The sequence below is a fragment of the Curtobacterium sp. VKM Ac-2861 genome, assembly GCF_013204965.1.
In the GTDB taxonomy this organism is placed as follows: domain Bacteria; phylum Actinomycetota; class Actinomycetes; order Actinomycetales; family Microbacteriaceae; genus Curtobacterium.
This window is the reverse complement of sequence record NZ_JABMLA010000003.1, coordinates 175,813-232,916: the sequence shown is the minus strand read 5'-3', so window position 1 is coordinate 232,916 and position 57,104 is coordinate 175,813. Positions and strand designations below refer to the sequence as shown.

52 protein-coding genes (2 of these 52 only partly in view) are annotated in these 57,104 nt (G+C 71.0%); 27 read left to right on the top strand and 25 right to left on the bottom strand.

The window, feature by feature from the left end; genetic code table 11:
- On the top strand, positions 1-136 hold the 3' portion of the coding sequence (locus tag HQQ88_RS09070) for a hypothetical protein (RefSeq protein ID WP_173169262.1). 17 nt of this gene lie to the left of the window's left edge; only the last 136 of its 153 coding nucleotides appear in the window; the start codon falls outside the window, past its left edge; the stop codon is at positions 134-136.
- Positions 137-143: 7 nt separating this feature from the next.
- On the opposite strand, the gene HQQ88_RS09065 is transcribed toward HQQ88_RS09070, so the two are convergent.
- From HQQ88_RS09065 to HQQ88_RS09035, 7 genes are all read right to left on the bottom strand, one after another.
- Positions 144-611 carry a GNAT family N-acetyltransferase gene (locus HQQ88_RS09065; protein ID WP_173169261.1) on the bottom strand — a complete coding sequence of 156 codons (468 nt, stop codon included), beginning with the start codon at positions 609-611 and terminating at the stop codon, positions 144-146.
- A gap of 135 nt (positions 612-746) precedes the next feature.
- A complete protein-coding gene (gene sufU / locus HQQ88_RS09060) occupies positions 747-1,196 on the bottom strand; it encodes a Fe-S cluster assembly sulfur transfer protein SufU (RefSeq protein ID WP_131921813.1) in 450 nt (149 codons plus the stop codon).
- The gene (locus tag HQQ88_RS09055; protein ID WP_173169447.1) at positions 1,193-2,485 is read right to left on the bottom strand and encodes a SufS family cysteine desulfurase; all 1,293 of its coding nucleotides are present in this window, start codon (positions 2,483-2,485) and stop codon (positions 1,193-1,195) included. Before HQQ88_RS09055 ends, sufU begins: the two co-directional genes overlap by 4 nt.
- 134 nt (positions 2,486-2,619) lie before the next feature.
- Positions 2,620-2,832 (bottom strand): antitoxin, encoded by a 213-nt coding sequence (locus HQQ88_RS09050; RefSeq protein ID WP_123292323.1) that lies wholly within the window; start codon positions 2,830-2,832, stop codon positions 2,620-2,622.
- A 96-nt stretch (positions 2,833-2,928) separates the two neighbouring features.
- On the bottom strand, positions 2,929-4,212 hold the full coding sequence (locus tag HQQ88_RS09045) for a chloride channel protein (RefSeq protein ID WP_173169260.1): 1,284 nt from the start codon (positions 4,210-4,212) through the stop codon (positions 2,929-2,931).
- 60 nt (positions 4,213-4,272) lie between these two features.
- A complete protein-coding gene (locus HQQ88_RS09040) occupies positions 4,273-6,387 on the bottom strand; it encodes an alpha-galactosidase (protein ID WP_173169259.1) in 2,115 nt (704 codons plus the stop codon).
- A gap of 14 nt (positions 6,388-6,401) precedes the next feature.
- Positions 6,402-7,385 carry a magnesium and cobalt transport protein CorA gene (locus tag HQQ88_RS09035; protein ID WP_240347381.1) on the bottom strand — a complete coding sequence of 328 codons (984 nt, stop codon included), beginning with the start codon at positions 7,383-7,385 and terminating at the stop codon, positions 6,402-6,404.
- Positions 7,386-7,520: 135 nt separating this feature from the next.
- Here HQQ88_RS09035 and HQQ88_RS09030 point away from each other — a divergent pair, with 135 nt between their 5' ends.
- Positions 7,521-8,321 carry a tryptophan-rich sensory protein gene (locus HQQ88_RS09030; RefSeq protein WP_173169258.1) on the top strand — a complete coding sequence of 267 codons (801 nt, stop codon included), beginning with the start codon at positions 7,521-7,523 and terminating at the stop codon, positions 8,319-8,321.
- A gap of 103 nt (positions 8,322-8,424) precedes the next feature.
- Here the strand turns inward: HQQ88_RS09030 and ald are convergent, their stop codons facing one another.
- The 4 genes from ald to HQQ88_RS09010 all read right to left on the bottom strand — a co-directional run bounded on the left by ald (position 8,425) and on the right by HQQ88_RS09010 (position 13,067).
- Positions 8,425-9,525: an alanine dehydrogenase gene (gene ald / locus HQQ88_RS09025; RefSeq protein WP_131879428.1), complete on the bottom strand. Its 1,101-nt coding sequence runs from the start codon at positions 9,523-9,525 to the stop codon at positions 8,425-8,427.
- A gap of 128 nt (positions 9,526-9,653) precedes the next feature.
- Positions 9,654-11,042: an FAD-linked oxidase C-terminal domain-containing protein gene (locus tag HQQ88_RS09020; RefSeq protein WP_173169257.1), complete on the bottom strand. Its 1,389-nt coding sequence runs from the start codon at positions 11,040-11,042 to the stop codon at positions 9,654-9,656.
- A 53-nt stretch (positions 11,043-11,095) separates the two neighbouring features.
- A complete protein-coding gene (locus HQQ88_RS09015; protein WP_131921818.1) occupies positions 11,096-12,055 on the bottom strand; it encodes an AraC family transcriptional regulator in 960 nt (319 codons plus the stop codon).
- A 49-nt stretch (positions 12,056-12,104) separates the two neighbouring features.
- Complete coding sequence (locus tag HQQ88_RS09010; RefSeq protein ID WP_165901120.1) at positions 12,105-13,067, bottom strand: sugar-binding transcriptional regulator; 963 nt, start codon at positions 13,065-13,067, stop codon at positions 12,105-12,107.
- Positions 13,068-13,258: 191 nt separating this feature from the next.
- On the opposite strand from HQQ88_RS09010, the gene HQQ88_RS09005 reads away from it, so the two are divergent.
- Positions 13,259-15,019 (top strand): glycerol-3-phosphate dehydrogenase/oxidase, encoded by a 1,761-nt coding sequence (locus HQQ88_RS09005; RefSeq protein WP_131845778.1) that lies wholly within the window; start codon positions 13,259-13,261, stop codon positions 15,017-15,019.
- Between the two features lie 100 nt (positions 15,020-15,119).
- Here the strand turns inward: HQQ88_RS09005 and HQQ88_RS09000 are convergent, their stop codons facing one another.
- A complete protein-coding gene (locus HQQ88_RS09000) occupies positions 15,120-15,776 on the bottom strand; it encodes a histidine phosphatase family protein (protein WP_173169256.1) in 657 nt (218 codons plus the stop codon).
- 28 nt (positions 15,777-15,804) lie between these two features.
- Complete coding sequence (gene ykgO / locus HQQ88_RS08995; RefSeq protein ID WP_022905672.1) at positions 15,805-15,927, bottom strand: type B 50S ribosomal protein L36; 123 nt, start codon at positions 15,925-15,927, stop codon at positions 15,805-15,807.
- A gap of 57 nt (positions 15,928-15,984) precedes the next feature.
- Between ykgO and HQQ88_RS08990 the strand changes: the two genes are divergently transcribed.
- Positions 15,985-17,013 carry a GTP-binding protein gene (locus tag HQQ88_RS08990; protein ID WP_173169255.1) on the top strand — a complete coding sequence of 343 codons (1,029 nt, stop codon included), beginning with the start codon at positions 15,985-15,987 and terminating at the stop codon, positions 17,011-17,013.
- Between the two features lie 172 nt (positions 17,014-17,185).
- Here HQQ88_RS08990 and HQQ88_RS08985 read toward each other — a convergent pair whose 3' ends face one another.
- Positions 17,186-18,718 carry an MFS transporter gene (locus tag HQQ88_RS08985; protein WP_159573218.1) on the bottom strand — a complete coding sequence of 511 codons (1,533 nt, stop codon included), beginning with the start codon at positions 18,716-18,718 and terminating at the stop codon, positions 17,186-17,188.
- Positions 18,719-18,928: 210 nt separating this feature from the next.
- On the opposite strand from HQQ88_RS08985, the gene HQQ88_RS08980 reads away from it, so the two are divergent.
- Positions 18,929-19,453 (top strand): DinB family protein, encoded by a 525-nt coding sequence (locus tag HQQ88_RS08980; RefSeq protein ID WP_173169254.1) that lies wholly within the window; start codon positions 18,929-18,931, stop codon positions 19,451-19,453.
- Between the two features lie 145 nt (positions 19,454-19,598).
- Here HQQ88_RS08980 and HQQ88_RS08975 read toward each other — a convergent pair whose 3' ends face one another.
- Together HQQ88_RS08975 and HQQ88_RS08970 are read right to left on the bottom strand one after the other, a co-directional pair.
- Entirely contained in the window at positions 19,599-20,561 is a 963-nt protein-coding gene (locus tag HQQ88_RS08975; protein WP_111084401.1) for a sugar-binding transcriptional regulator, read from the bottom strand.
- A 25-nt stretch (positions 20,562-20,586) separates the two neighbouring features.
- Positions 20,587-21,423, bottom strand: coding sequence for a GolD/DthD family dehydrogenase (locus tag HQQ88_RS08970; protein WP_254066998.1), 837 nt, complete (start codon positions 21,421-21,423; stop codon positions 20,587-20,589).
- A 105-nt stretch (positions 21,424-21,528) separates the two neighbouring features.
- On the opposite strand from HQQ88_RS08970, the gene HQQ88_RS08965 reads away from it, so the two are divergent.
- From HQQ88_RS08965 to HQQ88_RS08950, 4 genes are read left to right on the top strand one after another with little or no spacing between them, the layout of a single operon-like run.
- Positions 21,529-22,659, top strand: coding sequence for a zinc-binding dehydrogenase (locus HQQ88_RS08965; RefSeq protein ID WP_123672438.1), 1,131 nt, complete (start codon positions 21,529-21,531; stop codon positions 22,657-22,659).
- Positions 22,660-22,686: 27 nt separating this feature from the next.
- The gene (locus tag HQQ88_RS08960) at positions 22,687-24,003 is read left to right on the top strand and encodes an MFS transporter (RefSeq protein WP_207895492.1); all 1,317 of its coding nucleotides are present in this window, start codon (positions 22,687-22,689) and stop codon (positions 24,001-24,003) included.
- A gap of 11 nt (positions 24,004-24,014) precedes the next feature.
- Positions 24,015-25,757, top strand: coding sequence for a dihydroxyacetone kinase family protein (locus tag HQQ88_RS08955; RefSeq protein WP_173169253.1), 1,743 nt, complete (start codon positions 24,015-24,017; stop codon positions 25,755-25,757).
- Positions 25,754-26,236, top strand: coding sequence for a ribose-5-phosphate isomerase (locus tag HQQ88_RS08950; RefSeq protein ID WP_131845784.1), 483 nt, complete (start codon positions 25,754-25,756; stop codon positions 26,234-26,236). Before HQQ88_RS08955 ends, HQQ88_RS08950 begins: the two co-directional genes overlap by 4 nt.
- An 86-nt stretch (positions 26,237-26,322) precedes the next feature.
- Here HQQ88_RS08950 and HQQ88_RS08945 read toward each other — a convergent pair whose 3' ends face one another.
- Positions 26,323-27,792 carry an FGGY family carbohydrate kinase gene (locus tag HQQ88_RS08945; RefSeq protein WP_173169252.1) on the bottom strand — a complete coding sequence of 490 codons (1,470 nt, stop codon included), beginning with the start codon at positions 27,790-27,792 and terminating at the stop codon, positions 26,323-26,325.
- A 139-nt stretch (positions 27,793-27,931) separates the two neighbouring features.
- On the opposite strand from HQQ88_RS08945, the gene HQQ88_RS08940 reads away from it, so the two are divergent.
- The 3 genes from HQQ88_RS08940 to HQQ88_RS08930 are packed head-to-tail and all read left to right on the top strand — an operon-like array spanning position 27,932 to position 30,874.
- A complete protein-coding gene (locus HQQ88_RS08940; RefSeq protein ID WP_173169251.1) occupies positions 27,932-29,008 on the top strand; it encodes a sigma-E factor regulatory protein RseB domain-containing protein in 1,077 nt (358 codons plus the stop codon).
- A gap of 38 nt (positions 29,009-29,046) precedes the next feature.
- Positions 29,047-30,009 carry an ABC transporter ATP-binding protein gene (locus tag HQQ88_RS08935; protein ID WP_173169250.1) on the top strand — a complete coding sequence of 321 codons (963 nt, stop codon included), beginning with the start codon at positions 29,047-29,049 and terminating at the stop codon, positions 30,007-30,009.
- Entirely contained in the window at positions 29,996-30,874 is an 879-nt protein-coding gene (locus HQQ88_RS08930) for an ABC transporter permease (RefSeq protein ID WP_173169249.1), read from the top strand. The genes HQQ88_RS08935 and HQQ88_RS08930 overlap by 14 nt, the downstream gene beginning before the upstream one ends.
- 25 nt (positions 30,875-30,899) lie before the next feature.
- On the opposite strand, the gene HQQ88_RS08925 is transcribed toward HQQ88_RS08930, so the two are convergent.
- The 6 genes from HQQ88_RS08925 to HQQ88_RS08900 form a co-directional block, all read right to left on the bottom strand.
- Positions 30,900-31,961, bottom strand: coding sequence for an NADP-dependent oxidoreductase (locus tag HQQ88_RS08925; protein ID WP_133937948.1), 1,062 nt, complete (start codon positions 31,959-31,961; stop codon positions 30,900-30,902).
- A 249-nt stretch (positions 31,962-32,210) separates the two neighbouring features.
- Positions 32,211-33,125 carry a metallophosphoesterase gene (locus HQQ88_RS08920; RefSeq protein ID WP_133937950.1) on the bottom strand — a complete coding sequence of 305 codons (915 nt, stop codon included), beginning with the start codon at positions 33,123-33,125 and terminating at the stop codon, positions 32,211-32,213.
- Positions 33,126-33,290: 165 nt separating this feature from the next.
- Entirely contained in the window at positions 33,291-33,722 is a 432-nt protein-coding gene (locus HQQ88_RS08915; RefSeq protein ID WP_173169248.1) for a DNA methylase, read from the bottom strand.
- A gap of 23 nt (positions 33,723-33,745) precedes the next feature.
- Entirely contained in the window at positions 33,746-34,003 is a 258-nt protein-coding gene (locus HQQ88_RS08910; protein WP_123291977.1) for a hypothetical protein, read from the bottom strand.
- Positions 34,004-34,066: 63 nt separating this feature from the next.
- Positions 34,067-34,408, bottom strand: a complete 342-nt coding sequence (locus HQQ88_RS08905) for an L-rhamnose mutarotase (protein ID WP_123291976.1) — start codon at positions 34,406-34,408, stop codon at positions 34,067-34,069.
- Positions 34,405-35,760 (bottom strand): MFS transporter, encoded by a 1,356-nt coding sequence (locus tag HQQ88_RS08900; protein ID WP_216834433.1) that lies wholly within the window; start codon positions 35,758-35,760, stop codon positions 34,405-34,407. Before HQQ88_RS08900 ends, HQQ88_RS08905 begins: the two co-directional genes overlap by 4 nt.
- 411 nt (positions 35,761-36,171) lie before the next feature.
- On the opposite strand from HQQ88_RS08900, the gene HQQ88_RS08895 reads away from it, so the two are divergent.
- From HQQ88_RS08895 to HQQ88_RS08845, 11 genes are all read left to right on the top strand, one after another.
- Positions 36,172-37,182: a LacI family DNA-binding transcriptional regulator gene (locus HQQ88_RS08895; protein WP_173169247.1), complete on the top strand. Its 1,011-nt coding sequence runs from the start codon at positions 36,172-36,174 to the stop codon at positions 37,180-37,182.
- Between the two features lie 79 nt (positions 37,183-37,261).
- Positions 37,262-38,347 (top strand): LacI family DNA-binding transcriptional regulator, encoded by a 1,086-nt coding sequence (locus HQQ88_RS08890; RefSeq protein WP_132099989.1) that lies wholly within the window; start codon positions 37,262-37,264, stop codon positions 38,345-38,347.
- A gap of 351 nt (positions 38,348-38,698) precedes the next feature.
- Complete coding sequence (locus HQQ88_RS08885) at positions 38,699-40,048, top strand: ABC transporter substrate-binding protein (protein WP_131845794.1); 1,350 nt, start codon at positions 38,699-38,701, stop codon at positions 40,046-40,048.
- A gap of 4 nt (positions 40,049-40,052) precedes the next feature.
- A complete protein-coding gene (locus HQQ88_RS08880; protein ID WP_243649937.1) occupies positions 40,053-40,988 on the top strand; it encodes a carbohydrate ABC transporter permease in 936 nt (311 codons plus the stop codon).
- 89 nt (positions 40,989-41,077) lie between these two features.
- Positions 41,078-41,881 (top strand): carbohydrate ABC transporter permease, encoded by an 804-nt coding sequence (locus HQQ88_RS08875; protein ID WP_243648916.1) that lies wholly within the window; start codon positions 41,078-41,080, stop codon positions 41,879-41,881.
- Between the two features lie 121 nt (positions 41,882-42,002).
- Complete coding sequence (locus HQQ88_RS08870) at positions 42,003-44,309, top strand: alpha-L-rhamnosidase (protein ID WP_173169246.1); 2,307 nt, start codon at positions 42,003-42,005, stop codon at positions 44,307-44,309.
- Between the two features lie 158 nt (positions 44,310-44,467).
- The gene (gene rhaI / locus HQQ88_RS08865) at positions 44,468-45,640 is read left to right on the top strand and encodes an L-rhamnose isomerase (RefSeq protein ID WP_173169245.1); all 1,173 of its coding nucleotides are present in this window, start codon (positions 44,468-44,470) and stop codon (positions 45,638-45,640) included.
- 4 nt (positions 45,641-45,644) lie between these two features.
- A complete protein-coding gene (locus HQQ88_RS08860) occupies positions 45,645-47,744 on the top strand; it encodes a bifunctional aldolase/short-chain dehydrogenase (RefSeq protein WP_173169244.1) in 2,100 nt (699 codons plus the stop codon).
- A gap of 51 nt (positions 47,745-47,795) precedes the next feature.
- On the top strand, positions 47,796-49,274 hold the full coding sequence (locus tag HQQ88_RS08855) for a rhamnulokinase family protein (protein ID WP_173169243.1): 1,479 nt from the start codon (positions 47,796-47,798) through the stop codon (positions 49,272-49,274).
- 128 nt (positions 49,275-49,402) lie between these two features.
- On the top strand, positions 49,403-50,596 hold the full coding sequence (locus HQQ88_RS08850) for an alpha-hydroxy acid oxidase (protein WP_123672509.1): 1,194 nt from the start codon (positions 49,403-49,405) through the stop codon (positions 50,594-50,596).
- A 284-nt stretch (positions 50,597-50,880) separates the two neighbouring features.
- Positions 50,881-51,864 carry a glycoside hydrolase family 16 protein gene (locus HQQ88_RS08845; RefSeq protein ID WP_216834430.1) on the top strand — a complete coding sequence of 328 codons (984 nt, stop codon included), beginning with the start codon at positions 50,881-50,883 and terminating at the stop codon, positions 51,862-51,864.
- 85 nt (positions 51,865-51,949) lie between these two features.
- Here the strand turns inward: HQQ88_RS08845 and HQQ88_RS08840 are convergent, their stop codons facing one another.
- Positions 51,950-52,471, bottom strand: a complete 522-nt coding sequence (locus HQQ88_RS08840) for a hypothetical protein (protein ID WP_131879487.1) — start codon at positions 52,469-52,471, stop codon at positions 51,950-51,952.
- Positions 52,472-52,584: 113 nt separating this feature from the next.
- Between HQQ88_RS08840 and HQQ88_RS08835 the strand changes: the two genes are divergently transcribed.
- Both HQQ88_RS08835 and HQQ88_RS08830 read left to right on the top strand, forming a co-directional pair.
- A complete protein-coding gene (locus tag HQQ88_RS08835; protein ID WP_173169242.1) occupies positions 52,585-53,415 on the top strand; it encodes a siderophore-interacting protein in 831 nt (276 codons plus the stop codon).
- A gap of 131 nt (positions 53,416-53,546) precedes the next feature.
- On the top strand, positions 53,547-54,275 hold the full coding sequence (locus tag HQQ88_RS08830) for a CoA pyrophosphatase (protein WP_367917002.1): 729 nt from the start codon (positions 53,547-53,549) through the stop codon (positions 54,273-54,275).
- Here the strand turns inward: HQQ88_RS08830 and HQQ88_RS08825 are convergent.
- Positions 54,181-55,437 (bottom strand): ROK family protein, encoded by a 1,257-nt coding sequence (locus HQQ88_RS08825; RefSeq protein WP_131921839.1) that lies wholly within the window; start codon positions 55,435-55,437, stop codon positions 54,181-54,183. The genes HQQ88_RS08830 and HQQ88_RS08825 overlap by 95 nt on opposite strands.
- Positions 55,438-55,605: 168 nt before the next feature.
- Here HQQ88_RS08825 and HQQ88_RS08820 point away from each other — a divergent pair, with 168 nt between their 5' ends.
- Entirely contained in the window at positions 55,606-56,868 is a 1,263-nt protein-coding gene (locus tag HQQ88_RS08820) for an ABC transporter substrate-binding protein (RefSeq protein WP_243692426.1), read from the top strand.
- 11 nt (positions 56,869-56,879) lie between these two features.
- Positions 56,880-57,104 carry the start of a carbohydrate ABC transporter permease gene (locus HQQ88_RS08815; protein ID WP_111084432.1) on the top strand. It continues 723 nt past the right edge of the window, so the window shows 225 of its 948 coding nt (coding positions 1-225); the start codon lies at positions 56,880-56,882; its stop codon lies beyond the right edge, outside the window.

The window sequence follows — 57,104 nt, the reverse complement described above, 5'->3', positions numbered from 1 at the left end:
ATCCATCGGCCGGGTGGTGCTGACCACGCTGCAGTACCTGGCCGCCGTACTGAGCACCATCGGTTCCGGCGGTGCCACCGCACCGGCCCAGCCACCTACCCGATCCACGAAGCCGCGAGACGAGTACCGCCCCTGAGCCGGGCCTACAGCATCTTCGCGTACCAGCGGTCGGAGTACGGGTCGTCGTTGAACGGTGCGACCGGCACGAACCCGAGCCGTTCGTAGAGCGCGCAGGCCTCGGCGAGCTCGGCCCGGGTGTCGAGACGCAGCGACGTGATCCCGCGCGCTCGGCAGACCTCCTCGACGTGGCGCAGGAGTGCCGAACCGACACCCCGACCGCGGCGATCCGGCAGCGTGAACACCTTCGTCAGCTCACCGACGACACCCACGAAACGCACGCCGGCACACGCGACCACCGCTCCCCCGTCCGAGGCGACGACGAACAGCCCGGAGTCCCCTTGCAGGTCGTCGAAGGGCTCGTCGAGCATCGCGCGGTCGACCTCGGCCGACGTCGCCACCCGCCGGTACCACCGCGACGCGACCTCGGTCAGGTAGTCCCGCACGATCGCGTCGGCCCGGCCTGCGCCGGGTCGCTCCGTCTCGAAGATCATCGCGCTCCTTCGACAGGCACACCGTTCAAGCCGTTCGGGGCCCGGTCAGCGACCGACTGCGGACGGGAGGCGCGTGGCGGCCCCGCCACGGGCCTCCCGGCGGTCACGTGGTCGCGATCGCGAGCCGCACCCGGCTCAGCGGGACGCCGTTGCCTCACGCGCAGCGGCTTCCGCCGCGACCCAGGCGAGCATGCCGCACTTGACCCGCATGACGAACTTCGAGACGCCGTGGAAGGCGATGAGGTCCTCGAGGACGTCCTCGTCGGGCTCGCCGACGCCGCGGGAGCGCATCATCGTGCGGAACTCGTCGGTCAGTGCGAGGAGCTCCGGGACCGTGCGGCCCACAGCCATGTCGGTGAGGACCGATGCCGAGGCCATCGAGATCGAGCAGCCGTCGCCCTGCCAGGCGAGACCGGCGATGCGGTCGGTGCCCGGTTCGAGGCGGATGCGGACGGTGATCTCGTCGCCGCACGTGGGGTTGCGCTCGAAGTGCGAGGCGTCGGCGTCGGGCAGGTCGCCGTCGCCGTGCCGGGCCTTGGCGTGGTCGAGGATGACCTGCTGGTACAGGCTGTCGAGGGAGTTCATACGGTCGCTCCGAAGTAGCCGCGGACCTCGCCGACGGCCGCGATGAACCGGTCCACGTCGTGCTCGGTCGTGTAGACGTAGGTGCTCGCGCGGCTGGTGGCGACCAGGCCGAGTCGGCGGTGCAGGGGTTGGGCGCAGTGGTGCCCCGAGCGGACGGCGATGCCCTGCGCGTCGAGGTACTGCGACACGTCGTGGGCGTGCACACCGTCGACGTCGAACGACACCAGGCCCGATCGCGGGACGCCGACCGGCGGACCGACCACGCGGATGCCGGGGACGGCGGCCAGGCCGTCGAGCATGCGCCGGGCGAGGTGCTCCTCGTGCGCGCGGACACGCTCCATGCCGATGCCCTGCAGGTAGCGGACGGCCTCGGCCAGGGCGACGGCCTGCGAGACGGGCTGCGTGCCGGCCTCGAACCGCTCGGGTGCCGGCATGAACTCCGACGCCTCCATGGTCACGGTGGTGATCATGGACCCGCCGGTGCGGAACGGAGGCAGCGCGTTCAACAGCTCGCTGCGGCCCCAGAGCACGCCGATGCCGTTCGGGCCGAGCATCTTGTGCCCGGAGAACGCGGCGAAGTCGACGCCGAGCTCCTGCACGTCGAGCGGCCGGTGCGGCGCGGACTGGCAGGCGTCGAGGACGACCAGTGCGCCGCGGGCGTGGGCGAGACCGACGATCTGCTCGACGGGGGCGACCATGCCGGTGACGTTCGAGACGTGCGCGAACGCGACGACCTTGGTGTGGTCGGTGATCAGGGCCGCGGCGTCCTCGGCGGTCCAGGTGCCGTCGGCGGCGACCGGGACCCAGCGGAGCGTCGCGCCGGTCAGCGCGGCGAGTTCCTGCCACGGCACGAGGTTCGCGTGGTGCTCGGCCTCGGTGACCAGGATCTCGTCGCCCGGTCCGATGCGGAAGCGAGCGGCGTCGACCCCGCCGCGGCCACGGCTGGCGTTCGCGATGCCGTAGGCGACGAGGTTGAGGGCGTCGGTGGCGTTCGCGGTCCAGACGACCTCGCTCGGACCGGCAGCGCCGATGAAGTCGGCGACGGTGGCACGGGCGTCCTCGTAGGCATCGGTGCTCAGCGCCGCGAGCGTGTGCGCCCCGCGGTGGACGGCGGCGTTGTCGTGCTCGAGGAACCGGCGTTCGGCGTCGAGGACCTGGGTCGGGCGTTCCGCCGTCGCCCCGGAGTCCAGGTACGCCAACGGTTGCCCGTTCACGTCCTGCGCGAGGATCGGGAAGTCCGACTTGATCGTCTCGACCTCGGCCTCGGTGAGCGGCTGGTTCGGCGCCACGACTGTCACGTCTCGTCCTCCTGGTGTTGCTGTCCGGAGCAACCCGTCAATGGTGGCCGTTGTTCCCGACGGCGTCCAGTCGGCGCGGGAACGGCCCAGGACCACGCCGGGTCCTGGGCCGTCGCACGGTGGGGCTACTCGTTGCCGATCTTCTTGTCCGCAGCGTCGCGGGCACCGTCGATCTTGTCGTCGTACTTGCCGCCGGTGGCCTTCTTGACCGCGTCGGCGACGCCCCCGAGGACCTTGTCGCTGATGTCCTCGGCCTTCTCGCTCTTCAGGGCGTCCTGGACCTTGTTGTCCTTCAGGAAGTCCTGGGCCTTCTTCGTGATGTCGTCGAACCCCGCCATGGCCTGCTCCTCAGCTCGGTGCGGAGCCCGTCGCTCCGTCATGCCGCAGATCGTAGGCCGCAGAACCGTCGTCTGTCCCGGAACGTGACGAAGTGTTCACACCATCTGGGCGCTGCGTCGACGTGCCAGGACGTACCCGACCGCGACCGCCCCGGACACCGCGAGCAGCGACGGGATGAGGATGTCGGTGCCCTCCTGCGTGAACTCGACCACCAGGACGAGCGCCGTGAACGGGGCCCGCATCGTGGTCGCCAGGAACGCCGCGGCGCCGACGAACGCGAAGGCCGCCAGGCCCGGGCCGTCAGCCGGCCAGAGCAGGAGCCACGCGCCCCCGAGGCCGCCGCCGATCGCCGAACCGATCGCGATCGATGGTGTCAGGGTGCCGCCGACCGCGCCGGCACCGATCGTGGCCGACGTGGTGATCGTGCGGACGACGCCGAGCAGCAGGAGCAGCACGATCGGCGCCAGGCCGGCGACGGTGTCGTCGTCGAGCGAGGCGTTCATCGCGACGAGGCCCAGCGCCCGCCCGTTGCCGAGGATCTCCGGGAACGGCACCGCGATGAGCCCGACCATCGCGAACACCACCGGCAGCACGACGAGCAGGTGCCAGCCCTTGGGCGCGATGCCCTGGAGCCGGTTGGTGAGCTTCACGAACCCGACGCCCGCCAGGCCGAGGACGGGCCCGACGATGATCGCCCAGACGAGCAGCGACGGCGACATGTGCATCGCCGGCACGTGGTAGAGCACCTCGTCCGGGATCACGAGCCGGGCGACGAACGCGGCGACGGCACTCGTGGCGAACGCGGGCAGGGCCGTGGCGAAGCTGATCTCGCCGAGCAGGACCTCGACGGCGAAGAGCGCACCGCCGAGCGGGACGTCGTACACCGCGGCGAGGCCCGCTGCCGCTCCGCAGGCGACCAGGATCTTCGTCTCGCGCGGGGTGAGACCGGCACGACGGGTGACGAGTTGGGAGAGCCAGGCGCCGACCTCGCGCGGGGCGACCTCCTTGCCGATCGAGGCGCCGAGCCCGACCGCCAGGATCTGCACGCCGGCGTTCGCCAGGGTCGCGAGTGCGGGCATCCGCTTGCCGCCGACCGCCGCCGTGACCGACACGATCGGGCGCCCCCAGCGCCGGAGCGCCCACCAGGCGAAGCCCGTCAGGACACCGGCGGCCACGAGCGCGAGGAACCGGTTCAGCGCCGACGGGGCGTCCGCCGCCTCGAGGTGCCCGCCGAAGCCGTACCCGAACGCCACGAACTGGATGAGCTGCAGCGCGAGCCACACGGCGATGCCGGCGATGCCGCCGGAGATGCCCACCAGGGCGGTGACGACGGCGAGCTTGAGCGCCCAGACGGGGGTCGCGTGTCCGGAGCGCGGCATGTCGAAAACCCTAGCGGCTCCGATCACCGGCACCGGGCCTCCCGGTCATCCCGCCTGTCGTCAGACGGCCGTCAGCCGGAACGGGACCACGCAGTCGGCGGGCATGAGCGGCGGGTGCAGGCCGACCGTGCCGAGCACCCGACCGCTGAACACCCGTGCGCCGCTCCACCAGTCCGGCCGGACGATCCCGTGCCCGTCGCCGACCACGATCGGGTCGACGCGGTACGAGACGTCCGGGTCGAGGTCGCGGAAGGTGACCCGACCGGTGCCGGACACCTCGGACCGCCCGATGCTCGCCAGGAAGAAGACGGCGTGCTGCCGGTCCGGCGTGACCGTGCCGTACACGAGCCGGGAGTCGTCGACCTCGTCCATCCGCACCAGGTCGCCGCCGTGCAGCAGCCCGCGCAGCTCCTTGTACAGCGCGATCCACTCGGCCAGCGACGCCGACTCCTCCGCCGTCGCCTCGGTGAGGTCCCACTCGATGCCCAGGTGCCCGACGAGCGCGGTGCCGGCCCGGAAGGCCAGGTCGTGCACGCGGCCCGTCGAGTGGTTCCTGCCGCTCGCGATGTGCGCACCGAGCAGTTCCGGGGGCAGGAGCTGCTGCGTCCACCGGTGCATCTGCTGCCGCTCGAGGGGGTCGATGTCGTCGGACACCCAGACGCGGTCGGTGTGCTCGATCACGCCGAGGTCGACCCGGGCGCCACCCGACGCGCACGACTCGATCTCGAGCGTCGGGAAGCGTGCCTTCAGGGTCGCCATCAGCCGGTACGTCGCCAGGGTCTGCTCGTGCACCGCCGCGCCGGCACCGGGGAACCCGGCCTCCACCAGGTCGCGGTTGTGGTCCCACTTGACGTACTCGATGCCGTACTCGCCGATGATCGCCGTCATCCGCTCGAGCACGTACTCGTACGCCTCGGGGATCGCCAGGTCGAGCACCTGCTGGTCGCGGGACCGCATCGGCAGTCGGCCGTCCGCCTGCATGATCCACTCCGGGTGGGCGCGGGCTAGGTCGCTGTCCTCGTTCACCATCTCGGGTTCGAACCACAGGCCGAACTCCATGCCGAGGGCCCGGACACGGTCCACGATCGGCCCGAGCCCGTCGGGCCAGACGTCCTCGTCGACGTACCAGTCACCGAGCCCGAGGTGGTCGTTCCGGCGGCCGCGGAACCACCCGTCGTCGAGCACGTACCGCTCGACCCCGAGGGCCGCGGCGCGCTCCGCCAGGTCGGTCAGCCGGGCGAGGTCGTGGTCGAAGTACACGGCCTCCCAGACGTTGATCGTCATCGGCCGCGGCGTCGTCGGGTGCTGCGGCCGGCTGCGGAGCCACTGGTGGAAGCGTCGGGCCTGGTCGTCGAGCCCGTCACCGTGGGCGAACCACACCCACGGCCCCTCGTGCGTCTCGCCCGTGCCGAGCCGGACCTCGCCCGGCAGCAGCAGTTCGCCGCCGCCGATCACCTGGCGCCCGGTCGACAGGCGTTCGGCGTGGTGCCGGTGGTTCCCGCTCCAACCGGTGTGCACGCCCCACACCTGACCGCGGGCGAAGCCGAAGCCGGGCTCCCCCACCGTCAGGACGGTCGCGGCGTCGGCACCGGTCCGGCCCTTCCGGCTCTCGCGCTGGTGGGTACCGACGACGAGCTCGCGGCGCTGCGGGGTGCGTTCCTTGCCCCATCGACCGGCGAAGTCCAGGACCTCGCGCGCACCGGACGGGATCGGCATCGCCACCGTCAGGTCGTCCACCGTGTAGACGCCGTCGGCGGTGTTCGTGACGGCAGCCCGGGCACGGACGAGTCCGGAGACGAGCACCTCGATCGTCAGCCGGACCGCGAGCCCCGCGGTGTCGTCGGCAGCCTCGGCCGTGACGGTCGTGTCGGTCACGTCGAGCGACCGGACGGTGAACGCCGGCGACCAGTCGTGGCCGTCGCGGTGTCCGGCCAGGCCGGGTCGTCCGCTCCACCCGCGGTTCGGCTCGGGCAGCACGGCGACACGGACGGGGTCGTCCATCTCGTTCTGGGCCACGGGGGCGACGTCCGCGTCGGCGAGTGCAACGAGCGCGTCGTCGTCGAGTGGCCCGAGGGCTGCTCCCCAGTGCACCACCGCGGGCAGCGCGTGGTCACGGCAGTCGAGGACGAGGGAGACGCCCCCGGCGGTCAGGTGGACGAGGTCGGACGAGGTCACGGCCCCAGTCTTCCTCAGAACCAGCGCTTGACCTTGAACACGACCCACAGGATCGCGGCGAACAGGATCATCCCCACGATCGACAGCGGGTAGCCCCAGGTCCACGTCAGCTCGGGCATGTGCGTGAAGTTCATGCCGTAGATGGCGGCGATGAGCGTCGGGGCGAACAGGATCGCCGCCCAGCCGGAGATCCGCTTCGTGTCGTCGTTCTGCTTCTGCGCCGCGAGCGTCGAGTCGACCGTCAGGGCGTTCTGCAGCAGCTGCCGGAACGTGTCCAGCCGCTCCACCGTGCGGATGGCGTGGTCGAGGACGTCGCGGAACCGGCGCTGCATCTCGATCGGCAGGTGGTACTTCTCGGCGCCGCGGTGCAGGTTCTCGATGATGTGGATGAGTGGGCGGGCCGCACGCTGGAAGTCGACGACCTCGCCGAACAGTTCGTAGATGCGCCGCGAGACCCCGGCCTCGCCCGCGAACAGCTGGTCCTCGATCTGGTTGATGTCCTCTTCCAGCCCGTCGATCACCGGCACGTAGCCGTCGACGATCGTGTCCATCAGCGCCCAGAGCTGCGCCTGCGGTCCGACCGTCACCAGGCCGGGCTTGCCGCTCATCCGCTGCAGCGCTCGCGGGACGGTCGGCTTGCCGCGCGGGTCGGCCTTCACCACGACGAGGAAGAAGTCCTCTCCGACGAAGGCGTGCACCTCGCCGAACGCCACCTCTTCCTGCCCGTCGTTGTAGAGCGCGGGCTTGAGGACCACGAAGAGCGTCGAGCCGTACCGCTCGAGCTTCGGTCGCTGGTGCCCCTCGGCGGAGTCCTCGACCGCGAGCTCGTGCAGGCCGAGGGCGACCGCGACGTCGCCGAGCTCCTGCGCGTCCGGTTGGTACAGCACGATGCACGCGCTCGCGCCCTGCTCGTCGAGCATCCGGAAGGTGTCGTCCAGCGACGGACTCGCCATCGGGGCGATCCGGTCGACGTACACGGTGTTCATCTCGACGCTCACGCGACCACCGTACGCAGGTGACCGGCTTTCGGGCCTCCAGTCCGCCGTCCCCCACAGGCTGAACGCACGCTGCGCGCCCGACAAGACCGCCCGCCTACGGTGCAGGTCATCAGCATGCTGACGAAGGGAACGGTCATGAAGAGGATCTGGAAGCGCATCGCAGTCGCCGTGAGTGCCGTCGTGGCGGTGGTCGGAGCGTTCGTCGGGTCCGGCGCCGCCGGCGGGACACCGATCCAGGACGCTGCCGGCGGAGCACTGTCGGCGTCGTCGACCGCCATCGCACCGGACGGCCCGGCGTTCTCGATCTGGAGCGTCGTCTACGTCGGCCTCATCGCCTACGCGATCCGCCAGCTCTTCCGCACGTCGGACGATGACCGGCACGCGAAGCTGGCGGTGCCGGCGATCCTGTCGCTGCTGCTCAACGCGGCGTGGATCCTGTCGGTGCAGTTCGGGTTCCTGTGGGCGAGCGAACCGATCATCGTGGCCCTGCTCGCGGTGCTGGTCTGGACGTTCACGATCCTGCGGCGGACGAAGCCCTCCGGTGTCGTCGAGGCGATCGTCACCGACGGCACGTTCGGCCTCTACCTCGGGTGGGTGTGCGTCGCGACGGCAGCGAACACGGCCGCGGTGCTGACGGCAGCGGGCTTCCGGGGCTTCGAACTCGGGCAGGACGTCTGGGGTGTGCTCATCGCAGCGGTGGCCGGGCTCGTCGGGCTGCTGCTGGCGGTGTGGGGTCGGGGTCGCCTGGCACCGATGACCTCCCTGGCCTGGGGGCTGGCGTGGGTGGCGGTCGCGCGGCTCGACGGTCCGCTGGTGTCGACGCCGACCGCTGTGGCCGCGGTGGTCGCAGCCGCCGCGGTCGTCGTGGTGACGGTCGCCGTGCGGGCGCGTGCGGGTTGGTCCGGCGCGCGTGGCCTGGCGGCGCGCACGGCCTAGCCAACATTCGCGCTCAGCGACAGTTCACGGCCGCGAGGCTGCGTGAACTGTCGCTGAGCGCGAAACAACGCGCGCCAGCGCCGGGCCCGCAGGCGGCCGGGGCCTACCGCGCGGACGCCACGAGGCCGTGCGCGGCCGCCACGGCCTCGTTCGTGACCTGGCCGGCGTGCACGTTCAGGCCGAGGGCGAGCGACGGGTCGGCGGCCAGCGCGGCCTCCCACCCGCGGTCGGCGATCGCGACGGCGTACGGCAGCGTCGCGTTCGTCAGCGAGATCGTGCTCGTGCGCGGGACGGCGCCGGGCATGTTCGCCACGCAGTAGTACACGGTGTCGTGCACCGCGAACGTCGGGTCGTCGTGCGTGGTCGGGTGCGAGCCCTCGAAGCAGCCGCCCTGGTCGATCGCGATGTCGACGAGTACCGATCCCGGCCGCATGTCCGCGACCATGGCGTCGGTGACGAGCTTCGGCGCGGACGCCCCGGGGATGAGCACGGAACCGATCACCAGGTCGGCGTCCCGCAGGGCTTCCGCGATGGCGTGCGCCGACGACCGCAGCGTGGTGATCCGCCCGTCGAACCGGGCGTCGAGCGCGCGCAGGCGGGGCAGGCTGATGTCGAAGACCGTGACGTCGGCCCCCATGCCGAGCGCCATCGTCGCCGCGTGCTCGCCCGCGACCCCACCGCCGATCACGACGACACGACCCTTCGGCGTGCCGGGCACCCCACCGAGCAACAGCCCGCGTCCGCCGTTCGTGCGCATCAGGTTGTAGGCGCCGACCTGGGCCGACAGCCGCCCGGCGACCTCGGACATCGGCGACAGCAGGGGCAGCGAGCGGTCCGGCAGCTGCACGGTCTCGTAGGCGATCGCGGTGGCTCCGGAGTCGATGAGTGCATCGGTCAGCGGGCGGTCGGCCGCCAGGTGCAGGTACGTGAAGAGCACCTGACCCGGACGGATGAGCGGGTACTCGGACGCCACCGGCTCCTTGACCTTCAGGATCAGCTCGGCGCGCGCCCAGACCTCGGCGGCGGTGTCGACGATCTCGGCGCCCGCGGTGCGGTACTCGTCGTCGGGGAACGCCGATCCGGTGCCGGCACCGGCCTGCACCAGGACCTGGTGGCCGTGCAGTGCCAGTTCGGCGACACCCGCCGGGGTGGCCGCCACGCGGTACTCGTTGTTCTTGATCTCGGTGGGGACGCCGATGCGCATCGCAGACTCCTTCGTGGGTGGTGCTCTCGTCCACACCATTCAGCGCCGGATTCGTTGCGGTGACGTTACAGCCGAATATCCTGACGACGCACGGCGCATCCGTGCGATGAGATTCGGCGATCAGCCGCTCAGAAGACCTTGCCCGGGTTCAGGATGCCTGCCGGGTCGAACACCCGTCGGATCCCCCGCTGCAGCTCGAGCACGTCGTCGCCGAGCTCGTCACCGATCCACCGACGCTTCAACACCCCCACGCCGTGCTCGCCGGTCAGGGTGCCTCCCAACTCGATCGCGGCACGGAACATCGCGTCGGCGGCGTCCCAGACATGAGCCGGCACCTCGTCGCCGTCGAAGACGAAGTTCGGGTGCAGGTTGCCGTCGCCGGCGTGCGCCACGGTCGGGATCGGCACACCGTGTTCGCGACCGATCTCCTCCACGCGGGCGAACATCTCGGCGAGCCGGCTGCGCGGCACGGCGACGTCCTCGATGAGCACCCGGCCTCGCGACTCCATCGCGGCGTGGAAGGACCGGCGGATCGTCAGCAGGCGCTCGCGTTCCGTCGCCGACCCGGCCAGGTGCACGGTTCCGCCCTCGGCCTGGAGGCGCGGCACGGCTCCCAGCGCGGCCTCGGTTGCGCCCGGGCCGTCGAACTCCACGAGCAGGAACACCCCGCCCGCCGCGGTGCTCCCCACCGTCTCGAGGATCACCTCGGGTCCCAGGTACGCCGCGATCCCCTCGAGGGCGAGGGCGTCCAGCAGCTCGACCGTCGACGGCCGATCCGCTCCCGCCACCACGGCCGCTGCCGCGGCGGCGGCCTGCTGCACGGTCGGGTAGACGGCCCCGAGGGTCGCAGGCTCCCCCGCCGGGATCGGGACGAGTCGGACCGTCGCGCCGACGATGACGCCGAGCGTGCCCTCGGACCCGACGAGCAACGCCGTGAGGTCGAGGCCGGTCACCCCCTTGACGGTGCGGTGGCCGGTCGACACGAGCCGGCCGTCCGCCAGCACGACGTCGAGTCCGAGCACGGCCTCGCGCGTGACGCCGTACTTCACGCACCGCAGACCACCGGCGTTCGTGGCGATGTTCCCGCCGACGCTCGCGATCGCCGCGCTCGCAGGGTCCGGTGCGAAACGCAGCCCGTGCTCGGCGACGGCGGCGTTCAGCGCACCGTTGAGCACCCCGGGTTCGACGACGGCGAGCTCGTCCTCGACGGACACCTCGACGATGCGGTCCATCCGCGCGACGCTGAGCACCACCGTGCCCTCGGTGCCGTTCGCGCCACCCGCCAGACCGGTGCCGGCGCCGCGCGGGACGACGGGGACGCGCAGGGCCGAGCAGGTCCGGAGCGTCGCCTGCACGTGTTCGACGGTGCGGGCCTCGACGACGGCGACCGGACCGCCGGGTGCGATCCAGCCGGACTTGTCGGTCCGCGCGGCGTCGAGCACGCCCGGTTCGGTCCGGACGACGGTGCCGTCGGGGTCCTGCAGTGCGGAGCGGAGCGCGGTGACGACGGTGTCCATGTCGTCACGCTACCGCCGCCGGGTGGACTCCCCGGCTCGGTGCCCCGAGACGGTCAGCGCGTGCGGAGCGACTCGCTCGGCAGCTCGCCGAAGCGGGCACGGTACGTCGCCGAGAACCGCCCGAGGTGTCCGAAGCCCCACGACCGCGCGATCTCGGCGACCGAGGTCTCGTCGCGCGCACCCCCGAGCAGGTCCGCCCGCGCACCGTCGAGCCGCACCTCGCGCAGCAGGTCGCCGGGCGTCTGGTCGAGGTGCCGTCGCAGGGACTGCTGCAGCCCGCGCGGGCTGAGTCCCGCCGCCGCGGCGATCTCGGGTGTGCCGATGGGTTCGCGGGCGTGCTCGTGCACGAAGTCGAGCGCCCGGCGGACGCGCCCGTGCTCCGGACCGCCGCCGGCCACGGTCGAGCGCCAGCGATCGCGCTGCGGGAACGCACGGATCGCAGCGGTCGCGAAGGCCTCGGCGATGTCGCGCTGCGCGATCGGGTCGAGGTCGTGGTCCACGTCGAGCCACGTCGACGCGTGCGTCCGGACCACGTCCTGCCACGCAGCCGTGCCCGCAGCCGTCGGGCGCTGCATCGGCTCGAAGGCGAAGTCGTCCTCGCCGACGATCGCCCGGACGAAGTCGCGGTCCAGGTGCACGAGGTTCAGCGCGATGTCGCGGTGGTGCAGGGAGTACGGCTCGGCGAACGGCAGCACGACGGGCACGCCGGCTTCGAGCGCCCAGGTCTCGCCGCCGCAGGTGATCCGGCTGGAGCCACTCCGCATCCAGGCCACCAGGAACTCGTCGTCGACCTGGCTCTCGCTGCGCAGGTCGACCATGAACCGCGACGACCGCAGCGACATCCGGTCGTCGCCGACGCCGGCGAAGTCCCAGTGCGCGGTGGGGCGGGTGCGCCGGACCGCGGGTGCCCGGAAGTCGTAGTCGCGCCCGAAGAAGGCGAGCGCCTGGTCGACGTCCGTGCCGACCACGCGACGGGAGTACCGGCCGCCCGGTCGGTCCATCGAGATCACCATGGCCGAGACCGTACCCCGCACCCCCGACAGAACCGGGTCACATCCTGACTCAGGGCTGCAGGATCGCCTGCCCGACGCTCTCGTCCAGGATCAGGTCCGTGACGAGCCCGGACGCCAGCGCACCCCGCAACGACGCGGCCTTCGACCGGCCCGCGACGACGCAGACCCGACGCGGAGCGCGCTTGATGGTGTCGAGGTCCGGCCCGCCGGCGCGCGCGTTCACGCCGATGTCCCGCCACGACCCGTCGGCCCGGTAGAACACCGTCGAGACGTCCCCGACGACCTGGGCCTTCGTGAGCTCGTCGCGGTCGGCGGGGTCGAGGTAGCCGCCGGAGTACACGTGCGACGGCACCGGGGCCTGCGGGGCGCCGACACCGAACACGACCAGGTCCATCCGCTCGTGCAGGTCGAGCACACGGCGGATCGAGCGCTCGCGGAACAGCGCCTCCTTCGTGGCGGGGTCGTCGAAGAACGCGGGCACCGGGAACTGCTGCACGAACGCGCCGTACGCCTCGCCGAACCGCCGCAGGATCTCCGAGGCGTAGACGATGCCCGTGGTCCGTGTGTTCGCGGCGCCGTTGATCTGCACGATCGTCGAGCCGTGGGTGGTCTTCGGCACGAGGTACCGGCTGACCGCGCTCACCGTCGAGCCCCACGAGATCCCGATCACCATGTTCGACTCGACGTACTGCGTCAGGATCCGCGCGGCGGACAGGGCGACCCGCTCCAGCCGGTCGACGTCGCTCGTGTGGTCCGGCACCGGGACGACGTGCGCGTGCACCCCGAACCGCGAGCGGATGCTGCGGCTCAGCGCGGCCGCCTGGTCCAGGGGTGAGCGGATCTGGATGTCGACGAGACCGGTGTCCCTGGCGTACTTCAGCAGGCGCGACACCGAGGACCGCGAGGTCGCGAGTTCGTCCGCGATGGCGTCCATCGTCAGGTCCTGCAGGTAGTACAGGTGGGCGGCGCGCAGCGCCTGCTGCGTGCGCATGGGCTGAGCCGCATCGCTCATGGTGCTCCGATCTGTCGAACGCAACCATGCACGGACGTGCAGGGCCTCTGCAACCCCTGTCGCGCCTCCCGGCCCCCGGATCGGAGCGCACGACACGTGTGCTGCACGTTCGTGCACGCAAGTTGCCCGACCTCCCAAACCGGCGCACGATCGATCCTGACCACGAGAACAGACGAAGGAAGCGACGAACCATGTCGAAGAAGACACAGCCCCGGAACACGGTGACCGCCCTCACCGAGCGCCCGAACGCGCAGGTCCTCGTCGTCGGCGGCGGCATCAACGGCATCGCCACGTTCCGCGACCTCGCGCTGCAGGGCGTCGACGTCGCCCTGGTCGAGCGCGGCGACTACGCCTCCGGTGCGTCCGCCGCGTCGAGCCACATGATCCACGGCGGCATCCGCTACCTCGAGAACGGCGAGTTCCGCCTGGTGCGCGAGAGCGTCCAGGAGCGCAACGGCCTCATCCGCATCGCCCCGCACTACGTCAAGCCGCTGCAGACCACGATGCCGATCTTCTCGACGTTCTCCGGCATCATGAACGCCCCGCTGCGCATGCTGACGCACAAGCAGCGCTCCACCAAGGAGCGCGGCGCGATGCTCATCAAGATCGGCATGACGATCTACGACTCCTTCTCGCGCGACGGCGGCTCCGTCCCGAAGCACGTCTTCCGCACCAAGAAGGCCGCGCTCGAGGACATGCCCGCCCTCAACAAGGACCTGAAGTACACGGGCACCTACTACGACGCGAGCGTGCACGAGCCCGAGCGCCTGGCCCTCGACGTCCTCAAGGACGGCATCGCCGCGGGCACCGGGACCGGCTCCGCCGCGACCGCCCGCGCGACGAACTACGTCGAGGCCGCCGGCACCCGCGACGGCGGCGTGCTGCTGCGTGACCGCGAGACCGGCGAGGAGTTCGTGTTCACCGCCGAGGTCGTCATCAACGCGTCCGGCCCCTGGACCGACCTGACGAACGAGGCGTTCGGCGGCGAGACGAAGTTCATGGGCGGCACGAAGGGCTCCCACATCGTCGTCCAGAACGACGAGCTGCTCGAGGCCACCAAGGGCCGTGAACTGTTCTTCGAGAACGACGACGGACGCATCGTCCTCATCTACCCGCTCAAGGGCCGGGTCCTCATCGGCACGACCGACATCGACGCCGACCCCTCGAAGCCGGTCACGACCACCGACGAGGAGATCGACTACTTCTTCGGGCTCGTGAAGCACGTGTTCCCGCAGATCGACGTCACCCGCGACCACATCGTCTACAGCTACTCCGGCATCCGCCCGCTCCCCCGCCACGAGGACACCGCCCCCGGCTTCGTCTCGCGTGACTACCGGATCGTGGACACCCAGATCGCCGGGCTGCCGAAGTCGACCGTGCTGTCGCTCGTCGGCGGCAAGTGGACGACGTTCCGCGCCCTCGCCGCGCACCTGTCGACCGAGGCCACCACGAAGCTCGGGATGACCCGCAAGGTCGACACCACCGGCATGGCGATCGGCGGTGGCAAGGAGTTCCCGACCACCGACGCGCAGCGCGCCCTGTGGATCACCTCGCACCGTGACGGTCTGGACGAGTCCCTGGTCGAAGGCCTGCTGGAGCGCTACGGCACCCGTGCCGCCGAGGTCGTGGACGTCCTGACCGACGGCCCCGTCGAGGCGCTCGAGTCCGACCCGTCGCTCACCCGCGCCGAGGTCGCGTACTTCGCCGAGCACGAGCAGGCCGTCCACCTGGTCGACGTGGTGCTGCGCCGCACGAACCTCGCGTTCGTCGGCGGTGTCACGATCGACCTGCTCGACGAGCTGGCCGACGTGCTCGCCGGGGCGCTCGACTGGACGCCCGAGGAGCGCGCGGACGAGGTCCAGCGCACGCTCGACGTGCTGCGCGAGGCGCACCGCGTGATCGTGCCGCTGACGTCCGCAACGGCACAGGCGTCGGCGTCGCAGCTCGCGTAGTCGACGCGACCACGAACGGACGGGAGGCCCGGTACCAGCTGGTACCGGGCCTCCCGTCGTTCGTCTGGTCTCGTTCCGTTCGCCCGGTCGCGATCGCGCGTCAGAACCGCTCGCCGGTCGGGTCCAGCGCGGTGCGGTCGATGAGCTGGTCACCACCGATCGGCTCGCCCTCCCAGTCGACCAGGTGCCAGCCGTCGGCGAAGGACCCCTCGAGCTCGACGATGCCGGTGTTCTCCAGGTGGCGCTTGGTGCCGAAGTGGTCCGGGGTGTTGTCGGCGGCCGCGCTCGCCCAGGTACGGATCGCCGCACCGTGACTCACCGCCGCCGCCACGCCGACGCCGGTGGCCTCGATCTGCCGCACGGCGTCGTCGTACCGCTCGAAGAACTCGAGCCCGCTCTCCGCCCCCGGCATCCGGGTCGTGCGGTCCCCGCCGGACCAGCCGTGCACCGTCGAGATGTACAGCTGCACGGACACCTTGTCGCTCTTGCCCTGGGTGTCCCCGGCCTCGATCTCACGCAGACCGGGCAGCACGACGGGCTCGAGCCCGAGCGACGCCGCCAGGGGTGCCGCGGTGATCTGCGTCCGGACCATGGTGGAGGCGAAGAGCCGCTCGATCCCCCGGTCGGCCAGGGCTGCCGGCAGGGCATCCGCCTGCTGCTGGCCGAGCTCGGTCAGGCCGGGTCCGGGCACCACGGCGTCGAGGACACCGTTCACGTTCGCGGGGGTCTGGCCGTGGCGGATGAGCAGCAGTCGCATGGATCCACCCTACGGACCACCGCCGACGTCAGCCCTGGCGGGTGTTCCAGCGGGGGTTCTGCTTGTTGATGACGTAGACCCGGCCGCGGCGACGGACGACCTGCGAGCCGGGGATCTTCTTCAGTGCCTTGAGCGAGTTGCGGACCTTCATGGTTCTCCTCCGTCGGCGCTCTCTTGTTGAGAACGGTTTTCAGGTAGGGTACTCGACATGCGTGCTGCTGCCATCACCCTCGTCACCGCCCTCCACGAGGTCGACGCCGACCGCGTCGCCGCCCGGATCGCCACGGGGCACCGGATGCACGTCGACGGGAGTGCGTTCGCAGCGGCCCGCGCGGTCGCCGAGCGGGCTGACCACCTCGACCGCGCCTGCGGCCCCGACGCCGACCACGGCCTCGTCGTCACGCTGCAGCCCGGCTCCGACGCCCGTGCCGTGGGCATGATGCTCGCGAACGCCGCCCGGAGCGAGACCGGTGACGACCGGGTGCTCCGGCACGTGGTCGGGGTACTGCGCGCCGACGACGTCGCCCACCTGCTGTGGTCCGACGTCGACGACGCATTCGTGGCCGCCGACCGGGTGGCGTCCCTCGTCGAGTACGCGACCGTCATCGCGCTCGACCGTCTCGCGCCACTGTCCCTGCGCCGCCGTCGCGCACTGGTCGCACTGCTCCACCGGCTCGCGCCGCAGGCCGTGATCGTGGCGCTGCCCGCACTCCGGACCGCGCGCGACCTGCCCGCATCGAACGGCGGAGCCGCTCGGGTCCTGGCCTCGGGCGCCGGGTGGATGCGCGCCCTGTCGAGCGGAGCCGACACCGGCCGGGACGCCCGCGACGACCTGGTCGCGATGCGCTACCGGGAGCCGTTGCCGTTCCACCCCGGGCGACTGGCCACCGTGATCGAGCGGGACCTGGCCGCCGGGGCCTCGGGCCGGGTGCTCCGCTCGAAGGGGTTCTTCCGGCTGGCATCACGCCCGGACCACGTCGGCTCGTGGTCGAGCTTCGGGGCGATGCTCGCGCTCGACCCCACCGCGAACCCGTCGTGGGACGCCGACGCCCCGATCGGGCAGGCGCTGTGGTTCGTCGGCGAGCGGCTCGACGTGCGGGCGATCGAACGTGCCCTCGACGGGGCGCTGCTCACGCCGCCGGAGCTGCTGGCCGGGCCGGATCTGTGGCGCGGGTGGGCGGACCCGTTCCCCGTGTGGCCGGCGGTGGACCCGGCGTCGGAGCACCGGCACGAGTGAGGCGCGAGCGCGACTGCTCCGACTCCGAACGACATCCGCGACGTCGTGCGACGACCACGATGTCGTTCCCGCCCCCGTGCAACAGCCCGCGCGTGCAACGAACGACGAGGTCGATGTCGTACGACATCGACCTCGTCGTTCCGAGTCGAGCGACCCGCGAGCGCCCCCGGCGTCAGCGCGCCGGCACGGCCTCGGCGTCGGCGGCCTCGCCCGCGGCCCGGGCGGCGGCGTCCTGCGCGGCGAACGGCAGGTCCCCCAGGTCCAGGTTCGGGTTCGTGTCCTGCGTGAGCACGAGTTCCTTCGCCTCGGCCTCGGTCTCCACCGCCGGCATCGAACCCGGCAGCGGACGGCGCGAGGACTCCTTCATGCAGAAGACGCCGATCGCACCGACCACGCTCATCGCCATCAAGAAGTACGCCGGGGCGAGTTCGTCCCCGGTCACGGTCAGCAGCGCCTGCACGATCAGAGGCGTGGTCCCACCGAAGACCGCGATGGCGATGTTGTAGGCGAAGCCCATGCCGCCGTACCGCGTCGAGGTCGGGAACAGCGCCGGCAGCGACGCCGCCTGGTTCGACACCCACAGCGCGGTCATCAGTGCGAGCAGCCCGAGTCCGGCCAGCGTGGACCACTGCGCACCGTGCCCGATCAGCATGAACGCCGGCACGACGAGCACCACGGTCGTCGCGGCACCGATCCACATCACGACGCGTCGACCGAGCTTGTCGGACAGCTTGCCGGTGAGCGGGAGCATGACCGCCAGGAGCAGGAGCACCGGGATCGTCAGCAGTGTGCCGTCGAGCGGCGAGTACCCGAGCGAGTCGGTCAGGTAGGTCGGCATGTACGAGGTCAGGGCGTACCCGACGGTGTTCGACGCCGCGACGAGCATGATCGCGATGACGATCGGCCGCCAGTGGTCTCGGACCATCACGAGCACGTTCGCGGGACGCTCCCCGTCGAAGGACGCGCGGGTCTCGGACGCGGCCTCCTGCGCGGCCTGGGTCGCCTGGAACACCGGCGACTCCTCGATGCGCAGACGGAACCAGATCGCGACGACGCCGATCACACCGGCCGCCAGGAACGGGAAGCGCCAGCCGTAGGCGACCATCGCGTCCTCGCCGAGGGTGATCTGCAGCACCGAGACCACGGTCGCTCCGAGCGCGAAGCCCAGGTAGCTGCCGAAGTCCAGGATGCTCGCGAAGAACCCGCGGCGACGGTCCGGGGCGTACTCGGTCACGAAGGTCGTCGCACCGGCGTACTCACCGCCGGTGGAGAACCCCTGCGCCAGCTTCAGCACGACCAGCACGATCGGTGCGAACACCCCGATCGTCGCGTAGGCGGGCAGCGCTCCGATGAGGAACGTCGACGCCGCCATCATGATGAGCGTCGTCGCGAGCACCTTCTGGCGCCCGATGCGGTCGCCGAGACGGCCGAAGACGATGCCGCCGAGCGGACGGGCGATGTACGTCGCAGCGAAGACACCGAGGCTGAACAGGATCTGCACGGCGGGCTCGGCGGTCGGCAGGAAGACCTTCCCCATCGTGACCGCCAGGTAGCCGTAGACGCCGACGTCGTACCACTCCATCGTGTTGCCGACGACCATGCCGCTCACCGCGCGGCGCATCATGCTCTTGTCGACCACGGTGACGTCGCTCTCGCGCAGACGTCGGTGCGGCCGGGTCGGGGTATGGCTGGGATCGGAGCCCATGTCTCTCCTCGAGGATCGTGACGAGCCGGCAGGGACCGGCTCGGGCCGGTGGAGACCGGCTCAGGAACAGCGAGCGACGTTACCGAGCGACCGAAATGTCATTGGCCGGTGATTCCCAGGCAGCGGCGTGTCACCCGAACGGGGGGAGGGCCCGATCCGCATGCGCCTGCGGATCCGGAAGGCTGAGTAACGAGGACATAACATCGGCGCATGGCGATCGAACCCGAGACGAAGAGCTGGACCTGGGTCATCGAGGGCACCTGCCCCGAGTGCGGCTACGACGGCACCACGGTGTCGATCCGCGACGTGCCGGGGATCATCGACGCGAACACGACCGCGTGGCCGACCGAACTCGGCCGGGATGACGTGCGCGAGCGTCCCGACGACCACACCTGGTCGGCACTCGAGTACGGCGCCCACGTGCGCGATGTGCACCGGAAGATGACCGAGCGGCTCGCCCTGATGCTCACAGAGGACGCCCCGACGTTCCCGAACTGGGACCAGGACGCCACGGCGGTCCAGGACCAGTACGGCGAGCAGGACCCGGCCGTCGTCGTCCGGGAGCTCGGCGAGGCCGCACACCGGGCAGCGCGGGCGTTCGACGAGGTCCGTGACGACCAGCTCCAGCGCACGGGGCTGCGGTCGGACGGCAGCACCTTCACCGTCGCAAGCCTCGCGACGTACTACGCGCACGACCCCGTCCACCACCTGTGGGACGTGCGGCGCACACACTAGGTTCGGGCGTACCTGCCCGAATCGGGCGTACCTGCCGGAATCGGGCGTACCTGCCACGAAGAAACGACCAGGTATGCCCGAAAGCGCCTTCCATCGCGCCCGTTCTGGGAAGAAACGCGCACCTGCCAGGCGTCGAGCAGACCGCTCAGGCGAGCGCGTCGAGCAGGGCGCGGGCCGTCGCGGCGTCCGACACCAGCTCGTTGACGAGCCCCCCGCGCACCGCGCCGACGATGCTGCCGACCTTGGCACTGCCGACGGCGACGCCGACGGCGTGCGGCACACCGGACAGGACCTCGCGCGAGGTCCGGACCATCCGGTCGCTGCCGGGGAACTCGATGGGCGAACCGTCCGCGGCGTAGAAGTTGAGGCAGACGTCACCAGCAGCGTGGTCGAACGCGGCGTCCTCGACGGGGACGCCCCGCGCCAGGGCGTCGCGCGTCGGGGTCGGCGCCCCGATGCCGAGGATCGCGCCCTTCGCCCGGCCCCAGAGCCCGACGACGTGCTGGAAGGCCGGGTCCTCGTCGAGCGAGGACCGCATCGCGGGCGACGGCAGCGCCTGCGCGAACAGGAAGGCGGGGATCGCTCCGGAGTGCTCCGCAGCGGTCCGGGTGATCTCGTTCGTCTGGAACCACGGCATCGGGTCGGCCTGCCCGCCCACCGTCGGGACGAGCTGCACGCCGGGCAGGCTCGGCATGCCGGCGTGTGCGACGTCGTACACCGTGCGGCCCGACGACATCAGGACGGCGTCGCCGGGGACGAGTCCCATGCCCTCGACCGCTGCGGCCAGGGGCGCGGCGAGGTCGGCGCCGAGCGTGGCGGTGTGCGTGACGGCGGCCAGGTGCACCGCTCGGATGCCGAGCACGACCTGCAGCCGTTCGGCGAGCGCGACGGTCTCGTCCTGGAACGGGTCGACGACCTCGATGCGGACGAGTCCGGCCTTGCGCGCCTCGGCCACGAGCCGCGACACCGTCGGACGCGAGACACCGAGGCGCGAGGCGATCTCGACCTGGGTGGCGTCCTCGAGGTAGTACATCCGCGCCGCCTGGTACACGGTGTCGAGCGGGAACCGGGTCCGGGCACCCTCGGCGGCAGGGTTCTCGGCGGACATGCGCCGATCGTATCCCCGGCACACCTCAGCGGATCGTGAACCCGCCGTCCACCCGGAGGTCGGCGCCGTTCACCATCGCGCTCGACTCCCCCGCCAGGAACAGCACCGCGGCGGCGATCTCGTCGGGGGTGGCGAAGCGGCCGGTGGGGATCTCGTCCTGGTGTCGGATGCCGTTCTCGTTCGCCCACGCGGCACGGCCGAGGTCGGTGAGCACGACGGTCGGCGACACGGTGTTGACGGTGACGCCGCGACCGCCCCACTCGAGCGCGAGCACACGGGTGAGTCCGATGACGCCCGCCTTCGAGGCGCAGTAGGCGGCGTGCCCGTCGATGCCGACGTGCGCGGCCTGCGAGGCGATGTTCACCACGCGCCCGTACCCGGCAGCGAGCATGTGCCGACCGACGGCCTGGGCGACGCGGAAGGTGCCGGTCAGGTTGACGTCGATCGTCCTCGACCAGGTCTCGGCGGACAGTTCGTCCGCCGGAGCGAGGGCGGCGATCCCGGCGCAGTTGACGAGCACGTCGACGCGGCCGAAGTGCGCGACGACGTCTGCGACGGTGCGCGCCACGGACGTCTCGTCCGTCACGTCGCAGCCGAACCCGGCATGGAGGCCCGCGGCCGCGCCCGGTGCATCGGTCGCGGCCGGCAGGTCGGCCGCCGCCGTCGTCGCGCCGTCCGCACGGACGTCGACGATCGCGACCCGCGCACCCCGTGCGGCGAGTGCCCGGGCGATGGCGTTCCCGATGCCGGAGGCGCCGCCGGTCACCACTGCGGTGCGGCCGGTGAAGTCGTTCGTCAGGTCGACGGTGTCCGGGCCCGGGCGGAGGGCTGCGGCGAAGTCGGTGGTGGCGCTGGTCGTCATGTTCGCTCCTTTGCGTCGGGTCGAACCTAGCAGAAATTGTGTTCTGGACAAACGTTCTGCGAGGTGTACAGTCGTCGCCGAAGCCATCCAACGAAGGAGCAGCGCATGTCGACGACGACCGAGAACGCGGCCACGACCGCCACCACGACCATCCCCACGACGATGCGAGCCGTCGTCGTCCACGGCCCGGGCGACTACCGGCTCGAGGAACGCCCCGTGCCGACGCCCGGTCCCGGCGAGCTCCTGCTCCGCACCGACGCCGTCGGCATCTGCGCGAGCGACCTGAAGTGCTACCACGGCGCCGCGAAGTTCTGGGGTGACGAGAACCGCGCCGCCTGGGCCGAGACGGACCGCATCCCCGGGCACGAGTTCGTCGGGACGATCGTGTCCGGCGACGACGACACCCTGGCGAAGCGGAAGGTCTCGCTCGGCGACCGCATCGCGTGCGAGCAGATCGTGCCGTGCTGGGAGTGCCGCTACTGCCTCGAAGGCGCGTACTGGATGTGCAACGTCCACGACATGTTCGGCTTCAAGGGCTACGACGGCGCGATGGCCGAGTACGTGCTCGTCCCCGCCAAGGCCCTGACCCACCCGGTGTCGAGCGCCCTGCCCGGTCAGGTCGCCGCGTTCGCCGAGCCGCTGTCCTGCGCGTTCCACGCCGTCGAGCGGGGCGACATCAAGTTCGGCGACACCGTCGTGATCGCCGGCGCCGGACCGATCGGCCTCTCCGCCATCGCCGGTGCTCGACAGAAGAACCCGCTCCGGATCATCGCGCTCGACGTGGTCGAGGCGAAGCTCGAGCTGGCACGCAAGGTCGGCGCGGACCTGACGATCAACATCGCCGAGGACGACGCCGTCGCCCGGGTCAAGGAACTGACCGACGGCTACGGCGCCGACGTCTACATCGAGGCGACCGGCCACCCGTCCGCGGTCCCGCAGGGCCTCAACCTGCTGCGCAAACTCGGCACCTTCGTCGAGTACTCGGTGTTCAAGGACGCCGTCTCCGTCGACTGGTCGATCATCTCGGACGACAAGGAGCTCGACGTCCGGGGCGCCCACCTCGGCCCGCACACCTGGCCGGCGGCGATCAAGCTGCTCGAGGCCGAGACCCTGCCGATGTCGGAGATCTGCACGCACCAGTTCCCGCTCGAGCGGTTCCAAGAGGCCCTCGACCTGGTCGGCGACTCCGCCGGCGCGAGCGTCAAGGTCTCGATCCTCCCGTCCCTGCAGGCCTGAGCCCGCCGACCCCTGGAGTCAGCAAGCATGTCAACGACGACACAGCGCGCCACCGGTGCGCCCACGACCCCTCGCGCCGAGGGCCGCCTCGACCGGATGGGGATCCCCCGCCCGCTCGCCCTCGGGTTCGTCGCCGTCCTGGTCTTCATGACCGGGAACGGCGTCGAGTCGAACTTCATCACCCCGCACATGGTCGCGGTCCTCGGCAGTCCCGAGGCCACCGTCGCGACGATCGTGACCTTCTACAGCCTCGCCGCCCTGATCGGCAGCTACGTCTCCGGCGCCCTCTCCGACCTGATCGGGCCGCGCCGGGTGATGATCCTCGGGTTCGCCGTCTGGGTCGTCTTCGAGGTGCTCTTCCTGCTCGCGCTGAACATCGGCAGCGTGCCGTTCGCGGCCGTCGCCTACGCCGTCCGGGGCTTCGGCTACCCGCTCTTCGCCTTCGCGTTCCTGGTCTGGGTGAACATCACCACCCCGGTCGAGCGGAACGGTTCGGCGGTCGGCTGGTTCTACGTCGCCTTCACGGGTGGCCTGCCGACGCTCGGTTCCCTCTTCGCGATCGGCGCCATCCCGGTGTTCGGCGGCGGCACGATCGGAGAGACCGGCGCGATGGTCGCCTCGATCGGCCTCGTCGTGATCGGCTTCCTCATCATGCTGTTCGGCGTCCGGCTGCCGAACGGGTTCTCCCGCATCGCCCCGGCCGGCGAGAGCGCCTGGCAGGTGCTGACGAGCGGCATCCGCCTGACCGTCACCCGGCCGAAGATCCTGATGGGCTTCCTGGTCCGCCTGATCAACACCGCGCCCGAGTTCGGCATGTTCGTCGTCCTGCCCGCCGTGATCGCGAACGAGCGCGGGTGGGGCCAGAGCCGCTGGCTGCTCATGACCGTGTGCGTCTACGCGACGAACATCCTGGTGAACGCGCTGTTCGGCTGGGTCGGCGACAAGATCGGCTGGCAGCGCACCGTCAAGTGGTTCGGCATCGTCGGGTCCGCCCTCGGCCTCATCGCCTGGTGGTACGTCCCGCAGCTCGTCCCCGCCGGCTCGGACTGGGGCTACGTGCTCTCCGTCGTCGCCGGCTGCGTGTTCGGTTGCCTGCTCGCCGGCTTCGTGCCGATGGGCGCGATCATGCCGGCGCTCGCCCCCGAGCACAAGGGCGCCGCGATGGCGATGTACACGACGGCAGCCGGTGGTGCGGCGTTCCTCGGCACCGGTGTGGTCGCCGCGGTCTTCGCGCTCGGCGGTGGCGGTCAGGCTGCGACCTGGACGTTCGTCGGTCTGTACGCCTGCGCGTTCGTGATGATCCACTTCCTCAAGGTGCCGCAGGGCACCCGCACCTCCCACTGAAGGACTCGAGCATGACCACGATCCACGACGCCCCCGACGAGTTCGCCGAGGACCAGCTCGCCGGCTGGCTCGCGCTCTACGCCGACCGCGTCCGCGGCGTCCACGGCGGCGTCGTCACCCTGCCCACCGAGGGCGCAGACCCCCAGGTCGCGGTGGTCGTCGGCGGCGGCTCCGGCCACTACCCCGCGTTCTGCGGGATCGTCGGCCCGGGGTTCGCCACCGGCGCCGTCGTCGGCAACGTCTTCACCTCGCCGTCCACCGCGCAGGTGTACTCGGTCGCCAAGGCGGCCGACCAGGGGAAGGGCGTCGTGCTGTCGTTCGGCAACTACGCCGGTGACACGATGAACTTCGGGCTCGCCGCCGAGCGGCTGCGCGCCGAGGGCATCGACACCCGGATCGTCGTGGTCACGGACGACATCGCGAGCGCCGACGAGGAGTCGAAGCGCCGTGGCATCGCCGGGGACTTCTCGGTCTTCAAGGCGCTGGGTGCCGCGGCCGCCGCGGGCGCGGACCTCGACGAGGTCGAGCGCCTCGGCAACGCCAGCAACGCCGCCACCCGCACGATCGGTGTCGCGTTCTCCGGGTGCACCATGCCCGGCGCCACCGAGCCGCTCTTCACCGTGCCTGACGGCCACCTCGGACTCGGGCTCGGCATCCACGGCGAGCCCGGCATCGAGGACGTGCCGCTGCTCCGCGCCACCGAACTCGCGGCGCTGCTCGTCGAACGAATGCTCGCCGACCGACCGGCGAACGCGGGCACCCGGGTCGCCCCGATCCTCAACGGCCTCGGCGACACCAAGTACGAGGAACTGTTCCTGCTCTGGGGCCGCGTGCTCCCGCTGCTGCAGGACGCTGGACTCGAGATCGTCGAACCCGAGGTCGGCGAACTCGTCACGAGCCTCGACATGGGCGGCTGCTCGCTGACCCTCCAGTGGCTCGACGACGAGCTCGATCCCCTGTGGCGCGCCGACACCTACACGCCGGCCTACCGCAAGGCGGCGGCGCCGATCGCGGCGTTGCTGCCGGCCGACGCCGTGGACGACGCCGAGGACGAGGCGACGGTCGTACCGGACGCGAGTGATGCCTCCCGGCAGGCCGCGCAGACGGCACGCGACGCGATCGAGGCGATCGACGCGCTCCTGCGGGAGCACGAGGAGGAGCTCGGCCGCATCGACGCCGTCGCCGGCGACGGCGACCACGGACGCGGCATGGTCAAGGGGATCGGCGCGGCTCGGAAGGCAGTCGACCGGGTCGGCCAGGAGGCAGGGGTCGCCTTCGTCCTCGGACGCGCCGGTGACGCGTGGGCCGAGTTCGCGGGCGGCACCTCGGGAGTCCTGTGGGGTGCGGCACTCGAGGCCTTCGGACGGTCGCTGCGCGACGACCGCTCCGCGTACGAGGCGTCCGACGTCGTCGAGGCCGCGCAGGCCTTCGCCGACTCGATCGTCCACCTGGGCGGGGCGTCCCGTGGAGACAAGACGCTGCTCGACGCACTGCTGCCGTTCGTGGATGCACTGCGGACCTCGGTGTCGGCTGGCTCCTCGCTCACCGACGCGTGGCAGGCTGCAGCGGAAGTCGCTCGTGACGAGGCCGACAAGACCGCCGACCTCACGCCGAAGGTCGGGCGTGCCCGGCCGCTGGCGGAGAAGAGCCTGGGGACACCCGACGCGGGTGCCACCTCGATGGGGATGATCCTCACGCGGGTCGGCGAGGTCCTCGCTGCCCGTGCGAACGAACTGGAAGGAACACACGCATGACGTACCGTCTCGTGATCGGCTCGGACGATGCCGGGTTCGACTACAAGGAGATCATCAAGCAGGACCTGCAGGCCGACCCGCGGGTGGCGTCGGTCGTCGACGTCGGCGTCGACGCGGACGGGCACACCGCCTACCCGCACGTGGCCGTCGATGCTGCACGACTCGTCGCGTCGGGTGAAGCCGACCGCGCGATCCTGATCTGCGGCACCGGACTCGGTGTCGCGATCGCGGCGAACAAGGTCCCGGGCATCCGGGCCGTCACGGCGCACGACTCGTTCAGCGTCGAGCGTTCGGTCCTGTCGAACGACGCCCAGGTCCTCTGCATGGGCCAGCGCGTCGTCGGCGTCGAGGTCGCCCGCCGGATGGCGAAGGAGTGGTTGGGCTACGAGTTCGACCGAACGAGCGCAAGCGCCTCGAAGGTCGCGGCCATCTGCGAGTACGACGGCAGCGCGCCCGCCGGCGTCGACGCTTCGGCGTAGGCGCGGCGGCACTCCCGCGGAACCAGGTTCCGGACACAGCACCGTGCATCTGCGCGGTGCTGTGTCCGTTGCGCGGGGTCGAACGGTCAGCTGCGCGCGGCCAAGCGGTGCACGACGGCCTTGGTCGCCTCGTAGAGCTCGCGGTAGTCGCGGTACCCGGGCTCGTAGGCCGCCGTCGCGACGGGGTCGGGCTCGATGACGGTGGCCGGCGGGTTCCACTGCCGGATGTCGACGTCGGCCACGAGCGCTGCCGCCAAGAACGCCGACCCGTACGACGCTCCCACGGTCACCGACGGCACCGTCTGCCGCAGCCCGGTGACGTCCGACACGATCGTCGGCCAGAGCCGTCCGAGCAACCCGCCGCCGGCCCCGACGAGCTCGCGGACCTCGACCCCGGCCGCACGCAGCACCTCGATGTTGTGCCGGACCGCGTAGGCCGTCGCCTCGAGCGTCGCCCGGTAGATGTCCCCACGCGTGTGCCGCACCGTCAGCCCGGCGATCACCCCGCGCGCGTCCGGATCGGCGATGGGCGTCCGCTCCCCCGCGAAGTACGGCAGCATCAGCAGCCCGTTCGCGCCGATCCCGGCGCACCGAGCCTCTTCGAGCATCGTCGGCCACTCGCCGTCGACCAGCCGTCGCAGCCAGTCGGTGATCGCCCCGGAGGTCGCCATCCCACCCGACACACTCGGCTGCCCCGGGTGCGTCCCGACCGTCGTCCACATGCCCGGCACCGGCGTCGGCTCGGCGGTCGGCGCGATCATGAACATCGTGGTGCCGTACTGCAGGAACATCCGGCCCGGCACGGACTCCCCGACGCTCACGCCCTCCGCCCATGCGTCGATGGTGCCGGCCGTCACGGGGATACCGACCGGGAGGCCCGTGGCCGCGGCCGCCTCGCGCGTCACCACGCCCGCCTGGTCGCCGGACCACAGCAGCCGCGGCAGGGGCAGGCCGGGCGCAAGCTGCTCGCACCACTCGGTGATCCAGGTGTTCTCGTGGACGTCGTAGAGCGGCGTGGTCTGGCTGGCCGAGTGGTGGTCGAGGACGTACTCCCCCGTCAGCAGCTCCACCACGCGTGACGCCGGCATCGTGAACCGGACCGCGCGCTCCCAGACGTCGGGCTCGTGCCGGGCGAGCCACGCGAGCTTCGCCCCGGCGGCCTGGGTGCTCAGCGCAGAGCCGCACCGGGCGCGGATCGTGTCCTCGCCCCCGAGCTCGGCCGTGACCTCGTCGAGCAGGTCGGCGGTCCGGGTGTCGACGCCGTACAGGATCGCCGGACGCAACGGGTCGCCGGCATCGTCGGTGAGCAGGACGCAGGGTCCGATGCCGCTGACCCCGACGGCCTGCACGTCGGCATCGGGGACGAGCGCGAGGAGCTCGTGCGTCAGCGTCGTGAACTCGTCCCACCACACGGCCGCGTCCATCTCGACCAGTCCCTGGGCAGGACGGTCGACGTCGTGCCGACGGCTCACCTCGGCGATCACGGTGCCGTCGAACCGGGCCAGCAGCGCCTTCGTGCTCGACGTCCCGATGTCCAGACCGAGCACCGCCCGCATGCCGCCTCCTTCGCCGCCACGCGACCGCCGTCGGTCGCGTCCCGAGTCTACGAACGATCGCGATCCGTCGACGCCCAGCGTCCTGTCGGGGGCCGGACGTACCGTACTCACGACTCCGATGCTCCACGAGGGGAACCCGATGAAGAAGTCAGCCTGGCTGCCAGCAGTCATCGCGCCGGTGGTCGTCGCCGGCGCCGTCGCCGCCCCGATGATCGCGAACGCGGCGAACGACCCGATCGCGGGGACGAACCCGACCGCGGCCGACGTCATCGCCAGCATCGCGAAGTCCTCGGACGCGCAGTACTCCGGCAAGCTCTCGCAGTCGAGCGACCTCGGACTCCCCGAACTGCCGACCGGTTCCGGCGGCTCCTCGCTCGAGGGCGACGCCTCGGACGTGCTCGGGCTGCTCACCTCGTCGCACACCGCCCGCGTGTACGTCGACGGCGCCGACAAGCAGCGCGTGCAGTTGACGCAGCAGCTCGCCGAGCAGGACGTGGTCCGCAACGGGTCCGAGGTCTGGACCTGGGACTCGAAGGAGCGCACGGCCACGCACGTGACCCTGCCCTCCGACACCGCGAAGGACCCGCAGGACGGTGCCACCACGCCGACCGACATCGCCGAGCAGGCCATCGACGCCATCACCCCCAGCACCACGGTCTCGAAGCCGACCGAGGTCAGCGTCGCGGGTCACGACGCCTGGCAGATCACGCTGACGCCGAAGTCCTCCGACACCCTGGTCGGCACTGTCCGACTGGCGGTCGACCAGCAGACCGGGCTCCCGCTGCGCGCGACGATCCAGGCCGCCGGGCAGGACGCCCCCGCGGTGCAGGTCGGGTTCACGAGCCTCGACTACGGCGCACCGGCCGCACGGCTCTTCGACTTCACGCCCCCGTCGAACGCGAAGGTCACCGAGAAGGACCTGTCCGACGCCGAGCACGGTGCGCACGCGAAGGGCGACCACGCCCACGGCGCGCACGACGGTGACGAGCCGACCTTCACGGGCGAGGGCTGGGGCACGATCGCCGAGCTCCCCGCCGGCACCGTGGACCAGTCGGCCCTCGGCGACGAGGCCTCGGGCCTGCTCGGCCAGCTCACGAAGGCCGTCGACGGCGGCCGTGCCGTCCAGACCTCGCTCGTGTCGGTCTACCTGACCGACGACGGCCGGGTCCTCACCGGCGCCGTGCCGGTGTCGTCGCTGGTCGCCGCCGCGAAGTGAGCGCACCGGAACCCGCGCACACGACGGAGCCGGCCGCCGTGGACGCGACCCGTCCGACCACGGGCACGGACCTCGCGATCCGCACCACGGCCCTCCAGAAGGTCTTCCGCAAGCAGCGCGCCGTCGACGGCATCGACCTGTCGGTGCCGCGCGGCGCGGTGTTCGGGTTCCTCGGGCCGAACGGCTCCGGCAAGACGACCACGATCCGGATGCTCCTCGGGCTGTCGAGCGCGACCGGCGGCACGATCGAGGTGCTCGGCCAGTCGATGCCGAAGGCGCTCCACCAGGTGCTGCCGCGCGTCGGTGCCCTGGTCGAAGGGCCGGCCTTCTACCCGTACCTGTCCGGGCGCGCGAACCTGCAGCGCTTCGACGCGGCCGACCCCACGTCGGACCCGCGCACCCGCAAGGCCCGCGTGGCCAGCGCCCTCGACCGTGTCGGCCTGACGCACGCGGCGGACAAGAAGGCGCACGCGTACTCGCTCGGCATGAAGCAGCGACTGGGCCTGGCGAACGCACTGCTCTCCCCGCGCGACCTGCTGGTGCTCGACGAACCGACGAACGGCCTCGACCCGCAGGGCACGCGCGAGGTCCGCAACCTCATCCGGTCCCTGGCGGACGACGGCACGACGGTGTTCGTGTCGAGCCACCTGCTCGCCGAGATCGAGCAGGTCTGCACCCACGCCGCGGTGATGCGCACCGGCAAGCTCGTGGCACAGGGCGAACTCGACGAACTGCGGTCCGCCGGAGCACGTACCGTGACCGTCCGCACGCCCGACGTCGGGCAGGCCGGCAGCGTGCTGAGCCGGCTCGGGCTCGTACCCCGGCACGACGGCGGCGCGGACGTCCTGGTCGCCGACCTGCCGCACGAGCTGCTGCCCGAGACCATCACCGCCGAACTCGTCCGCGCCGACGTCCGCGTCCGTGGGCTGACGGTGGGCGGCGGCACGCTCGAGGACCTGTTCGTCGCGCTCACCGGAGAGGGCTTCGATGTCGCTGCCTGACACTGCCCGTGCACTGCCCGACGCCGAGGCCGATGCCGAGGCCCCGCGCCGCCAGCGTCCCTTCGCCCTGCTCGGCTCCGAACTCGCGCTGGTGTTCCGACGCCGCCGCACGTGGGCGATGCTCGGGGCGCTGGCGCTCGTCCCCGTCCTGATCGCGGTCGCCGTGAAGCTGACGACCGACGGCGACGACGGCGGCCCGGCGTTCCTCGGCGACATCACCAACAACGGCCTGTTCGTGGCGTTCACCGCGTTGACGGTGTCGATCCCGCTGTTCCTGCCGCTCACGGTCGGCGTCGTCGCGGGCGACACCGTCGCGGGCGAGGCCAGCCACGGCACCATCCGCTACCTGCTCGTCGCTCCGACCGGCCGGGTGCGGTTCATCCTGGTCAAGTTCGCCGGCGCGGTCGCGTTCTGCCTGGCGGCCACGTTGCTCGTGGTGCTCGTCGGTGCGGCGATCGGTGCCGTGCTGTTCCCGATCGGTCCGGTCACCCTGCTGTCCGGTACCCAGGTCGGCGGAGCGTCGTACGCCGGTCGGGCACTGCTCCTCGCCCTGTACGTGGCGATGTCGATGCTCGGACTCGTGGCGATCGGCATGTTCGCGTCGACGCTGACGAACGTGCCGGTCGGGGCGATGGCCGCGACGGTGGTGCTGGCCGGGGCCTCCCAGGTCCTCGACCAGCTCCCCCAGCTCGACTGGCTGCACCCGTACCTGTTCTCGCACCAGTGGCTGGGGTTCGGCGACCTGCTCCGCGACCCGATCTCGTTCGACTCGTTCGGGTCGAACGCACTGCTGCAGCTCGGTTACGTGGTCGTGTTCGGCGCGCTGGCGTACAGCCGGTTCGCCTCGAAGGACATCCTGAGCTGAGCCCGACCGCCGAGCCCGACCGCCGTCAGCTCGCCGGACTCGCTGAGCCGCCCGCCATCGTCTCCGCCTCCGAGCCGCGCGCATCCGCGTAGCGGTCCCGCAGGTCGCGGGCCTTCTCGGAGCGGTACCAGTCGAGCCGGGCCCCGGTCTCGACCGTCTGCATCCCGATAACGACCTTGCCGCGTGACTTCATCTCGGCGAGGTCCTCGTACGCCTCGACGATGTACTCGAACGGGTAGAACCCCGAGATGAGCACCTGGAAGCGGCGTTCCTGCAGGGCCTTCGCCAGCAGGGTCAGGAGTTCACGGGTCTCCTCGTCCTCTGCCGGGGCGCGCAGGAACCGCAGCTCGATGTCGCGGCGCTCGTCCGACGACACGAAGCGCTCGGACCCGACCCCGAGGCGTTCCGCCAGGAGTTCGGCGTTGCTCTCCCCGTGGTTGTCGATGAAGGCGGTGATCGGCCGGCCGTCCGCGATCGCTCGGATGCGGTCTTCCTCGCCCTCGCCGTACACGACCGGCAGCGTGCCGATCTGCCGCAGGTAGTCGTGGTTGCGCGCACTGCCGAGGGTGATCACGGTCGCACCGGCGTCGTGCGCCAGCTGGCTCTCGATGTGGCCGACACCGCCCGCTGCAGCGGTGATGACGACGGTGTCGTCCGGTCCGAGGCGGAGCGATCGCACCACCGACACCGCCGTGCACCCGGCCAGGTACAGGCCACCGGCGACCTCCCACCCGACGTACTCGGGCTTCTTGATGACGGCACCACGCGGAACCGCGATCCAGTTCGCGTGCGATCCGCCCTGGGGCGCGTGCCCCATGACCTCGTCACCCACCCGAAGGTCCTTCACGCCGTCGCCCCGCGCCCGGACGATGCCGGCGAAGTCGACGCCCTGCCGTGCCGGGAACTCGAGCTCGATGTGGTCCCGGAGCTTCCCCTCGCGCAGGAAGCGCTCGATGTGGTTCAACCCGGCGGCGACGATCTCGACGACGATCTCGCCGGGGCCGGCCGTCGGCTTCTCCTGCGGGACGAGCTCGACCACGCTGAAGTCGCCGTACCGGTCGTACTGGACTGCCTTGCCGTTCCGCATGGGTGCTCCTTCGCTGGCGTGTGCCTCCGGCCTACTCGGTTTCCCCGCGTGCAGCCCGAGCAGGCGGGGTACCGGCCGTGGGCGGTACCGACGAGCGGACGGGAGGCCCGTGGCGGCGCCGCCACGGGCCTCCCGTCCGTCGGTCGCGCACGTCCAGGGCGCCCCGCGCGCTCGGTGCGCGTCGCGCGCTCACTGCACGCCGGCCGCTCGGTGCTTTCCGGCGGCCACTCAGTGCTTGCTGGCTGCCGCTCAGTGCTTGCCGGCGGCCGCGATGACGGACGCGACGGTCTCGGCGTCGAGGTGGAACGCGAGCGGGTCGGCGTCGGGGCGTGGGACGCGCAGCGGCGTCGACCAGACGGAGCCGTCCTCGGCGACGTCCACGACGAGGGCGCCGCTGTCGACGGAGGCCGATTCCTCGTCGTACGCGCCGGTGACGTCCGTGTCGTTCGCGACCCCGGGGGCGACGAGGACCGGGACCCCGGCCAGCGATCCGGCGAAGTGGTGGTGGTAGTGCCCGCCCAGGACCACGCGCACGTCGGACCCCCGGATCACGTCAGCGAGCGCCTCGGGGTTCTGCAGCCGGAGCGCCTCGTGCAGCTCGGTCGGGGCCGGCAGGGGCGGGTGGTGCAGGACGACGACCGTGCCGTGCGGGGCGTGGTCCCCGGCGAGCGCGGCGCGGAGTCGTTCGAGGCTGGCGTCACTCAGCTCGCCGTAGCCGGCACCCGGCACGCTCGTGTCGACCGTGACGATCCTCCGGCCGGCGACGAGGGACTGCCCCCACACCGGCACCGTCGGCGGGTGGTACTCCATCGTGTGCATGACGGGTCGGCCGCCCTCGCCGAGGACGTGGCCGTTGGACAGCACCTGGCGGAAGCCCTCGCGCAGGTCGTGGTTGCCCGGGACCGCGACGAGGGCGGCTCCGTGGCGTTCGGCCCATCCGCCGACCCGCTCGAGGACGGCGGCGTAGGACTCGGGGCTGCCGTCCTCGGACACGTCGCCCGAGATGACGACGAGGCCGATGCCGGGCACTCCGTCGACGTGGGCGAGCACGGCGTCCAGCGCTGCGGTGGTGTCGACGGCCCCCTGGTGCAGGGCGCCGTCGCCGGTCAGGTGGGTGTCGGAGAGGTGGAGGACGCGGAGGGTTCCTGCTGCGGGCGGCTGCATGGGGTCCACGGTAGCCACGGGGGCGATGGGTGGGCTGGGCGGGGCGGGGTTGGGTCGGGGCCGCTTCGTGGCGGGTCGTGGGCGCTTTGTGAGCAGGAATGGTCGGGTCGGGTCGTCAGACTCGACCGTTTCTGCTCACGAAGTGACTCGGGCACGCACCGGCGGTCAGTCCGGCAGCACAGCGTCCGGGATGTCCCGCAGGAAGATCTCGATCGTCTTCGGGCCGACCCCCTTGAGCGCGGCGAGTCGGTCGCGCAGGTCCTTCCGCGACGCCGCGGTCTTCACCAGGTGCGACACGGAGCCCTCGTCGGCGTCGAGCGTGTGCATCGTCTCGTGCAGGGCATCGGTCATCTGGTAGTCGAAGCGCGCGTAGCCGCCCTCGTCCAGGACCCTCCGCAGTTGCTCGCGTCCGGCGCCCGCGAACTTCCCCGGGCTGGTGAACCCGTGGTCGATGAGGACGCGGTAGGTCTCCGCCGCCTGCTCCTGCCGGATGGGCCTGCCGAAGAGCATGCTCGCGAGGAACCACCGGTAGAGCTGTTGGGGCTTGCCGTCGGACAGGTCGATCCCGAGGTCCGCGGCGTGGGTCACGTCGGCCATGGACCGGACGCTACCCGTGGTGTTCAGCCGTCGGTGCGCCGCGGCCCCCAGTGCAGCGCGCCGACGACGAGCCACCCGACGAACGACAGGATCGTGACGAGCTCGACGACCACGATGAACGGCAGGTCGATCGAGACACCGGCGCCCGCGATGTAGGCGTAGCTGTACGTGTGCGGCGCGACGAAGCTCGTGATCCACCGCACGACGAGGATCACCGCACCCAGGATCGCGAGGGCACCGAGGGCGAACTGGAACGGGTTTCGGCCACGCAGGAATCGCATCCCGCCACCGTAGGGCCGCGGACCGACGGCGCACGACTCCCCGTTCGAGGTGTCCAGCGCTCCTCACTCGGCGGCGGCCGCCAGCTGGTCCTCCAGGTTGAAAACCTCAGGCAGCACCCGCGCGGTCTGGTCCGCCCGACCCGTGGCACCGTCGAACAGGTCCTGCATGTGCGCCTCCCATGCGGTCGCGACCTCGGAGGCCGCGAGCGACGCGTCGGCATCGGCCACTGAGTCGGTCTCGTAGTAGCCGATCAGCAGGCCGTCGTCGTCGAGGAACAGGGAGTAGTTCCGCCGCCCCGCCGTGGCGATCGCCCGGAGCATCGCCGGCCAGACCGCGGCGTGCCGCTCGCGGTAGGCGTCCAGGTGCTCGGCCTGCACCTGCAGTCGGAAGCAGACGCGGGTCACCGGTCGGCCTCGGCACGGCGACGCTGTTCGGCGTCCTGCACGGCGCGCTCGTCGGCGGTGCGCACGGTACCGGTGACGGTGGTCACGGTGCCGTACCGCTCGGCCTCGATCGCCTCGAGCGTCTTGCCCTGCGTGCGCGGCGCCCAGATGGTGCCGACCAGGAACGACATCGCGAGGAGCCCCAGGATGAGTCCACCGAGTGCACGGATCCCGATGTCGGACAGCAGCAGCGGGAACCAGATGCTCAGCAGACCGACCATGACCCGCGCGGCGAGGAAGAGCACGCCCTGCGCACTGGCCCGGTACCGGGTGGCGAAGAGCTCGCTCGTCCAGAGGCCGTAGAACGCCTGGGCGCCGATGCCCGAAGAGATGCCCCACGCCACGGCGAAGAACAGCAGCGTGCCGAGGTTCGCCGGTGCGTAGATCAGGACGGCCCAGGCGACGATCGCCAGCGCCGCGCCGAGGGCGAACAGCAACCGTCGACTGACCCGGTCGCCGTAGCGCATGAAGCCGAAGTAGGTCGCGGCGACGGTGCAGCCCCACACCAGGATCTGCAGGCCGTACTGCTCGGTCACGCTCGTGACCCCGGTGGCCGAGTACACCCGCGGCTGGAAGATGCCGGCCTGCCCGGCGACGGTGTTCCAGAGCGCGTAGACGCCGAACAGGAACAGCATCGCGGTCAGGTTCCGGCGCCGGCTGAACAGCTGGGTGATCCCGTGGAAGAAGTTCGCGGTGCCGGTCGCGGCGCGCTCGTCCTTCCAGATCGCCGACTCCGGCAGCCCGCGGCGAAGCCACCAGACGACGGCGGCGACGACGAACAGGTGCGCGAAGATGAGCCGGCTGCCGAGCAGTCCGAGGGGTGCGGCGGCGATGGCCAACGCGAAGCCGACCATCGGGCCGATCGACCAGGCGAGCTGCGCGGTGCCGACGTGGGCCGCACGCTTGTCCGCCGGTGCCTGCTCGGCGATGTAGGTCCAGCTCGCCGGCACCCCGGCGCCGACCGCGATGCCGGTCAGGATGAAGCCGACCAACAGCATGCCGTAGCTGCCGGCGAAGACCGCGAGCAGGATGCCGAGCATGTAGAGCAGCAGATCGTAGGTGTAGATGAACTTCCGGCCGTAGCGGTCGCACAGCGGTCCGCCGATGATGGCGCCGGCGGCCGCGCCGAACGCGTTCGCCGACAGGCTGGCCAGCAGACCGACCTCGAGGTCGCCGACGTGGAACTGCGCCTGCCACAGACTGAGGCTCGTGGCGATCGCGATGATCGACCCCGACTCGATGTAGTTCGACATGGCGACCGAGACGGTCGCCTTCCAGCCCGTGGTGCTCCGGGCTCCGATTCGGACCGCCATTGGTCCTCCGTTCGCGTGTTCGCCAGTGAATCGTTTCAACGGGACAGCGAGACGATAGTGCGACCCAGCGGGCGTTGGCAAGTCCGTGCTGTGCGCGTCCGCGTGCGGCGCGCCCGCGTCCGCACGGTGCGCGGTCGCTCACTCGGTGCGAGGTTGCCCGCTCCGTGCGGCGCTGCAAGCGCGCACCGAGCGGCCAACCTCGCACGTGGCGGCGCAGCACGCACGGTGCGACGCCGGAACGGAGCACGCACGGGGCCCGGCCGCACCCACAATCTCGCACCGTGCGGTGGACCTGCCCACCCACCGGACGGGAGGCCCGGGTCCAGCCCGCACCGCGCCTCCCGTCCGCCGTTTTCCACAGATCACGGCGCGCACCACCCGGAAGCGCAGGTGCGATGCCAGGATGGCCACATGGCGGTCAGTGTGCGAGAGGTGGCAGCGCTCGCCGGCGTGTCCCTGGGGACGGTGTCGAACGTCCTGAACCGTCCCGACAAGGTGGCCCCGACCACCGTCGACCGGGTGCAGTCCGCCATCGCCGCGCTCGGGTTCGTCCGCAACGACTCCGCACGCCAGCTCCGGGCCGGCCGCAGCTCCACCGTCGGCCTGATCGTGCTCGACGGCGGCAACCCGTTCTTCACCGACGTCGCGCGCGGTGCAGAAGACGCCGCGATGGACAAGGGCCTGGCCGTCCTGATCGGCAACTCCGACGAGTCCACCGACCGCGAGCGCACCTACGTCGACCTGTTCGAGGAACGCCGCGTCGCCGGCCTGCTCATCTCCCCCGCCGGTGACGACCTGTCCCGCCTCGCCCGCCTGCGTGACCAGGGCACCGCCGTCGTGCTCGTCGACCGCCGCGCCGACGACGAGCACTTCGCCTCGGTGTCGGTGGACGACGTCGCGGGCGGTCGCATCGCGGTCGAGCACCTCGCGGCCATCGGGCGGACGCGCATCGCGTTCGTCGGCGGTCCGTCCAGCATCCGCCAGGTTGCCGACCGGCACGCCGGCGCACTGTCGGCGGCCCGGGCAGCTGGTATCGAGATCGAGGTCCTGCCGACCGCGTCACTGTCGGTGCTCGAAGGGCGTCGCATCGGCGAAGAACTCCAGGCACGCCCCCGCGGTGAACGGCCGGACGCGGTGTTCGCGGCGAACGACCTGCTCGCGGTCGGCCTCGAACAGGCGTTCATCATGCGCGGCACGATCGCGGTGCCGGACGAGATCGCGATCGTGGGCTACGACGACATCGCCTTCGCCGAGGCAGCCGTCGTCCCGTTGACCTCGGTGCGCCAGCCTGCGCAGGACCTCGGGCGCCAGGCGATCGAGCTGTTGACGAAGCAGGTCGAGCTCGGGCAGGGAATCGACCTCGAGCACGTCGAGTTCACGCCGGAGCTCGTGGTCCGGCAGTCCTCTGTCGCCGACGCGTAGCCGACCGCCTCGCGTCTGCCCACCAGCCTGCCCGGCTCTGCGGCACGGACCGGCCGCCGCCGCGGCCTACGATCGGAGCATGGTGCATGTCCCCCGGCGCGACGGCCCGCCGAGCGTGCACCACGTCGCAGCTCGCGCCGGCGTCTCGCTGGCGACCGTCTCGAACGTCCTGAACCACCCCGAGCGGGTCGCCGAGTCCACGGCCGCACGCGTGCACGACGCGATCGCCGAACTCGGGTACACGCCGAACCGCAACGCCCGGGCACTGGTGTCGGGCAGCACCCGGGCGATCGGTCTCGTGGTCGCCTCGCTCCGCAACTCGCTGTTCACCGACGTGGTCAGCGGCGCGCACACGACCGCCCGCGAACGCCGGCGCACCCTGCTCGTCGCCAGCAGCGAGAACGACCTCGAGGCGCAGGGCGAACACCTCGCGTTCCTCGAGAGCACCCGGGTGTCCGGCATCCTGCTGGCCTCGATGACGGAGTCCCGCGCACAGGTCGAGGCAGCGAAGCAGCACGGCCTGCCCGTCGTCTACGTCAACTACGAGCCGACCGAGGTGGACGCCTGCTCGGTGGTCGTCGACAACGAGCAGGCCGGGTACGTGGCCGCGCAGCACCTCATCGAGCAGGGCTGCCGACGCATCGGCTTCGTGAGTGCCCGGCCCGACCTGCAGCCGGTGGCCCGTCGCCGCGCGGGGCTCCTCCGCGCGATCGCGGAACACCCCGGAGTCGAACTCGTCGACGTCGACGCCGGTGACATCGACCCGCCCGGCGGCACCGACGCCGGCGCGCGGATCGCCGCGATGCCGGTCGCCGAACGGCCCGACGGCGTCCTGGGCGTCACCGACCTGCTCGCCATGGCGGTCGTCTCCGAGCTCCGAGCCGCCGGCATCCGCGTGCCGGAGGACATCCCGGTGTCGGGGTGCGACCACAACTCGGTGGCGTGGGGCGGCGCGGTGCCGTTGACCTCGGTCACCATGCACGGCGAGGAGATGGGCGCCACTGCCGTGGCCCTGCTGCTCGAGGAGCTCTCCGACCCGATGCACGTCCACCGCACCGTGGTGCTCGGCAGCGAGCTCGTGCCCCGCGAGAGCACGCTCGGCCGCGCCGGTGCAGCGGCCGCGCGGGCCACGGCGCCGAGCGACCCGCGCCGCACCGAGGCCTGAGCGCGCGAAAGCGACAGTCCTGCGGCACGGGACGCCGTCTGGTCCGGCAAAGCGACAGATCCACGCGAACAGTTCGCGGCACACTGTCGCTTTCGCGGGCGGGGTGGAGGCAGGGCGGGCGAAGCGGGGTGGAGTGGGGGCGGGGCGGGCAGGCCGGGCAACGCGGACCGCGCGCACCAGGCATGCGCGTTCCCGTAACGAAATCGGCACAGCGATTGACACGCTTCAATCCACGTGGTTCCATCCTGATTGAAACGTTCTAAACAGCAGCAACCGGAGCCCACGACGACGCGGGATCCGGGTCCGTTTCACCCGGGGTACCCCGCCCCGGGCCTTACGAGGAGGTAAGGAATGTCAGCTCGTTCCCTGACCACGAGGACGCTCACCAAGCGCGCCGTCGTCAAACGGCTCGTCGCCATCGGCGGCGCCACGGTCCTGATCGGCGGGCTCGCGGCGTGTTCGTCCGGCGGTTCCGCCGACGAAGGCGGCGGCAAGGTGCAGATCACCTACCAGGCCGACAACTCACCCGCGACCGCAGCCACCGCGAAGCCGCTCATCGAGGCGTTCGAGAAGGCCAACCCCGACATCACGGTCAAGTTCGACACCCGCCCGCAGGGCACCGACGGCGACAACCTGGTGAAGACCCAGCTGTCGACCGGCGAGATGGCCGACGTCTTCAACTACAACTCCGGTTCGCTCATGCAGGCCCTCAACCCGGACAACACCCTGGTGGACCTGTCCGACGAGAGCTGGACGAAGGACGTCGACGAGCAGTTCACCAAGGTCGTCAGCACCGACAAGGGCGTCTACGGCGCTCCGTTCGGCACGAGCTTCGGCGGCGGCGTCATGTACAACAAGAAGGTCTACGCCGACCTCGGACTCAGCGTCCCCACCACGTGGGACGAGTTCATCAGCAACAGCGAGAAGATCAAGGACGCCGGCAAGGTCGCCCCGATCATCCAGACGTACGGCGACACCTGGACCAGCCAGCTGTTCGTGCTCGGCGACTTCGCCAACATCACGGCGCAGGACAAGGACTGGGCGGACAACTACACCGCGAACAAGGAGTCCTACGCCAAGGACCCCGCACTCGCCGGCTTCGACCACCTCGCCGAGGGCAAGGACAAGGACCTCTACAACGAGGACTACGCCTCGGCCACGCAGGCGAACGGCCTGAAGATGCTCGCCGACGGCACCGGGGCGCAGTACCCGATGCTGACGAACGCGATCTCGACCCTGCAGCAGGACAGCCCCGACGCGGTCGCGGACATCGGAGCGTTCGCGCTGCCGGCCGAGGACGCCGACGACACGAACCTGACCATCTGGGAGCCGAACGGCCTGTACATCCCGAAGACCACCGAGGGTGACGAGCTCGCCGCCGCGAAGAAGTTCATCGCCTTCGCGAACTCGGCCGACGGCTGCAAGGTGCAGAACGACACCGGAACGCCCGGTGGCCCGTACGTCATCTCGACCTGCTCGCTGCCGGACGACGTGCCCCCGATGATCGACGACCTGCAGAAGTACCTGGACGACGGCAAGGCGAGCCCGGCGCTCGAGTTCCTGTCCCCGATCAAGGGCCCGAACCTCGAGAAGATCTGCGTGCAGGTCGGCTCGGGCATCACCAACGCGGCCAAGGGTGCTGACCAGTACGACGACGACGTCGTCCAGCAGGCCCAGCAGCTCGGCATCAAGGGCTGGTGACACGGTGACCGCGACACTCACGACGGCACTCGAGCCGGCGAAGACCCGAGCGGGTTCCGGCGGGACCGGTCCCGCGCGCAAGCGGATGCGCTCGTTCTACCCCGCGTGGTTCTTCATCCCCGCGATCGCGCTGTACGTCGTGTTCTTCGCGGTCCCCACCTTCGCCGGGTTCTACTTCTCCCTCACCCGCTGGACGCTGTTCGACCAGACCTTCATCGGTTTCGACAACTTCGTCCGGTTCTTCCAGGACCCGCAGCTCGTCTCCGGGTTCGTGCACACGTTCCAGTACGGCTTCGTGACGAGCGCGGCGAAGGTGGTCATCGGACTCGCCCTCGCCCTGCTCCTCACGTCGCCCGTGCTGGGGCGCGGCTACCTGCGGGCGGTCGTGTTCTTCCCGGTGCTCGTGTCGACGATCGGCATCGGCATCACGTTCAAGGCGCTGATGGACCCGTTCCACGGGATCATCAACGGCGTCCTCGGCTCGGTCGGCCTCCCCACTCCGGGGTGGCTGACCGACCCGGCACTCGCCCTGTGGAGCGTCGCCGCGGTGGACGTCTGGAAGGGCGTCGGCATCGCGACGCTCATCTTCATCGCCGGCATCGTGGCGATCCCGCAGGAGTACTTCGAGGCCGCACGGGTCGACGGCGCAAGCGCGTGGTCGATCTTCCGGAACATCACCCTCCCGCTGTCGCGTCCCGCGATGGGCACCGTCATCATCCTGTCGCTGATCGGCGGGCTGCGGTCCTTCGACCTCATCTGGGCGATGACCGGCGGTGGGCCAGGGTTCACCAGTGACGTCATCGCGAGCGTCATCTACAAGCAGTACCAGGCCGGGTTCTACGGCCTGTCCACCGCCGGCAACGTGGTCCTGTTCGTGGTCGTCACGGCGATCATGGTCCCGATCTCGTGGCTCCTCAACCGCAAGGAGGCGGACCTGTGACCGCCGTCACCAGCCCCCGCCGGACCGCCGGCCGTCCGCCGACGCCGGCGAGCCGGAACCGCCACCCGGGCCGGACCCGCCGGTGGGTCATCGGCTCGATCGCCATCGTCGTCAGCTTCGTGGTGTTCCTGGTGCCGTTCGTCTTCGTCCTGCTGCAGGCCATGAAGAACCCGGCCGAGGCGAACCAGCTCGGCTTCAGCCTGCCGACCGAGTGGCAGCTCTGGCAGAACCTGCAGGCCGTGTTCGGGTCCGGTGACGGCGTGATCGTCCGCGCGTTCCTGAACAGTGCGGTCCTGACCGTGGGCAGCGTGATCGTGATGGTCGTGTTCTCCGCGATGGTCGGGTACGTGCTGCAGCGTCGTCCGAGCAAGTGGAACGGCGTGATCAACTTCTTCGTCCTGGCGGGCCTCATCGTCCCGCCCGCGATCGTCCCGACGATCTGGGTGCTGCAGGGGCTCAACCTGTTCAAGACCATGGGCGGGATGATCCTCATCGAGGCGACCTTCGGCCTGTCGTTCTGCATCCTGCTCTTCCGGGCGTTCGTGGCGACGATCCCGAAGGAGCTCGACGAGGCAGCCGTCCTCGACGGCGCCGGACCGATCCGTCTGTTCTTCGGCGTCGTGCTGCCGCTGCTCAAGCCGGTCATCATCACGGTCGTGCTCGTGCAGTCCGTCACGGTGTTCAACGACTTCACGAACCCGCTGTACTTCCTGCCGGGTTCCGAGAACGCCACGGTGCAGCAGACGCTCTACTCGTTCCAGAGCCAGTCGGTCAGCCAGCTCAACCTGCTGTTCACCGACGTCCTGCTCATCACGATCCCGCCGCTCATCCTCTACATCTTCTTCAACCGACAGATCGTCGCCGGCATGACCAGCGGCGCCGTCAAGGGCTGACGCCCGACCCCGGCCTGGAGGCGCGGCTCGCCTCCTCCGGTCGTCCCACCTCGACGGGACGGCCGGGCCCACGACCCCCGCACCGGTCGACGACGACCGGTCGCGTGAAAGGACACACCACATGACCGCCTGGACAGCACCGTTCATCACGAGCGACGCCGACCTCGGGAGCGCACCGATCCTGCGCCGTGAGTTCACCCTCGACGACGGCCACGGCGCCGTCACGAGCGCGACCCTCGACGTCAGCGCCCTCGGCGTCGTCGAGGCGTGGCTTGGTGGCGAACGCGTCTCCGACCACCTGCTCGAACCGGGGTGGACGAGCTACGAGTGGCGCATCCGCGTCGTCTCGCACGACGTCACGGCGCACCTGACCGAGACGCCCGCGGGCAGTGCCGCCGTGCTGGCACTCGTGCTCGGCAAGGGCTGGGCCGCCGGTCGGCTCGCCTGGGGTGGCGGCGGCGGCTGGTACGCCGACGAGCCCGCCGGGTTCGCCGAGCTCCGCATCACCTTCGCCGACGGCCACGAACAGCTCGTCGCCACCGACACGGACTGGCAGGCCCTGTCCAGCGCGATCACCGCCGATCAGCTGTACGACGGTGAGGACATCGACGCCCGGCTCCGCGACGGCTCCTTCCTGACGCCCGGCGAGGTCACCACACCGAGCGTCGACGGCCACGAGGGACGCACCAGCGCCGTGCGCACCGTCGACATCGGCGAGCGCGAACTCGTCGCCGACACCGTGCCGCCGGTCCGACCCCTCGCCGAGATCGCCCCCGTCGAGGTCTGGACGAGCCCGTCCGGCGCGACGCTGATCGACTTCGGGGTCAACCTGGTGGGCTGGCTCCGCGTGGTCGCCTCTGGGCCCGCGGGCACTGTGCTGGCCCTGAAGCACGCCGAGGTGCTCGAACACGACGAGCTCGGCACCCGCCCGCTGCGCACCGCGAAGGCGACGGACCACTTCACCCTGAGCGGCGGCGAGGACCGCTTCGAGCCCCGCTTCACCTTCCACGGCTTCCGGTACGCCCAGGTCGACGGGTGGACCGGCACGCTCGACGAACTCCGCGCGGCCGTCACCGCGGTGCAGGTCGGCTCCGACCTGACCCGGACGGGCACGTTCGAGTCCAGCCACGAGCTGCTCAACACGTTCCACGACAACGTCATCCGGGGCATGCAGGGCAACTTCCTGAGCGTCCCGACCGACTGCCCGCAGCGTGACGAGCGCCTCGGCTGGACGGGCGACATCGCGGCGTTCGCGCCGACGGCGTCCTACCTGTTCGACACCCGCGCGTTCCTGGGCGACTGGCTCCGCGACGTGTGGCTCGAGCAGCAGCACGCCGACGGTGTCATCCCGTTCGTGGTGCCGGACGTGCTCAAGTACTCCCCCGCCGAGGACTTCGGTACCCCCGACGCCACCGCCATCTGGTCGGACGCCGGCGTCTGGGTGCCGTGGACCCTGTACCAGGCGTACGGCGACACCGCGGTGCTCGAGGAGCAGCTCGACTCGATGACGGCGCACCTCCGCCGCATCAAGGGCCACCTGTCACCCGAGGGCCTGTGGGACACCGTCTTCCAGTTCGGCGACTGGCTCGACCCGGACGCCCCGCCGGAGGACGCCGCCAAGGCGAAGGCCGACCCGGGCGTCGTCGCGACGGCGTGCGCGTACCGCAGCGCGACCCTGGTGGCGCAGGCGGCGCGGTTGACGGGCCACGAGGCGGAGGCGACGGAAGCCGAGGAGCTCGCCACGGGCCTCCAGGCCGCGTTCCGTCAGCACTACGTGACCGACGGTCGCATCCGGAGCGACTGCACCACCGTCTACGCGCTCGCGATCGTGTTCGGCATCCTCGACGAGGACGACGAGCGCCGTGCGGGCGACCGCCTGGCGGAGCTGGCCGAGCAGTCCGGGTACCGGATCTCGACGGGCTTCGCGGGTACGCCGTTCATCACCGACGCGCTGACGCAGACCGGACACCTCGACGACGCGTACCGGCTGCTACTGCAGACGGAGTGCCCGTCGTGGCTGTACCCGGTGACGATGGGTGCGACGACGGTCTGGGAGCGCTGGGACTCGATGCTGCCGGACGGCACGATCAACCCGGGTGAGATGACCTCGTTCAACCACTACGCACTCGGTGCCGTGGCGGACTGGATGCACCGGGTGGTGGGCGGCCTGTCGGCGCTCGAACCGGGGTACGCCTCCGTGCTCATCGCGCCGCAACCGGGCGGCGGCCTGACGTGGGCGTCGACGTCGCTCGACTCCGTGCACGGGCACATCGCGGTGCGGTGGGAGCTCGTCGACGGCGAGCTGCTCGTCCGTGCGACGGTCCCCGAGGGAGTCTCGGCCGTGGTGCGCTTGCCGGGTGCTGCGGAGCAGCGGCTCGGCGCTGGCTCGCACGAGCTGCGCGCGCCGGCTGCGGTCCCCGCGGCGTAGCGGGCCTGGCGGAACCAGGTTTCGGACACAGCACCGCGGAGATGCGTGGTGCTGTGTCCGGAACCTGGTTCCCGCCACACACACCCCACACGGTTGCGGCAGACCGCCGCGACCCGTACTGTATGAAACGATTCAATCGCACACGAGGAAGTGACACGATGACATCGACCCCGACCTTCACCGGCATCGCCGACCAGCTCGCACGACAGCAGATCGAGCTGCCCAGCTGGGCCTTCGGCAACTCCGGCACCCGCTTCAAGGTGTTCAGCACGCCCGGCACCCCGCGCGACCCGTACGAGAAGATCGCCGACGCCGCCCAGGTGCACAAGTACACGGGCCTCGCACCGACCGTGGCACTGCACATCCCGTGGGACCTCGTCGACGACTTCAGCGACCTCAAGCGGCACGCCGAAGAGCACGGAGTGTCGCTCGGCACCGTGAACTCGAACACGTTCCAGGACGACGACTACAAGTTCGGCGCCCTGACCCACGTCGACGAGTCGATCCGGCAGAAGGCGATCGACCACCACCTGCGCTGCATCGACGTGATGGACGCCACCGGCAGCCGCGACCTGAAGATCTGGCTCGCCGAGGGCTCGAACTACCCCGGGCAGGAGGACATGCGCTCCCGCCAGGACCGCCTGCACGAGTCGCTCAGCACGATCTACGACCGCCTCGGTGCCGACCAGCGCCTGGTGCTCGAGTACAAGTTCTTCGAGCCGTCGTTCTACCACACCGACGTGCCGGACTGGGGCACGAGCTACGTGCAGACGGCCGCGCTCGGCGACAAGGCGATGGTCTGCCTCGACACCGGCCACCACGCCCCCGGCACGAACATCGAGTTCATCGTGATGCAGCTCCTGCGCCTCGGCAAGCTCGGCAGCTTCGACTTCAACTCGCGGTTCTACGCCGACGACGACCTGATCGTGGGCGCAGCGGACCCGTTCCAGCTGTTCCGCATCCTGGTCGAGGTCATCCGCGGCGGCGGCTACGACAACCACGACGTCGCGTTCATGCTCGACCAGTGCCACAACATCGAGGACAAGATCCCCGGTCAGATCCGCTCCGTGCTCAACGTGCAGGAGATGACGGCCCGGGCACTGCTCCTCGATCGCGTGGCCCTGACCGCAGCGCAGGAGGCCCACGACGTCCTCGGCGCGAACGAGGTCTTCATGGACGCGTACCAGACCGACGTCCGGGCGGACCTCGCCGCGTGGCGAGAATCCCGCGGTCTGCCGGCGAACCCGATGCGCGCGTACCTGGACTCCGGGTACCAGCAGTCGATCGCCGAGGACCGCGTCGGCGGCGTCCAGGCCGGTTGGGGCGCGTAGACACATGGCACACACACTGGAGGCTCGGGTGGACCCCGCAACGCACGGCACCGACGCAGACACCACGATCAGTGCGCTCATCGCGCGTTCGAACGCGCTCGGCTCGGATCCGCGGATCACGAACTACGCCGGTGGGAACACCTCGGCGAAGGGCACTGACACCGACCCGGTCACGGGCGAGCCGGTGGAGCTGCTCTGGGTGAAGGGCTCCGGGGGCGACCTCGGCACCCTCACCCCGGCGGGCCTCGCAGTCCTGCGCGTCGACCGCGTCCGTGCCCTCCAGGACATGTACGCATCAGAAACAGGCCCGGGAGTGGAGCGCGAGGACGAGATGGTCGCCGCGTTCGACTACACGCTGCACGGCAAGGGCGGTGCCGCCCCGTCCATCGACACGGCGATGCACGCCCTGGTCGACGCCGCGCACGTCGACCACCTGCACCCGGACGCCGGCATCGCCATCGCGACGGCGGCGGACGGACCGGCTCTGACGTCGACGATCTTCGGCGACACGGTGGTGTGGGTGCCGTGGCGCCGACCGGGGTTCCAGCTCGGGCTCGACATCGCCGCGATCAAGCGGGACAACCCGCAGGCTATCGGCACGATCCTCGGCGGCCACGGGATCACGGCGTGGGGCGAGACGAGCGAGGAGGCCGAGGCGAACTCGCGCTGGATCATCGACACCGCCGAGCAGTACATCGCGGAGCACGGGAAGGCCGACCCGTTCGGCGAGACCCGAGCAGGGTTCGAGGCGCTGCCGACCGACGAACGCCACGCACGCGCCGCCGCCCTCGCACCGACGATCCGCGGCATCGCCGGGCACGACAAGCCGGTGGTGGGGCACTTCACCGACAGCGACGTCGTGCTCGACTTCCTGGCGTCGTCGCGCGCCGAGGAGCTCGCCGCGCTCGGCACGAGCTGCCCCGACCACTTCCTGCGCACCAAGGTCAAGCCCCTCATCCTCGACCTGCCGACCACCGCGAGCGTCGACGAGCAGACCGCCCGCCTGCACGAACTCCACGAGCAGTACCGCGCGGACTACCAGGCTTACTACGACCGCCACGCGAACCCGGACTCCCCCGCGATCCGCGGCGCCGACCCGCTCATCGTGCTGGTGCCCGGCGTCGGGATGTTCTCCTACGGCAAGGACGCCCAGACCGCCCGCGTCGCCGGGGAGTTCTACGTCAACGCGATCAACGTCATGCGCGGCGCCGAGTCGCTGAGCACCTACGACCCCATCGACGAGGCCGAGAAGTTCCGCATCGAGTACTGGGCCCTCGAAGAGGCGAAGCTGCAGCGGATGCCGGCCCCCAAGAAGCTCGCCACCCGCATCGCCCTCGTCACCGGAGCCGCGAGCGGCATCGGCAAGGCGATCGCGAAGCGCCTGGCCGCCGAGGGTGCCGCGGTCGTCATCGCCGACCTCGACCTGGCGAAGGCGCAAGACGCTGCGGCCGAGATCGGGAACACCGACCAGGCCATCGGCGTCGCGGCGAACGTGACGTCCGCAGCGGAGATCGAGCAGGCCATCCAAGAGACGCTGCTGCACTTCGGCGGCCTCGACCTCGTCGTCAACAACGCCGGACTGTCGCTCAGCAAGAGCCTGCTCGAGACCACCGAACAGGACTGGGACCTGCAGCACGACGTCATGGCGAAGGGGTCGTTCCTGGTGTCCAAGGCGGCGGCGAAGGTCCTCATCGAGCAGGGCCTCGGCGGCGACATCGTCTACATCTCGTCGAAGAACTCGGTGTTCGCCGGTCCGAACAACATCGCGTACTCGGCGACGAAGGCCGACCAGGCGCACCAGGTCCGGTTGTTGGCGGCGGAGCTCGGCGAGCACGGCGTCCGCGTCAACGGGATCAACCCCGACGGCGTCGTCCGTGGCTCGGGGATCTTCGCGAGCGGCTGGGGAGCGAACCGCGCGAAGACCTACGGCATCGAGGAGCAGGACCTCGGCGCGTTCTACGCCCAGCGCACCATCCTCAAGCGCGAGGTCGTCCCGGAGAACGTCGCGAACGCCGTCTACGCCATCTGCACCGACGACTTCTCGCACACGACCGGGTTGCACGTGCCCGTCGACGCGGGTGTCGCCGCCGCGTTCCTGCGCTGATGAACGACAAGCTGATGCACGACAAGCTGATGTCCGACAAGAGGTAAGAGCATGTCCACCAGCGGCACCGTCGCCGCCGTCGACCTCGGGGCCACCAGCGGCCGCGTGATCCTCGGGCACGTCGACACCGACGGCGTCCGGATGGAGCACGTCGCCCGGTTCCCGAACGGCCCCGTGACCCTGCACGAGCACGACCGCGAGGCCCTGCACTGGGACGTCGTCGAGCTCCACCGACAGGTGACCGACGGCCTCCGTCAGGCGTTCGCCTCGCACCCGGCGATCGTCAGCATCGGCATCGACTCGTGGGCGGTGGACTACGGCCTGCTGCGCGACGGTCGGCTGCTCGGGCTGCCGTACCACTACCGCGACGAGCGGCACGAGGGCGGCGTCGACCGCGTGCACCGACGGATGGACGCGGCCGAGCTGTACGCACGGAACGGCCTGCAGCACCTGCCCTTCAACACGGTGTTCCAGTTCGCTGCCGACCCGTCGCTGCAGCTCGCGCAGCGGGCGCTGCTCGTCCCCGACCTGCTCGGCTACTGGCTCACCGGTGTCGAGGCGGCCGAGCGCACGAACGCGTCGACGACCGGGGTCCTGAACGCGACGACCCGCGGGTGGGACCCGGCGTTGCGGGCTGCTGCGGGCCTCCCGGCCGGCCTCCTGCCCACCCTGCGTGACCCGGGCGACCGACTCGGGCCTCTGCTGTCGTCCGTCGCCGACGCCGTCGGCGGGCAGGCACCCGTCACGCTCGTCGGCTCGCACGACACGGCCTCCGCCGTCGTCGCGGTCCCCGCGACCGAGCCGGACTTCGCGTACATCTCCTCCGGCACCTGGTCACTCGTCGGCGTCGAGCTCGACGCACCCGTCCTGTCGGACGCGGCGCGCGACGCGAACTGCACCAACGAGGGCGGGGTCGACGGCCGCGTCCGGTTCCTGAAGAACGTGTCCGGACTGTGGTTGCTCTCCGAGAGCGTCCGCACCTGGGAACGTGACGGCGCGAGCATCGACCTGGAGGCCCTGCTCGCCTCCGCAGCGGCCGTCACGGCCCCGGTCCCCGTCTTCGACCCCGCCGACGAGTCGTTCACGGCGCCCGGCGACATGCCCGCGCGCATCGCCGCCTGGTGCGGCGACCACGGGCTGAGCGCGCCCGCGTCGCGGGCCGAGTTCGTGCGCTCGATCCTCGAGTCGCTGGCCGCCGCGTACGCGGAGACACTTGCGACGATCAGCACCATCACGGGCAAAGACGTCCGACAGGTGCACATCGTCGGCGGCGGATCGCAGAACCGGCTGCTCTGCCAGCTGACGGCCGACCGCACCGGGCTGCCCGTCCTGGCCGGGCCCGTCGAGGCGACAGCACTCGGCAACATCCTGGTGCAGGCGCGGGCAGCCGGACTCGGCGGCCTGCGCGGCGCATCGCTCGAGGCCCTGCGCGCAACGATCGCCCGCACCGTCGAGCCCGTCCGGTACACCCCGCGTTCCTCCGACGCTTCCCTCCGCCAATCCACCTCGAGACGTAGGATGTCTGTATGACCTCGACCGACGACCAGCACCGCGTCGACCCCGCCACAGGCGCACCGGCAGCCACCCCGGGCACACCGTCGGCCCGGCGGACCCCGATCAAGCGGCAGCTGCCGACCGTGCGTGACCTCGCACCGCTCATGCAGTTCAAGAAGCCTTCGCTGCCCGGTCGGCGTCAGCGCCTCGAACAGGCCCTGACGATCTGGGACCTGCGCGACATCGCCGCCCGCCGCACGCCGAAGGCCGCGTTCGACTACACCGAGGGCGCCGCCGAGGCCGAGATCTCGCTCGCGCGCGCCCGCCAGGCGTTCGAGGACATCGAGTTCACACCCGCGATCCTGCGCGACGTGTCGTCCGTGGACACCTCGCGCTCGGTGCTGGGTGCGCCGGTCGCGTACCCGTTCGGCATCGCCCCCACCGGGTTCACGCGCATGATGCAGACCGAGGGCGAACGTGCCGGTGCCCGGGCAGCCGGACGCGCGGGCATCCCGTTCTCGCTCTCCACCATGGGCACCACGGCCATCGAGGACGTCCGCGACGCCAACCCGAACGGCCGCAACTGGTTCCAGCTGTACATGTGGAAGGACCGCGAGAAGTCGATGGCGCTGGTCTCCCGCGCCGAGAAGGCCGGGTTCGACACGCTGCTCGTCACCGTGGACGTACCCGTCGCCGGCGCGCGTCTGCGGGACAAGCGCAACGGCTTCTCGATCCCGCCGCAGCTGAGCGCCCGGACCGTGCTGAACGCCATCCCGCGGCCGTGGTGGTGGTTCGACTTCCTGACCACCGAGCCGCTGGCGTTCGCGTCGCTCGACCGGTGGTCCGGCACCGTCGGGGAGCTCCTCGACCACATGTTCGACCCGACCGTCACCTACGAGGACCTCGCGTGGATCCGCGACCAGTGGAAGGGCAAGGTCGTCGTGAAGGGCGTGCAGTCCCTGGCCGATGCGCGTCGCCTGGCGGACATGGGCGTCGACGGGATCACGCTGTCGAACCACGGCGGACGCCAGCTCGACCGGGCACCCGTGCCGTTCCACCTGCTGCCCTCCGTGGTGAAGGAGGTCGGCATGGACACCGAGGTGCACCTCGACACCGGCATCATGTCGGGCGCGGACATCGTCGCCGCCGTGGCGCTCGGTGCGAAGTTCACGATGGTCGGCCGGGCGTACCTGTACGGGCTGATGGCGGGCGGCGAGGCCGGTGTCGACCGGATGATCCAGATCCTGTCGGAGCAGATCGAGCGCACGATGCGGCTGCTCGGGGTCACGTCGCTCGACGAGCTCGAGCCCGGGCACGTGACGCAGCTGCAGCGCTTGCAGCCGGTGCCGCGCGGCTGAGGCGGCGGGCAGCGGGCTGCCCGCCGTTCACCGCGCGTTCGGGTGCCGATTCAGGCGATTACCCCCGAACGGGGCACAAATGATGCAAGATGTCCGTGGACGCGTCACCGAACCCCTCGGCATCCTGCCCCCTGGCGCGCCGTCCCCTCCCCGCATCCTGCGCCCGAGCACCACGAGGAGCCCGACATCTCGACCCGAAGCACGTGCACGCCCATGCGCGGCACGACCCCCGCGACCACCACGCCCACCACCCTCACCACCCTCACCACCGAACGGCACACCCGATGAGCCGCCGTCGCGCGATCCTGGCGGCAGCGACCGCCGGTTGCCTGGCACTCGGAGTCCCCACCGCCTCCGCCGCCTCCGCTGACAGCTGGTGGGGCTGGGGCGGACACCGCCACGGGCAGCACGCCCCGGTGACCCCCACGCCCACCCCCTCGGACACTGCGACCCCGGCCCCGTCCGACGACGAGGAGTCGGACACGACGCCGACGGAGACGCCCGCGCCGACCGCCGAGGCCGCGCCGATCGAGGACACCACCCCGACCGCAGAACCGGAGGCGGCTGCGCCCACCGACGACGCCGAAGCCGCGGAGTCGGAAGCCGACGACGCGGCCGAACCGCAGAACGAGGTCGCCGACACCTCCGCTGCGCCGGCCGCCTCGTTCGTCGAGGACTTCACCACCGACGCCGTCACCGGCCTCGTCTCACGGCTCTACCCGCAGTCGTGGCAGCCCTACCCCGACGGCACCTCCGGCATCTACGCGCCGAGCAAGACCGTCTCGGTGCACGACGGCGTCATGGACGTCGCCCTCGGCACCGGAGCGGGCGCGGCCGGCACGTTCGGCTCCTCCGCCGGAGCCTGGGACCACGTCGGCGGCTCGTTCTCCGTCCGCGCCAAGGCGACCGGTGGCGACGGCAACGGCGCGGCGTTCATGCTGTGGCCGACGTCGGGCACCTGGTCCGACGGCGAGATCGACTTCCCCGAGGGCAACTTCGAGGACAGCCCCTCGGCCTTCCACCACTCGATGACCCCGGGCAAGGAAGCCGACCGCGTGCAGATCGGTACCGGCGTCTCGTGGCGCGACTGGCACACCTACACGGTGGACTGGGTGCCCGGAGAGTCGGTCACCTACAGCGTCGACGGCAAGGTCCTCGACACGATCACCCACGACGTGCCGACGACCCCGCACCGCTTCATGTTCCAGGTCGGCAACTGGGGCGACCAGGGCAACCTGCTCATCGACTGGGTCTCCACCACGGAGTGAGCGTTCGGCCCACAGAGTGAGCAGAAGACGTCGGGTCCCCACCAGGGACCCGACGTCTTCTGCTCACTGGATCAGGCTCGCGACGTCAGCGCACGGTCCAGGTTCCTCGCAGGGTGGTCAACAGGTGGTCGATGTTCCGCAGTGCCCGTCGGGTCTCCCAGACGGAGTACGCGCACATCCCCACGAACAGCACCAGGATCGCCCACCAGAACGGACTGACCGTCAGAGCTGCCCAGACTGAGAAGGCCGCGAAGACGACGACCATGATCGGGACGATGACCCGGTTGTTCCGGTACCGCTTGCGGGTCGACTCGAGCTCGCGGGTCCACACGACGTGGTCGACGTCGTCCGGCAGGTCTCCGGAGCGCACCGCTCGCTGGATCGCGGCAGCACCCTCGGTGCCACCCGCGCGGCGGCGACGGTAGGCGATGAGGAAGCCGAAGAACACCGTCATCAAGACGGCGTAGAAGAGCGATCCGATCGCGCGGGCGGCCAGACCGGCACCGTCGGGGTTCGAAGCCAGACCGATGGCGAAGTACAGTCCGCCGACCAGGACGAACACGATGGGCAGCAGTGCCGGCAGCGGGAGTCGTCGAAAGCGGTCCACGGTGTCTCCTCGTTGAATGTTCGAGTGGTCCTCGGTTCCTCCACCATGCCGACGGTGCCCGGGAGTCGGCTGAGCCTTCCCGCTTGAGTATTAGTTAGGTTAGCCTTACCTACATGGCACGGACGAACATGCAGGCGACCCGCACGAAGCCGGAACGCGTCGAGCTCCTCACCCTGCACGTCGTGCGGACCGAACGGATCTCGCCGTCCTTCATCCGCGTGGTGTTCGGCGGCGACGACCTGAGCCGATTCACCCACATGGGCTACGACCAGTGGTTCCGCCTGTTCCTGCCGGTGGACGGCGGTGACCTCACGCGGGCCCCGCAGAAGCTCGACACCGTGAGCTACCTGAAGTTCCTGACGATGGCGAAGGCGAGCCGACCGATCCTCCGCAGCTACACCGTGCGGAGCCTCCGCCGACTGCACCAGGGCGACGAGCTCGACGTCGACTTCGTGGTGCACGGCACTGGTGACGACCACGCACCGACCGGACCGACCGCGGCTGGGTGGGCACTCGGCGCACAGCCCGGCGACGTGGCCGGGCTCATCGACGAGGGCATCGGCTTCGACCGGGACGCCCTCGGTCGTCCGATCGCGATCGTCGCGGACGAGAGCGCCCTGCCCGCTGCAGCCGGGATCCTCGAGTCGCTCCCCCGTTCGACGAAGGGCACCGCGATCCTCGAGATCCCGACGGACGCCGACGTGCGGACCATCGATGCCCCGACCGGCATCGACGTGACGTGGATCACCCGCGAACCCGGTCGACGTCCCGGAGCCGCGGCGCTCGACGCGGTCACCCGATCGTCGGTGAGCCCCGACCACGCTGCCTGGGTCGCCGGCGAGCAGTCCCTCGCCGGCGGAGCGCGACGCCACTGGGTCGGCGCGGGCATCCCGAAGGAGCGGATCGCCTTCACCGGGTACTGGCGCGCGGGCCGGTCCGGCTGACTGCGTTCGGGCACCTCCGGCGACTTCGTGAGCAGGAATGGTCGAGTGCCGATTCCCGACCCGACCATTTCTGCTCACGAAGCACGGCGCACGGCGCACGGCCACCAGCGCCGCGCGCCTAGGGTGGGCGGGTGATGGGCGACGAGGGGCGAGCACGGGCGGCACTCGCGACCGTCGCAGCGAACGGGTGGGGCGACGCCGAGCCGCTCGTCGAACCCGGCGGCACGGCCACCCCGCGGCACGCCGCCGTCCTGATGCTCTTCGGCACGCTCGACCGCACCCCCAGCGACCGCCCGGCCGTCGCCGCCGACGTCCCACGTGACCTCGACGTCCTGCTGCTCGCGCGTGCCACGACCCTGCGCGCGCACCCGGGCGAGATCGCGTTCCCCGGTGGACGGATCGACCCGGGCGATGCCGACGCCGTCGCCGCAGCCCTCCGCGAAGCACACGAGGAGACCGGGCTGGACCCGACGGGCGTCGAGGTCCTCGGCACGCTGCCCGCGGTGCCGCTGGCGTTCTCGAACCACCTGGTGCGCCCGGTGCTGGGGTGGTGGCGCGAGCCGTCCCCGATCCGGGTCGTCGACGAGCGCGAGTCGGCCGCGGTGTTCCGGGTCCCTGTGGCGGACCTGCTCGACCCGGCGAACCGCGGGGTCACGGTGATCCGACGCGGTGGTCAGGAGTGGCGCGGGCCGGGCTTCACCGTCGATGCGGAGCACAGCGACCACGACGACGGCGACCACCACGACGACCACCTGGTGTGGGGGTTCACCGCGATGCTGCTGGATGCGCTGTTCGACCGGCTCGGGTGGACCGAGGACTGGGATCGGGAGCGGGAACTGCCGCTCGATCGTCGACACTGATCCGGTCGGCACCGCCCAGCGGGAACGACAGCGGGTCGGCACGGACCGCGTCCACCGCGTGGGCGACTGCCCCGATGACGACGACGTCACCGCCGAGCGTCGACGCCACCAGGTCGGGCACGGGGTCGAAGTGCCAGCCGTCGAGCAGGGCACGAGCCCGGTCGATGACGGCGACCGCCGGCTGGGCGATCGCACCGGCGACGACCACGCGGTCGATGTCGAGCAGGCTGGCGAGCAGGACGCAGACGCGGGCCAGTCGGTCGCCGAGGCGGTCGACGATCGCCAGCGCCACGGTGTCGCCGTCCTGCGCCGCGCGGAACACGGCGGAGGCACCGGCGTCCACCGCGAGCGGACTGCCCGGCCGGACCTCGCCCGCGGCGACGGCCTCGGCGACCAGCGTCCGCGCCGTCGCGCCGATGCCGTCCGACGACCCGACCCCCTGGACGATGTCGAGCACGCGCATCTCCCCCGCGCCGCCGTGGGCACCGCGGAGCAGCACACCGTCGACCACGAGGCCGCTGCCGAACCGCTCGCCGGAGAGCAGTGCGGCGAACGAGGCGTCCCCCGAGGACGGCCGCTCGGCGAGCGCGGCGAGGTTCGCGTCGTTCTCGACGACGACGCGGCCGTGCGGGACGGCGCCGGCGAAGCCCGGGTTCATCCGGTCCCAGAAGCCGCCGTCGCCCGGCGATGCCCCGCCGGTGTCGACCGGCGCGGGGATGCCGACGACGGTGACCAGAACGCGGGAGCGGTCGGCTCCGGCGGCGGCGAGCGCGTCGTCCACGGTGTCGGCGAGGACTGCGAGCCGGACGGGAACCTCGAGTCCCGACTCACCGAGTGCCCCTTCGGCGCGACCGAGCACGGTGCCGCGCAGGTCGGCGACGATGGCGGTGACCCGGTGCTGTCCGGCGTCCACCCCGACGACGACCCCGGCGGCGGTGTCGAGTTCGTAGCGCCGGGCGGGCCGACCGATCCGGTACTCCCCGGCGGCACGGGCGTCGTCGAGCTCATGGAGCCAGCCGAGCCGGACGAGTTCCTCGCACGCGGCCAGCACGGTCGAGCGGGTCAGGCCGGTGGCGTCGATGGCCTCGGTCGCGGTGAAGGCGCCAGCGTCGAAGGCGTGCGCGAGCAGTGTCTCGGCGCTCGTTCGACGGGGTGGCGGCATGCCGTGACCTTATCGCGCAACGAGTTCCTTGCGTAATTAGATTTTGTCGCTAGATTTAGTCTCGCGGTCGGCATCGGAGCCGATCGCAGGACGGAACGGCAGGGCTGCCGGGTCCGGACGGACGGAGACGACGTGCAACCACACGCCACGACCAGGACGGCGGCATCGGTGAGCCGACGCTCGTTCCTGCTCGGAGCCGGCGGCATCGGAGCGGGCCTCGCGCTCGCCGGGTGCGCCCCGATCGGGTCCTCGAGCGCCAAGCCGGAGACCATCACGTTCTACGTCTCGAAGCCCGAGGTCATCGGGTATTTCGACGGCGTCATCGCGCAGTTCCACGACAGCCAGTCGAAGGTGCGGGTCGTCCGTGACTCGACCTCGAGCATGTCCGCGAACTTCGTCCGGAACCGGCCGCCGGACCTCGGCTGCTGGAACTACAACTTCTCGGTCGTGCCGTTCGTCGAGCACGGAGCCCTGACGGACCTCTCCGACCTGTCGCAGGCCGACACGATCAACCCGGACCTGTGGCCGCTCATGCAGCAGACCGCCGACTACCCGGGTCGCAAGAGCGCCCTGCCGTACTCGGTGACCGCCGCCTCGGTGATCTACAACAAGGCACTGTTCGCCGAGCAGGGGCTCGAGGTGCCGACGACGTGGAGCGAGTTCGCCGATCTCTGCAAGCGGCTGCAGCAGGCCGGCATCGCCCCGATCTACGGGACGTTCAAGGACAACTGGACGATCGCGCAGGGCATGTTCGACTACACGGTCGGCGGTGCGATCGACACCCCGAAGACGTTCGACGCACTGCGACGCGAGGGCACGAGCGTCGGCAAGGACTCGTCGGTGTCGTTCGAGAAGGACCTCCGGACGCCGATGGAACGCATGACCCAGCTGCGCGCATGGCACCAGGACGGTGCCGCCAGCCGCGGGTACGGCGACGGCAACCTCGCGTTCGCACAGGGCAAGGCCGCGATGTACCTGCAGGGGCCGTGGGCGCTCGGCGAGATCGCCAAGACGAACAAGGACATGGACCTCGGCACCTTCCCGCTGCCCGTCACCGACGACGCCGCGGACAACAAGGTGCGGGTGAACGTCGACCTGGCGCTCTGGATCCCCGAGGCGTCCCGGAAGCAGGAGGCCGCCCGCGAGTTCCTGACGTTCCTGATGCAGTCGAAGGTCAACGACAAGTACAACGCCGACAACAACGGCTTCGGTGTCCGCAAGGACGCTCCCCCGGCGTCGAACCCGGCGCTGACCGGCATGCAGTCGTACTACGACGACGCCGCCTTCTACCTCGGTGCGTCGCAGCTCATCCCCGCCGAGATCCCGGTCGCGAACTACGCGCAGTCGATCGCCTTCGGCGGCGACCCGCAGCGCCAGCTCCGCACCCTCGACGCCGACTGGGCGCGTCTCGCGCTCCGCACGGCCGCGTAAGGAGACGTCCCATGGCAACCACCACCACCGAAGCCATCACGACGGCGGACCGCCGCCGACGTGGCGGAGCCGCCCCGGGCCTCCAGTCCGTCACCCACAAGCGGAAGCGGATCGAACCGCTCTTCCTCGCCTTCCTGCTCCCCACCCTGCTGCTCTTCACGCTCGCCATCACGCTGCCGGCCGTGATGGGCATCGTGCTCAGCTTCACGAACTCCGTCGGCTTCGGTGAGTTCCGC

Bases quoted from the DNA above. Each gene is read 5' to 3' on its own strand.
- HQQ88_RS09065 (WP_173169261.1), bottom strand. From the start codon at position 611: ATGATCTTCGAGACGGAGCGACCCGGCGCAGGCCGGGCCGACGCGATC.
- sufU (WP_131921813.1), bottom strand. From the start codon at position 1,196: ATGAACTCCCTCGACAGCCTGTACCAGCAGGTCATCCTCGACCACGCC.
- HQQ88_RS09050 (WP_123292323.1), bottom strand. From the start codon at position 2,832: ATGGCGGGGTTCGACGACATCACGAAGAAGGCCCAGGACTTCCTGAAG.
- HQQ88_RS09045 (WP_173169260.1), bottom strand. From the start codon at position 4,212: ATGCCGCGCTCCGGACACGCGACCCCCGTCTGGGCGCTCAAGCTCGCC.
- HQQ88_RS09030 (WP_173169258.1), top strand. From the start codon at position 7,521: ATGAAGAGGATCTGGAAGCGCATCGCAGTCGCCGTGAGTGCCGTCGTG.
- ald (WP_131879428.1), bottom strand. From the start codon at position 9,525: ATGCGCATCGGCGTCCCCACCGAGATCAAGAACAACGAGTACCGCGTG.
- HQQ88_RS09020 (WP_173169257.1), bottom strand. From the start codon at position 11,042: ATGGACACCGTCGTCACCGCGCTCCGCTCCGCACTGCAGGACCCCGAC.
- HQQ88_RS09015 (WP_131921818.1), bottom strand. From the start codon at position 12,055: ATGGTGATCTCGATGGACCGACCGGGCGGCCGGTACTCCCGTCGCGTG.
- HQQ88_RS09010 (WP_165901120.1), bottom strand. From the start codon at position 13,067: ATGAGCGATGCGGCTCAGCCCATGCGCACGCAGCAGGCGCTGCGCGCC.
- HQQ88_RS09005 (WP_131845778.1), top strand. From the start codon at position 13,259: ATGTCGAAGAAGACACAGCCCCGGAACACGGTGACCGCCCTCACCGAG.
- HQQ88_RS09000 (WP_173169256.1), bottom strand. From the start codon at position 15,776: ATGCGACTGCTGCTCATCCGCCACGGCCAGACCCCCGCGAACGTGAAC.
- ykgO (WP_022905672.1), bottom strand. From the start codon at position 15,927: ATGAAGGTCCGCAACTCGCTCAAGGCACTGAAGAAGATCCCCGGCTCG.
- HQQ88_RS08990 (WP_173169255.1), top strand. From the start codon at position 15,985: ATGCGTGCTGCTGCCATCACCCTCGTCACCGCCCTCCACGAGGTCGAC.
- HQQ88_RS08985 (WP_159573218.1), bottom strand. From the start codon at position 18,718: ATGGGCTCCGATCCCAGCCATACCCCGACCCGGCCGCACCGACGTCTG.
- HQQ88_RS08980 (WP_173169254.1), top strand. From the start codon at position 18,929: ATGGCGATCGAACCCGAGACGAAGAGCTGGACCTGGGTCATCGAGGGC.
- HQQ88_RS08975 (WP_111084401.1), bottom strand. From the start codon at position 20,561: ATGTCCGCCGAGAACCCTGCCGCCGAGGGTGCCCGGACCCGGTTCCCG.
- HQQ88_RS08970 (WP_254066998.1), bottom strand. From the start codon at position 21,423: ATGACGACCAGCGCCACCACCGACTTCGCCGCAGCCCTCCGCCCGGGC.
- HQQ88_RS08965 (WP_123672438.1), top strand. From the start codon at position 21,529: ATGTCGACGACGACCGAGAACGCGGCCACGACCGCCACCACGACCATC.
- HQQ88_RS08960 (WP_207895492.1), top strand. From the start codon at position 22,687: ATGTCAACGACGACACAGCGCGCCACCGGTGCGCCCACGACCCCTCGC.
- HQQ88_RS08955 (WP_173169253.1), top strand. From the start codon at position 24,015: ATGACCACGATCCACGACGCCCCCGACGAGTTCGCCGAGGACCAGCTC.
- HQQ88_RS08950 (WP_131845784.1), top strand. From the start codon at position 25,754: ATGACGTACCGTCTCGTGATCGGCTCGGACGATGCCGGGTTCGACTAC.
- HQQ88_RS08945 (WP_173169252.1), bottom strand. From the start codon at position 27,792: ATGCGGGCGGTGCTCGGTCTGGACATCGGGACGTCGAGCACGAAGGCG.
- HQQ88_RS08940 (WP_173169251.1), top strand. From the start codon at position 27,932: ATGAAGAAGTCAGCCTGGCTGCCAGCAGTCATCGCGCCGGTGGTCGTC.
- HQQ88_RS08930 (WP_173169249.1), top strand. From the start codon at position 29,996: ATGTCGCTGCCTGACACTGCCCGTGCACTGCCCGACGCCGAGGCCGAT.
- HQQ88_RS08925 (WP_133937948.1), bottom strand. From the start codon at position 31,961: ATGCGGAACGGCAAGGCAGTCCAGTACGACCGGTACGGCGACTTCAGC.
- HQQ88_RS08920 (WP_133937950.1), bottom strand. From the start codon at position 33,125: ATGCAGCCGCCCGCAGCAGGAACCCTCCGCGTCCTCCACCTCTCCGAC.
- HQQ88_RS08915 (WP_173169248.1), bottom strand. From the start codon at position 33,722: ATGGCCGACGTGACCCACGCCGCGGACCTCGGGATCGACCTGTCCGAC.
- HQQ88_RS08910 (WP_123291977.1), bottom strand. From the start codon at position 34,003: ATGCGATTCCTGCGTGGCCGAAACCCGTTCCAGTTCGCCCTCGGTGCC.
- HQQ88_RS08900 (WP_216834433.1), bottom strand. From the start codon at position 35,760: ATGGCGGTCCGAATCGGAGCCCGGAGCACCACGGGCTGGAAGGCGACC.
- HQQ88_RS08895 (WP_173169247.1), top strand. From the start codon at position 36,172: ATGGCGGTCAGTGTGCGAGAGGTGGCAGCGCTCGCCGGCGTGTCCCTG.
- HQQ88_RS08890 (WP_132099989.1), top strand. From the start codon at position 37,262: ATGGTGCATGTCCCCCGGCGCGACGGCCCGCCGAGCGTGCACCACGTC.
- HQQ88_RS08885 (WP_131845794.1), top strand. From the start codon at position 38,699: ATGTCAGCTCGTTCCCTGACCACGAGGACGCTCACCAAGCGCGCCGTC.
- HQQ88_RS08870 (WP_173169246.1), top strand. From the start codon at position 42,003: ATGACCGCCTGGACAGCACCGTTCATCACGAGCGACGCCGACCTCGGG.
- rhaI (WP_173169245.1), top strand. From the start codon at position 44,468: ATGACATCGACCCCGACCTTCACCGGCATCGCCGACCAGCTCGCACGA.
- HQQ88_RS08860 (WP_173169244.1), top strand. From the start codon at position 45,645: ATGGCACACACACTGGAGGCTCGGGTGGACCCCGCAACGCACGGCACC.
- HQQ88_RS08855 (WP_173169243.1), top strand. From the start codon at position 47,796: ATGTCCACCAGCGGCACCGTCGCCGCCGTCGACCTCGGGGCCACCAGC.
- HQQ88_RS08850 (WP_123672509.1), top strand. From the start codon at position 49,403: ATGCAGTTCAAGAAGCCTTCGCTGCCCGGTCGGCGTCAGCGCCTCGAA.
- HQQ88_RS08845 (WP_216834430.1), top strand. From the start codon at position 50,881: ATGAGCCGCCGTCGCGCGATCCTGGCGGCAGCGACCGCCGGTTGCCTG.
- HQQ88_RS08835 (WP_173169242.1), top strand. From the start codon at position 52,585: ATGGCACGGACGAACATGCAGGCGACCCGCACGAAGCCGGAACGCGTC.
- HQQ88_RS08825 (WP_131921839.1), bottom strand. From the start codon at position 55,437: ATGCCGCCACCCCGTCGAACGAGCGCCGAGACACTGCTCGCGCACGCC.